Source organism: Sphingobacterium mizutaii (genome assembly GCF_900187125.1).
In the GTDB taxonomy this organism is placed as follows: Bacteria; Bacteroidota; Bacteroidia; order Sphingobacteriales; family Sphingobacteriaceae; genus Sphingobacterium; species Sphingobacterium mizutaii.
Genome location: NZ_LT906468.1, coordinates 2,133,844 through 2,191,514, shown reverse-complemented (window position 1 = coordinate 2,191,514; position 57,671 = coordinate 2,133,844). Strand labels below are relative to the sequence as shown.

At 39.2% G+C, this 57,671-nt stretch carries 55 protein-coding genes (1 of these 55 running past the window's edge); 27 read left to right on the top strand and 28 right to left on the bottom strand.

Features of this window, described 5'->3' with window-relative positions:
• The 3 genes from CKW03_RS09380 to CKW03_RS09370 form a co-directional block, all read right to left on the bottom strand.
• Window positions 1–1,637: the 5' portion of a phosphocholine-specific phospholipase C gene (locus tag CKW03_RS09380; RefSeq protein WP_093096099.1), read on the bottom strand. It extends 826 nt beyond the left edge of the window; only the first 1,637 of its 2,463 coding nucleotides appear in the window; the start codon lies at window positions 1,635–1,637; the stop codon falls past the left edge of the window.
• A gap of 160 nt (window positions 1,638–1,797) precedes the next feature.
• On the bottom strand, window positions 1,798–3,672 hold the full coding sequence (locus CKW03_RS09375) for a RagB/SusD family nutrient uptake outer membrane protein (RefSeq protein WP_093096098.1): 1,875 nt from the start codon (window positions 3,670–3,672) through the stop codon (window positions 1,798–1,800).
• 12 nt (window positions 3,673–3,684) lie between these two features.
• Window positions 3,685–6,918, bottom strand: coding sequence for a SusC/RagA family TonB-linked outer membrane protein (locus CKW03_RS09370; protein ID WP_236736451.1), 3,234 nt, complete (start codon window positions 6,916–6,918; stop codon window positions 3,685–3,687).
• A gap of 406 nt (window positions 6,919–7,324) precedes the next feature.
• Here CKW03_RS09370 and CKW03_RS20365 point away from each other — a divergent pair, with 406 nt between their 5' ends.
• The gene (locus CKW03_RS20365) at window positions 7,325–7,501 is read left to right on the top strand and encodes a hypothetical protein (protein WP_157739463.1); all 177 of its coding nucleotides are present in this window, start codon (window positions 7,325–7,327) and stop codon (window positions 7,499–7,501) included.
• 932 nt (window positions 7,502–8,433) lie between these two features.
• Here the strand turns inward: CKW03_RS20365 and CKW03_RS09365 are convergent.
• The 5 genes from CKW03_RS09365 to CKW03_RS09340 all read right to left on the bottom strand — a co-directional run bounded on the left by CKW03_RS09365 (window position 8,434) and on the right by CKW03_RS09340 (window position 12,683).
• A complete protein-coding gene (locus CKW03_RS09365) occupies window positions 8,434–9,174 on the bottom strand; it encodes a dienelactone hydrolase family protein (RefSeq protein ID WP_093096095.1) in 741 nt (246 codons plus the stop codon).
• 16 nt (window positions 9,175–9,190) lie between these two features.
• Window positions 9,191–10,057: an NAD(P)-dependent oxidoreductase gene (locus CKW03_RS09360; RefSeq protein WP_093096093.1), complete on the bottom strand. Its 867-nt coding sequence runs from the start codon at window positions 10,055–10,057 to the stop codon at window positions 9,191–9,193.
• A gap of 8 nt (window positions 10,058–10,065) precedes the next feature.
• Window positions 10,066–11,181, bottom strand: a complete 1,116-nt coding sequence (locus tag CKW03_RS09355) for an aldo/keto reductase (RefSeq protein ID WP_197701001.1) — start codon at window positions 11,179–11,181, stop codon at window positions 10,066–10,068.
• 101 nt (window positions 11,182–11,282) lie between these two features.
• Window positions 11,283–12,218, bottom strand: a complete 936-nt coding sequence (locus CKW03_RS20640) for a DUF1801 domain-containing protein (RefSeq protein WP_197701000.1) — start codon at window positions 12,216–12,218, stop codon at window positions 11,283–11,285.
• Between the two features lie 12 nt (window positions 12,219–12,230).
• Window positions 12,231–12,683 carry an SRPBCC domain-containing protein gene (locus CKW03_RS09340; protein WP_093096090.1) on the bottom strand — a complete coding sequence of 151 codons (453 nt, stop codon included), beginning with the start codon at window positions 12,681–12,683 and terminating at the stop codon, window positions 12,231–12,233.
• 247 nt (window positions 12,684–12,930) lie between these two features.
• On the opposite strand from CKW03_RS09340, the gene CKW03_RS09335 reads away from it, so the two are divergent.
• The 15 genes from CKW03_RS09335 (at window position 12,931) to CKW03_RS09265 (ending at window position 21,214) form a co-directional block, all read left to right on the top strand.
• On the top strand, window positions 12,931–13,782 hold the full coding sequence (locus CKW03_RS09335; RefSeq protein ID WP_093096087.1) for an alpha/beta fold hydrolase: 852 nt from the start codon (window positions 12,931–12,933) through the stop codon (window positions 13,780–13,782).
• Window positions 13,783–13,856: 74 nt separating this feature from the next.
• Window positions 13,857–14,270, top strand: a complete 414-nt coding sequence (locus tag CKW03_RS09330; RefSeq protein ID WP_093096085.1) for an SRPBCC family protein — start codon at window positions 13,857–13,859, stop codon at window positions 14,268–14,270.
• Between the two features lie 21 nt (window positions 14,271–14,291).
• Entirely contained in the window at window positions 14,292–14,687 is a 396-nt protein-coding gene (locus CKW03_RS09325) for a VOC family protein (RefSeq protein WP_093096082.1), read from the top strand.
• A 1-nt stretch (window position 14,688) separates the two neighbouring features.
• Window positions 14,689–15,141, top strand: coding sequence for an SRPBCC family protein (locus tag CKW03_RS09320; RefSeq protein WP_093096079.1), 453 nt, complete (start codon window positions 14,689–14,691; stop codon window positions 15,139–15,141).
• A 2-nt stretch (window positions 15,142–15,143) separates the two neighbouring features.
• Window positions 15,144–15,578 (top strand): DUF1801 domain-containing protein, encoded by a 435-nt coding sequence (locus tag CKW03_RS09315; RefSeq protein WP_093096077.1) that lies wholly within the window; start codon window positions 15,144–15,146, stop codon window positions 15,576–15,578.
• Between the two features lie 74 nt (window positions 15,579–15,652).
• A complete protein-coding gene (locus CKW03_RS09310; RefSeq protein ID WP_093096075.1) occupies window positions 15,653–16,069 on the top strand; it encodes a DUF6157 family protein in 417 nt (138 codons plus the stop codon).
• Window positions 16,070–16,164: 95 nt separating this feature from the next.
• Window positions 16,165–16,650, top strand: a complete 486-nt coding sequence (locus CKW03_RS09305; protein WP_093096072.1) for an SRPBCC family protein — start codon at window positions 16,165–16,167, stop codon at window positions 16,648–16,650.
• A gap of 55 nt (window positions 16,651–16,705) precedes the next feature.
• Window positions 16,706–17,152, top strand: a complete 447-nt coding sequence (locus CKW03_RS09300; RefSeq protein WP_093096070.1) for a VOC family protein — start codon at window positions 16,706–16,708, stop codon at window positions 17,150–17,152.
• A 91-nt stretch (window positions 17,153–17,243) separates the two neighbouring features.
• Entirely contained in the window at window positions 17,244–17,621 is a 378-nt protein-coding gene (locus CKW03_RS09295; RefSeq protein ID WP_093096067.1) for a VOC family protein, read from the top strand.
• 30 nt (window positions 17,622–17,651) lie between these two features.
• The gene (locus tag CKW03_RS09290) at window positions 17,652–18,227 is read left to right on the top strand and encodes a dihydrofolate reductase family protein (RefSeq protein WP_093096064.1); all 576 of its coding nucleotides are present in this window, start codon (window positions 17,652–17,654) and stop codon (window positions 18,225–18,227) included.
• Window positions 18,228–18,318: 91 nt separating this feature from the next.
• On the top strand, window positions 18,319–19,143 hold the full coding sequence (locus CKW03_RS09285) for a VOC family protein (protein WP_169918992.1): 825 nt from the start codon (window positions 18,319–18,321) through the stop codon (window positions 19,141–19,143).
• Window positions 19,144–19,157: 14 nt separating this feature from the next.
• Window positions 19,158–19,688, top strand: a complete 531-nt coding sequence (locus CKW03_RS09280; protein WP_093096057.1) for a DUF1697 domain-containing protein — start codon at window positions 19,158–19,160, stop codon at window positions 19,686–19,688.
• Between the two features lie 27 nt (window positions 19,689–19,715).
• Complete coding sequence (locus CKW03_RS09275) at window positions 19,716–20,240, top strand: SRPBCC family protein (RefSeq protein ID WP_093096055.1); 525 nt, start codon at window positions 19,716–19,718, stop codon at window positions 20,238–20,240.
• A gap of 2 nt (window positions 20,241–20,242) precedes the next feature.
• Window positions 20,243–20,614 carry a nuclear transport factor 2 family protein gene (locus tag CKW03_RS09270; RefSeq protein WP_157739461.1) on the top strand — a complete coding sequence of 124 codons (372 nt, stop codon included), beginning with the start codon at window positions 20,243–20,245 and terminating at the stop codon, window positions 20,612–20,614.
• Between the two features lie 60 nt (window positions 20,615–20,674).
• The gene (locus tag CKW03_RS09265) at window positions 20,675–21,214 is read left to right on the top strand and encodes a hypothetical protein (RefSeq protein ID WP_093096051.1); all 540 of its coding nucleotides are present in this window, start codon (window positions 20,675–20,677) and stop codon (window positions 21,212–21,214) included.
• On the opposite strand, the gene CKW03_RS09260 is transcribed toward CKW03_RS09265, so the two are convergent.
• The 6 genes from CKW03_RS09260 to CKW03_RS09235 all read right to left on the bottom strand — a co-directional run bounded on the left by CKW03_RS09260 (window position 21,211) and on the right by CKW03_RS09235 (window position 28,730).
• On the bottom strand, window positions 21,211–22,341 hold the full coding sequence (locus CKW03_RS09260; RefSeq protein WP_093096048.1) for a serine hydrolase domain-containing protein: 1,131 nt from the start codon (window positions 22,339–22,341) through the stop codon (window positions 21,211–21,213). The two genes, CKW03_RS09265 and CKW03_RS09260, sit on opposite strands and share 4 nt — an antisense overlap.
• A 133-nt stretch (window positions 22,342–22,474) precedes the next feature.
• The gene (locus tag CKW03_RS20750; protein WP_157739459.1) at window positions 22,475–22,849 is read right to left on the bottom strand and encodes a YkvA family protein; all 375 of its coding nucleotides are present in this window, start codon (window positions 22,847–22,849) and stop codon (window positions 22,475–22,477) included.
• A 524-nt stretch (window positions 22,850–23,373) separates the two neighbouring features.
• Window positions 23,374–25,491: a catalase gene (locus CKW03_RS09250; protein WP_093096044.1), complete on the bottom strand. Its 2,118-nt coding sequence runs from the start codon at window positions 25,489–25,491 to the stop codon at window positions 23,374–23,376.
• A 27-nt stretch (window positions 25,492–25,518) separates the two neighbouring features.
• The gene (locus CKW03_RS09245; RefSeq protein ID WP_093096042.1) at window positions 25,519–26,724 is read right to left on the bottom strand and encodes an NAD(P)/FAD-dependent oxidoreductase; all 1,206 of its coding nucleotides are present in this window, start codon (window positions 26,722–26,724) and stop codon (window positions 25,519–25,521) included.
• A 151-nt stretch (window positions 26,725–26,875) separates the two neighbouring features.
• Complete coding sequence (dctA, locus tag CKW03_RS09240; protein WP_093096040.1) at window positions 26,876–28,150, bottom strand: C4-dicarboxylate transporter DctA; 1,275 nt, start codon at window positions 28,148–28,150, stop codon at window positions 26,876–26,878.
• 148 nt (window positions 28,151–28,298) lie between these two features.
• Window positions 28,299–28,730, bottom strand: a complete 432-nt coding sequence (locus CKW03_RS09235) for an SRPBCC family protein (protein WP_093096038.1) — start codon at window positions 28,728–28,730, stop codon at window positions 28,299–28,301.
• A gap of 286 nt (window positions 28,731–29,016) precedes the next feature.
• Between CKW03_RS09235 and CKW03_RS09230 the strand changes: the two genes are divergently transcribed.
• From CKW03_RS09230 to CKW03_RS20580, 3 genes are all read left to right on the top strand, one after another.
• A complete protein-coding gene (locus CKW03_RS09230; protein ID WP_093096037.1) occupies window positions 29,017–30,141 on the top strand; it encodes a CofH family radical SAM protein in 1,125 nt (374 codons plus the stop codon).
• A gap of 8 nt (window positions 30,142–30,149) precedes the next feature.
• Window positions 30,150–30,710 carry an SMC-Scp complex subunit ScpB gene (scpB, locus tag CKW03_RS09225; protein ID WP_093096034.1) on the top strand — a complete coding sequence of 187 codons (561 nt, stop codon included), beginning with the start codon at window positions 30,150–30,152 and terminating at the stop codon, window positions 30,708–30,710.
• 120 nt (window positions 30,711–30,830) lie between these two features.
• Window positions 30,831–30,995, top strand: a complete 165-nt coding sequence (locus CKW03_RS20580) for a hypothetical protein (RefSeq protein WP_169918963.1) — start codon at window positions 30,831–30,833, stop codon at window positions 30,993–30,995.
• A 202-nt stretch (window positions 30,996–31,197) separates the two neighbouring features.
• On the opposite strand, the gene CKW03_RS09220 is transcribed toward CKW03_RS20580, so the two are convergent.
• The 8 genes from CKW03_RS09220 to fbaA form a co-directional block, all read right to left on the bottom strand.
• Window positions 31,198–33,492, bottom strand: coding sequence for a GH92 family glycosyl hydrolase (locus CKW03_RS09220; RefSeq protein WP_093096033.1), 2,295 nt, complete (start codon window positions 33,490–33,492; stop codon window positions 31,198–31,200).
• A gap of 72 nt (window positions 33,493–33,564) precedes the next feature.
• The gene (locus CKW03_RS09215) at window positions 33,565–34,539 is read right to left on the bottom strand and encodes an NAD(P)H-quinone oxidoreductase (protein WP_093096031.1); all 975 of its coding nucleotides are present in this window, start codon (window positions 34,537–34,539) and stop codon (window positions 33,565–33,567) included.
• The gene (locus CKW03_RS09210; protein ID WP_093096028.1) at window positions 34,540–37,239 is read right to left on the bottom strand and encodes an outer membrane beta-barrel protein; all 2,700 of its coding nucleotides are present in this window, start codon (window positions 37,237–37,239) and stop codon (window positions 34,540–34,542) included.
• Between the two features lie 179 nt (window positions 37,240–37,418).
• Window positions 37,419–37,946 (bottom strand): ferritin, encoded by a 528-nt coding sequence (locus tag CKW03_RS09205; protein WP_093096026.1) that lies wholly within the window; start codon window positions 37,944–37,946, stop codon window positions 37,419–37,421.
• Between the two features lie 168 nt (window positions 37,947–38,114).
• Window positions 38,115–38,477 (bottom strand): DUF6686 family protein, encoded by a 363-nt coding sequence (locus CKW03_RS09200; RefSeq protein WP_093096024.1) that lies wholly within the window; start codon window positions 38,475–38,477, stop codon window positions 38,115–38,117.
• Between the two features lie 1,049 nt (window positions 38,478–39,526).
• The gene (hpf, locus tag CKW03_RS09190) at window positions 39,527–39,868 is read right to left on the bottom strand and encodes a ribosome hibernation-promoting factor, HPF/YfiA family (RefSeq protein WP_093096020.1); all 342 of its coding nucleotides are present in this window, start codon (window positions 39,866–39,868) and stop codon (window positions 39,527–39,529) included.
• A gap of 13 nt (window positions 39,869–39,881) precedes the next feature.
• Entirely contained in the window at window positions 39,882–40,769 is an 888-nt protein-coding gene (locus tag CKW03_RS09185) for a tyrosine-type recombinase/integrase (protein ID WP_307724200.1), read from the bottom strand.
• A 421-nt stretch (window positions 40,770–41,190) separates the two neighbouring features.
• Window positions 41,191–42,270, bottom strand: coding sequence for a class II fructose-bisphosphate aldolase (gene fbaA / locus CKW03_RS09180; RefSeq protein ID WP_093096016.1), 1,080 nt, complete (start codon window positions 42,268–42,270; stop codon window positions 41,191–41,193).
• Window positions 42,271–42,451: 181 nt separating this feature from the next.
• On the opposite strand from fbaA, the gene CKW03_RS09175 reads away from it, so the two are divergent.
• The 4 genes from CKW03_RS09175 (at window position 42,452) to CKW03_RS09160 (ending at window position 46,229) form a co-directional block, all read left to right on the top strand.
• Complete coding sequence (locus CKW03_RS09175; RefSeq protein ID WP_093096015.1) at window positions 42,452–42,796, top strand: ArsC family reductase; 345 nt, start codon at window positions 42,452–42,454, stop codon at window positions 42,794–42,796.
• 6 nt (window positions 42,797–42,802) lie between these two features.
• Window positions 42,803–44,764 (top strand): M1 family metallopeptidase, encoded by a 1,962-nt coding sequence (locus tag CKW03_RS09170; protein WP_093096014.1) that lies wholly within the window; start codon window positions 42,803–42,805, stop codon window positions 44,762–44,764.
• Window positions 44,765–44,767: 3 nt separating this feature from the next.
• Complete coding sequence (locus tag CKW03_RS09165) at window positions 44,768–45,472, top strand: hypothetical protein (RefSeq protein ID WP_139185431.1); 705 nt, start codon at window positions 44,768–44,770, stop codon at window positions 45,470–45,472.
• A gap of 106 nt (window positions 45,473–45,578) precedes the next feature.
• Window positions 45,579–46,229: an NAD(P)-dependent oxidoreductase gene (locus tag CKW03_RS09160; protein ID WP_093096011.1), complete on the top strand. Its 651-nt coding sequence runs from the start codon at window positions 45,579–45,581 to the stop codon at window positions 46,227–46,229.
• Between the two features lie 11 nt (window positions 46,230–46,240).
• Here the strand turns inward: CKW03_RS09160 and CKW03_RS09155 are convergent, their stop codons facing one another.
• The gene (locus CKW03_RS09155; protein ID WP_093096009.1) at window positions 46,241–46,786 is read right to left on the bottom strand and encodes a DUF1543 domain-containing protein; all 546 of its coding nucleotides are present in this window, start codon (window positions 46,784–46,786) and stop codon (window positions 46,241–46,243) included.
• A 51-nt stretch (window positions 46,787–46,837) separates the two neighbouring features.
• Here CKW03_RS09155 and CKW03_RS09150 point away from each other — a divergent pair, with 51 nt between their 5' ends.
• Window positions 46,838–47,734: a serine hydrolase gene (locus tag CKW03_RS09150; RefSeq protein WP_093096008.1), complete on the top strand. Its 897-nt coding sequence runs from the start codon at window positions 46,838–46,840 to the stop codon at window positions 47,732–47,734.
• A 97-nt stretch (window positions 47,735–47,831) separates the two neighbouring features.
• Here CKW03_RS09150 and CKW03_RS09145 read toward each other — a convergent pair whose 3' ends face one another.
• A complete protein-coding gene (locus CKW03_RS09145) occupies window positions 47,832–49,538 on the bottom strand; it encodes a GMC oxidoreductase (RefSeq protein WP_236736450.1) in 1,707 nt (568 codons plus the stop codon).
• A 370-nt stretch (window positions 49,539–49,908) separates the two neighbouring features.
• On the opposite strand from CKW03_RS09145, the gene CKW03_RS09140 reads away from it, so the two are divergent.
• Window positions 49,909–50,343 (top strand): RrF2 family transcriptional regulator, encoded by a 435-nt coding sequence (locus CKW03_RS09140; protein ID WP_093096005.1) that lies wholly within the window; start codon window positions 49,909–49,911, stop codon window positions 50,341–50,343.
• 47 nt (window positions 50,344–50,390) lie between these two features.
• Complete coding sequence (locus CKW03_RS09135) at window positions 50,391–50,789, top strand: group III truncated hemoglobin (protein WP_093096004.1); 399 nt, start codon at window positions 50,391–50,393, stop codon at window positions 50,787–50,789.
• A gap of 140 nt (window positions 50,790–50,929) precedes the next feature.
• On the opposite strand, the gene CKW03_RS09130 is transcribed toward CKW03_RS09135, so the two are convergent.
• Window positions 50,930–51,445 carry a thioredoxin family protein gene (locus CKW03_RS09130; RefSeq protein ID WP_169918991.1) on the bottom strand — a complete coding sequence of 172 codons (516 nt, stop codon included), beginning with the start codon at window positions 51,443–51,445 and terminating at the stop codon, window positions 50,930–50,932.
• A gap of 198 nt (window positions 51,446–51,643) precedes the next feature.
• Here CKW03_RS09130 and CKW03_RS09125 point away from each other — a divergent pair, with 198 nt between their 5' ends.
• Window positions 51,644–51,988 carry a hypothetical protein gene (locus tag CKW03_RS09125; RefSeq protein ID WP_139185430.1) on the top strand — a complete coding sequence of 115 codons (345 nt, stop codon included), beginning with the start codon at window positions 51,644–51,646 and terminating at the stop codon, window positions 51,986–51,988.
• On the opposite strand, the gene CKW03_RS09120 is transcribed toward CKW03_RS09125, so the two are convergent.
• The 3 genes from CKW03_RS09120 to CKW03_RS09110 all read right to left on the bottom strand — a co-directional run bounded on the left by CKW03_RS09120 (window position 51,985) and on the right by CKW03_RS09110 (window position 57,636).
• On the bottom strand, window positions 51,985–52,725 hold the full coding sequence (locus CKW03_RS09120) for a sulfite exporter TauE/SafE family protein (RefSeq protein WP_093096001.1): 741 nt from the start codon (window positions 52,723–52,725) through the stop codon (window positions 51,985–51,987). The two genes, CKW03_RS09125 and CKW03_RS09120, sit on opposite strands and share 4 nt — an antisense overlap.
• A gap of 278 nt (window positions 52,726–53,003) precedes the next feature.
• Window positions 53,004–54,470, bottom strand: a complete 1,467-nt coding sequence (locus CKW03_RS09115) for an efflux transporter outer membrane subunit (protein WP_093096000.1) — start codon at window positions 54,468–54,470, stop codon at window positions 53,004–53,006.
• 7 nt (window positions 54,471–54,477) lie between these two features.
• Window positions 54,478–57,636, bottom strand: a complete 3,159-nt coding sequence (locus CKW03_RS09110; protein WP_093095999.1) for an efflux RND transporter permease subunit — start codon at window positions 57,634–57,636, stop codon at window positions 54,478–54,480.
• Between the last annotated feature and the right edge of the window lie 35 nt (window positions 57,637–57,671).

Genomic DNA, 57,671 nt, shown 5'->3' with positions numbered 1-57,671 from the left:
AACCTTCTCCAATCGGTTAGGTTGGTTTCTTTGACTTCCTTCTTGTATTTTTTCTGTATAAAATGTTCTAAAAACTGTAAAGTCGAGGTATGGTCACAAACTTCTGAATTTACCCAACCGCCTTTTGACCAAGGCGAGGCAATCACCAAGGGAACACGGTAACCCAATCCTATCGGACTATCATGAACCCCAGTATTTTTACCCGTTCTTTTAGTCTCTTGCTCCACCGTTACATATTCATCTGCTGTATTCATTCCTGTAGGAACAGCTCCAGTTTCTTTTTTGCTGCTCAATGGGGAAATAAAAGGTGCTATATGATCGAAATAGCCATCATTCTCATCATAGGTCAGGATAAAGATGGTCTTCTTCCATACTTCCGGATTGGCAGTCAAGATATCCAAGGTCTCCGAAACATACCAAGCACCATACCATGGCGAACCTGGATGATCCGAAAAACGACATGGTGCCACTAACCATGAAACAGCCGGTAGATTTCCTGATTTCACATCCTCACGGAATTGATGGAATACATCACCTTTAGGCACTTCAATCTCTACTCCATCTTGGCCGTTGATCTTCGAAAGCTGATGATAATTAGGATCCTTTGTATTGGTTGCAAAAGCACGAAGATGGATTTCTTGCTCTTGCTTACTTTGTTTTTTAAAATTCTCAGGAGAATATTGCTCTACATCCTTCTTATACCCTTCCAATTCATTGACCACCTTTTGATAGGCTTCTTGATTAGCAAATTTTGCTACCGTCAATAAATGTTCAATTTCTTTGACTCTCTTCTGGGCAAAGCTATAATAGGCAGGATGGAATTTCACATGGTATTGTTTATGGAATTCCAAGTTATTGTCTGTAAAGTTTGCCAACCAATCTTCTTCTTCACCTTCGAAACCTACGGGCAGACTTAACTCATTTTGGTATACCTTCCAAGGAATTCCAGCTTCCTGTAATCGCTCTGGATAGGTTTTCCAACTTACATCTTTATAATTGATCTGGGAATTGTCGACATGTGCTGTAGATTCCGGATTATGAGGTTCTTCACGAACGGTACCGGACCAAAAATAAGAACGGTTGGCACTCGTACCGGTCAGGGACGAACAGAAATGCTGGTCACATACCGTGAAGGCGTCAGCAAAAGCATAATAAAAAGGGATATCCTTTCTTTCAAAATAACCCATGGTCAATGGGATATGCTTATATTCAGGATCGCCGGCTTGTTTGGCTTCCAACCAAGTGTCCATCTTTCCTTCATTTCGGGCCGCAACCATGTCTCGCCAACCATGGGGAAGGCTTCCCATCCAGGTAATTTTGGTGTTCTCTATATCCAAATGAAAGGGCGCATAGATCTCTGCGTTTTTGTTTTGTTGGTACCAGACTGGCAAACCATTGGGTTGCCTCATTGCCCGAGGGTCATTAAATCCACGGACCCCTTTCAAGGTGCCGTAGCAATGATCAAATGATCTGTTCTCTTGCATTAAGAAAACAATGTGTTCCGCATCCAAGTAACTACTTCCTGGCTTGGCATCAATGGCTAAAGCTTTTTGTATTGATTCAGGTATTAGGTTTATGGCAGCAGTGGAACCTGCAAGCATTGAAGCTTTCTTTAGAAATTCTCTTCTATTATCCATTAAAAATCAGTTTAGACGACAAAGCTATCATTTTAATCAGTTTAAACTTTAAGATAGCGAATACATTCATAAGAATTAACCTAAACTTATTATTCACTTAATATTATTACATAAAAAAGCCCAACCTTTCGGTTGGGCCAATCTATAAACTTACCTAATCCTATTCGTATCCAGGATTCTGCAATAATTTAGTATTCCTATTGATTTCATCACGATGGAATGAACTGAAATACATCTTGTCATTCCAACTTCTGTTTTCAATACCTGGGTTCAGCGTGTTTACCGTATAGATATACGTATAATTTGCTGGATCATGTTTATAAAGACTAACTGTCTTACCCGGTTTCAATTGTCCGAAAACATCCATGATCGTTACTTTACGACCTAGGGTAGTTGGCGCAATCATCCAGCGGCGAGCATCAAAGAAACGGTGCTCTTCGTAAGCAAGTTCAATACGTCTCTCATTGCGGTAGCGATCTTTCAATGCGGCTCCTGTTTCGGTAATTGCTGGCATACCCGCACGGAAGCGGATCTTGTTCAACCAAGTTTTCGCTTCAGCATCCTCACCTAATTCAATACAAGCCTCCACATAGTTCAATACGGCTTCTGTGTAGCGCAATAAAGGCCAAGGAATTTGCTGACGTGTATTTTGGTCAACAATACCTGGATTAGGATCCACGAATTTTCTATAATAGTATCCTGTATAAGAACCGTTCCAATCCTCAATCGGACTGTTTCTGGTATCCAATCCGAACACTACCGTTTTCGTTCCTGAACCGTTACCGATTTCATAACGACCTGTTTGGATCTGATTGAATGGATCTCTATTACGAACATCTTCTGTTCTTGGTTTCCAACCCGCACCATCAGCACTGATCGTAATATAGAACCTAGGGTCACGATCGGTATAAGGAGCTGCTTTGTGCGCAGGATTATTCCAATCAAACTTCACACCTGACCTAAACTCATAGTCATCAACCAATAATTGGATTGGGGAGTTTCCTGACCAGTTATGGTAACCGTTAGGACCGTTATCACGGCCTACCCAGCCTCCACGCTCATCCTTCAGATCCACAAAGAAACGTCCTAAGATCAAATCTTTCTTACCATCTGCATTGGCCACTTTACTTCCACCGCCCATAGCGATATCTAAGTAATTAGCCTTTCCTTCTTCAGCTGTCGCTGGTGCAGTCAAGTTCATTTGATAAGCATATTCAGCATGATCTACAACTTTCTTAGCTGCATCTTTTGCTTTTTGCCATCTTGCTCTCCTATCACCAGAAACATAACCCAAGAATTCAGGTTTTGAATAACCGCTGATCACAGCAGATTTACCTTTGGCAGTTGGGATATCATGCAGATCTGAGGCTGCATATGTCAATACCCTCGCTTTTAATGCAAGTGCTGCAACATCGTTGGCACGACCGTTTACTTTCGCTACGCCTGTCAATAAGGTTGTCGCTGAATCACAATCGCTCACGATTAAGTTAACGCATTCATCATAGGTACTTCTTTCCTTCATATAATCGGCTTCACCCAATTGGTAAACCTTGGTTACCAAAGGAACTGCACCATAAAAGCGTAGCAATTGCTGATAAAAATAAGCCCTTAGGAAATAAGCTTCACCCAATAATTGATCTGCTTTTGCTTTTTCAATTTCCGGAGCTCTTAATTTTTGGATGGCAACATTGGTTGCACGAATGCGGCTATACATATTGGCATAGCTATAGGTGCCCATGATATAACCTTGATCGGCAGCATTTGAGCGACTTTCGGTTACCGTATTGATACCACGGCCTGGGTGGGTAAATAATGCTTCATCCGTCATCGAAGCCATCTGCTGCTCTTCGAATCCTCCAACCCCAAATCCATTGTAGATCTCATAGATAAAGGCTTGTGCTAATGCGGCATCCGTCCACACTAGTTCCTCAGGCGCTTCGTTTAATGGCCGTGTGCTGACGAAATCATCATTACAGGAAGCCATTAACCCCACAAAGGCCAAGGATATATATTGTAATTTGAATTTAAATTTCATGTCTATCTATTTTTAAAAAGAAACCATTACGCCTGAATTGATCAATCTTGCTTGTGGGTAATAATGCCCAATAGCATTGGTCGATTCCGGATCATAAACTTTCATTCCACTCCAAGTCAACAAGTTCTGTCCACTTACAAATACCCTTAGGCTGCTCACGCCGAATTTCTTCGTCCAGTCTGTTGGTGCGTTATAACCTAATTCCACGTTTTTCAAACGAAGGTAATCGGTGTTTCGCATCCAATAGGTATTGTTGTAGGAGAAGTATTGATCGCTACGGTCTGTAATACGTGGATGTTCACTGCTTGGGTTATCAATAGACCAACGGTTTTCATAGAAATCGATCAGGTAGTTACCGATAGCTCCTGACTCATCCGTACCGATACGGGTCTCTGCTCCCATGGCTCCTTGTAATAAAACAGATAGATCAAAGTTCTTATAGGTAAATCCTAGGTTCAAACCACCTTGGAATGTTGGAACATTGTTCTTATCACGACGTACACGGTCATCCGGAGTAATTTTGCCATCTCCATCATAATCCTGGTATTTCATATCTCCTGGACGTAGATTTCCTGTGATATCGCTATAATCGATTTTGTTCGCATCAATCTCTGCCTGATCTTTGAATACGCCGTCATAGATATAGTACATACCTGCGTTGATCGCTCTTCCTGTACTTTTTTGCCATTCTGGTGCGCCTGGTGCTTCATCCCAGAAAATGATCTTGTTCTTCGCATATCCTCCGTTTACTGAAGCACTGAATCCTAATTCACCGAAAGTCTCACGGTATCCGATATTCAAGTCAAAACCTGAGTTATCTACCTTACCAATGTTCTCTACCGGTAATGTCATCCCTGTACTTTGTGGAATAGATGCGTTTCTTCTCCAAAGGATACTTTCACGGCTGTTTTTGAATAAGTCAAATTCAGCATTGAATTTTCCACCCAAGAATTGGAGGTCAAAACCTAAGTTGTAGTTGTTGGCTACCTCCCATGTGATGAACATATTCGGAACGCGACTTTCTCTTAGGGATTTTACGATCTCATTATTGATAATGTAAGAGTTGAAACCATAGGTATTGAAGTATTGATATTCTTGTAATGCACCTTCAAAATAGATATTATCGTTACCCATCTGTCCATAGGATGCACGGATTTTAAAATAATTTACAAAAGGCACATTCTCTTTCCAGAAATTCTCTTCGGAAACCATCCAGCCTAACATCGCTCCTGGGAAGAAACCATAACGGGTATCTGTAGGGAACATGTAAGAACCGTCCACACGCCACAATAATTCAGCGATGTATTTGTTCTTATAGTTGTAGTTTAACCTACCGAAATAGTTCAAACGAGCTCTTTCCCAAGCACTACCATTGTTATCCTTTTCAGCATCACCACCAGCGAATAGATAGTCGATATTATTAGAGATAAAGTATCTTCTAAACGCCGAGAAATTGTCGTTACGGATGGTTTCGCGGTTTACCCCAGCCAAGATATTAAAGATATGGTCACCAATGGTTTTATCATAGGATGCCACAGCACCTAATAAAACGTTCATTTGATCTTCATTACTTTGGTTTAATCTAGGCTCTGCAGGACCTCTTTTTCCAGCTACCAATTTTGGTGTTGTTCCATCGGCTTCGTAGTCACCTTGCCAGGTATATAAGAACCATGGAATCTCCCATCTTTTGGTTCCTCTTACATATTTATCCACGGCAGCAGTACCGGTCACTTTCAGACCTTCCACACCAGGGATCTTGATCTCGATCTGTCCATTGGTTTGGAAATAATAGCGCTTATCGCGGTCGTAACCTGTTGCATCCGTAGAAATAACCACTGGGTTTTCCCCGTATTCAATATCAGGCCCCGGCATTCCATTTGGCCAGTAAGCTGGCATGGTCGGGTTACCACGCATCAGCATACGGAAAATGGTTCCTGCACCCTTGGTTGGGAAGTTCCTATTTTCCTGTCTACCCAATACTCCAAATTGTGTTTTGATGTATTTGTTGATATTCGCATCCAAGTTCACACGGATATCATATTGTTTATATCCGGTTGCTGAATTCTTGTAATATCCATCTTGGTTTAGATATCCCAATGACATTAAATAACGAAGGTCTTCAGTACCACCTTCCAATTGCACATTGTGCTTGGCTTGTGGAGACCAGTTCTTTAATGCTTCCCCGTACCAATCGGTATTAGGGTGCCCCCAAGGATCAGATCCATCAGCAAATAGTTTCTTATCCTCTGGATCAAACGGCGCCGTTATCGAATTACCATTCGGTCGCTTATAGGATCCTGCTGAATTAAAGGCATCCAATGCTGCCCCCCACTCTGCCACTGGGAGTTTATAGATCTCCAGTTCATTTCTCATTTCCGCATATTGGCTAGCATCAGCCAATTTTGGAACGACTGTAGGTTGGGAAAAACCTTGGTTAAAGGTATAAGAAAGCAATGGCTTGCCGGTCTTACCACGTTTTGTCGTTACCAAGATTACACCGTTTGCCGCACGAGCACCATAGATAGCTGCCGACGCATCCTTCAGCACCGAGATATTCTCGATATCTGCAGGGTTCAATCGATCAATACCACCAGCACGTGCAGGGATACCATCGATTACGATCAATGGTCCTGAATCTCCCAAGGTGTTTGTACCACGAATACGGATGTTGGAACCATCATAACCAGGTTCACCACTTCCGTTCGTCGCTACCACACCGGGAACACGACCTGCCATCGCATTGGATAGGTTGATTGCAGGAGATTTTTTCAGCTCATCCCCTTTTACAGCGGACACCGCTCCTGTAACGGTTTCTTTCTTTTGTGTACCATAACCTACGACTACGACCTCATCGATATTATCGGATGTAGGCGAAAGATCTACGTTGATGGTGGATTGATTGGAGACCGAGACTTCTTTTTTCTCTAATCCCACTGAAGTAAATACCAAGGTTGCTGACCCAGGCACACCTTCCAAAGAATAATTTCCATTTTCATCGGTTGTTGTGGCTTGGTTAGTTCCTTTAATACTTACAGTTACTCCGGCCAAGGGTTGGCCTGTCGAGATATCTTTCACTGTTCCTCTTACAGTTACTTGATTTTGCCAATGCTCTGCAAAATGAGTTGCATGCACTGCAGAATGGGAAAATGCGGACACGGAGGCAATACTGCAAAGCATTGTGATTCCTCCAACCCGAAGCATTTTTAACCCACCCTTTCCATTGAAAAGATGGCGGCGTTTAACCATAGAATTAAGGCGTTTAAGTTATTATAGATTTATGTTTAGTAATCCTAAGATAGTCAAAAGGAAAATAGCTACAAACCTTTTAACCAATAAACCACTAAGAATTTCAGGGAATTTTTCGTTTGTTAAGAATTAACTGTTTAACAAACATTTAACAAATAGTTGCTTTTCAATAAATTAAAAATTATTAAACCCTCAATAAAAATTTGACAATATTTTGTAACAATGGATAACAACCAACGAATCGTCCTGTTAATTACAAACCAAACCCTGAATTGCAGTTAATTTGTTCCTAAACGAAATAATAAGAAATAAACAAAAAGTTAATATAAAATTATAGGTAAATCATTGATTTTGAACGCTTTTAATATTATCTTGAAAGCAATAATTTAAATAATTAATTATTAACATGAAAACCATCCTCACATTATTAATCTTTTTCAATAGCTTTCTATGGACAGCTATGTATTCCATTAAAACGCAAATCATGAGCAGTGAATGGGCCTTACTATTAGCCTTGCTCATCACCTCGCTATTCCACCTCTATCTCTATAAGGAAAGGTTTAAAAGAGCAGCTCGATATTAGTCTGACCCAAGAAACAAAATCCATTATTTCCGAAGGCAAAATTTCCTTTTTTTTGTCTATAAAAATGTTGGAATTTATTCGGGTCTGATTCGAGACTCATTCGAGACATGTTCGGGAAATCGCTTAAATTTTCTCTGAAATTATGCTGGGATTTTTCTGTGTTTCTTTTGTGTTTTCTTGGCCTTTATTTTTCTGCAAATGCAGAATGCCCCAAGTTCAATTGGGATATAGCTTGAGGCATATTGGGAATTTTGAAAACAAGATCAAAATAAGGTCAATGTTAAAGTCTGTATTTAAATAAAAACCTTTTTGTGTCAACCCGAGGGAACCCTCAAGGAATTAGGCACTAATCACAATCATTTAAAATGGTTTGCTCATCTTGCGATGACGAGGAAATGGGACGATTTTGGTAGGGGCGAATCGCATTCGCCCGCCTCTTACAAACCTGAAATAATTTCACCCATTTGGGTGAATAAAAACTTTCTCCACACCTTTAAATCGACAAAAATAATTTGCTCATCTTACGGTTCGCAATAACAATCGCTCTAAGTATAAAAACAAAGATAGATTCTTCGCTGCGCTCTGAATCCCTCCCAAGCAACTTTCTAATTCTGAACGGATAGTGAAGAATCTGTATGGTCCTCCCCCCTTGATCGTGTCATTCTCCATCGAAGATGGAGGACCTGCACGCCAATACAATTATTGTTTGTATAGTTCCGAGAAACTTCGTGCCTCAGTTTGACACTAAGAAAGGATGGGTATTTACGCTATACATCCCCATCGGGGATGAATTATTTTAGAAATGTTATCGAACGATATAGGGCTAATGCAAAAACGCTGTTCGATTAATCGAACAGCGTTTTTGCGCGACATCTAGGCCAACGTGCCATATCTGCTAAAATAATGGACCCCCCAATGGGGTTCTATATCCCTTATTTCAACACTTCATTTAAAAACATCAGCGTATGGTTCCAGGCGCGTTTTGCCATCGTTGGATTATAGTCCGGTGATTCAGGATTCGTAAAGGTATGTTTAGAATTAGCGTAGGTGATGATCTGCCAATCAGCTTTCCCTTCATTCAATTCCTTGACCAAGCTTTCATAATGCTCAGGCTTGACACCAGCATCATCCGCAGGGTGTTCGACCAATACCTTGGCTTTGATTTCGCCATTGGGACGGTCGGCCGCTTTTGCCAGTCCACCATGAATACAGACCACGGCTTCTACTGGCAAACCTCCCCTAGCAGTTTCTAAGGCTCCGGTACCACCAAAACAATAACCTATGACAGCGACTTTGGTTGCTCCAGCTTTCTTTAGTTCGTCTATGCCAGCTTGTATTCTTTTTTGATAGGCTTGGTAATCATTTTTATACTGGGAGGACAATTTTGAAGATGCAGCATTATCCTTTGGTGTATTGCCGACTCCATAGATATCAGCAATAAAGGCTATATAACCTTCTTTTTCAAGGGCTATAGCGGCATCTTTTGCTTCCTGATCAATGCCCTTCCATGCTGGAAGAATGAGAACTCCTGGTAGATTTTTACCTGCATTACTGCTGACCATACCTTTTAAGGCTTGGTTACCTTCTTTATAGTCCACTTCTTTGAGCTCTTGGCCAAATGCAGCGTTGCTCAACAGCAGACTTAATAAAATTATAAAAGATTGGTTTTTCATAATTTATAGATTTAATTTATGATTCTAAATTTCCATGCTCTTTGATGAACGGGATAATACTCATGACATCCATTGTAGCAAAGCCAGCATCCTTGGCTCCTTGATAGGTTTTAAGGACGTCTTGGGTCAATGGGTAATCCGCACCAGCATCTACCGCCAATTTTACATCTTTCAGCATAAGGTCTACCGAAAAGGCAGCCGGGAATTCATTCTTGATGATAGAAGCGGTTTTCACTTTAGATGCACCACTACCACTTGCGCTTTCATTGATAATGCTCATCATATCTTCCCGGGTGATCCCAAGTTTTTCTGCAAACAGGACAGTCTCTGCCATACCTTGATATAAAATGGATAGGTAATAATTGATACAGAGCTTGGCAGATACTCCCTTTCCATTTTTACCCATATATTTTACTTCCTTACCCATCAATTCCAGATAAGGCATAACGCGCTGTTTGTCCTCTTCCTCAGCACCGACCATAAAAATCAAGGTACCTTCTTTGGCGGGTTGGGTACTACCTGCTACCGGCGCATCGATAAACCTGGCACCTTTAGCTTTCGTAATTTCCGAGATGGTCTTGGAAGCATCTTGGGAAATGGTACTCATATCCACAAACAACTTCCCTTTTATATCCATGCTCAATATCGTCTCGTAGACGGCATGCACGGCATCATCATTGGTCAGCATAGTGAATATGATATCGCAGTTTTTTACGAGGGTTCCGATATCATTGCAAGGGCTGCTTTTTTCAGCAAAATCTTGCATTTTCTCTGGAGTCCTGTTGTATACATAGAGGTCTAATCCAGCTTTTTCTAAATTCTTTGCCATTGGCTTCCCCATATTTCCCAAACCGATGAAGCCGATTTTATCTTTTTTATCCATGCTGCAATTTAAGCATTTGGTACTGGAGCGTGTTCAGAAATAATCTTTTCATGTTTTAGCTCTTCCCAGAACGCACTTGGTATTTTCACCTCGAAGGAAGCAGCGTTTTGCTTGGCTTGTTCGGCGGAACTAGCCCCTGGAATTACGGAAGAAACTACCTCTGGTGCTGCTGAAAACTGTAAGGCAGCAGTCCTTAGATCAACTTGATGGTTATCGGCAACCTGTTGGAGCTGCTTCAATTTTTCAGCCGCAAATTCCGGGATCTTGGAACCATATAGGTATCGAGGCTTCCCTGCTAAGAAACCAGCACAAAGGGGGGCACCCACCACGATGGACAATCCCTTTTCTGCAATTTTTGGAAAAACCTGATTCAAGTCGTCTTCATAATGGATCAGCGAGTATTGACAAGCCGACAGGAAAATATCGGGATCTGCAACTTCCATTGTTTTTAAGATAGGTTCAATGGTATTGACACCCAAGCCCCAAGCCTTGATAATTCCTTCCTCACGCATCTTGGTCAATTCCTTAAAGGCCCCATTCTTTGCCGTTTCAAAATAAGAGATCCAATCCTTGCCCATATCGCCATTATCGGGTGATAGATCATGCACAAACACAATATCCATTGATCCAATACCGAGTCTTTGTAAACTATCTTCAACCGAGCGCCTAGCTCCATCAGCCGAATAATCGTATTTATAAGAGGCATTCATCTGCCCCTTCCACATTAAGCCTTCCTGCTTGTAATTATCGTGCGGCACCAAAATCCTTCCTATCTTGCTGGATATGCTGTATTCCTCTTTATTTTTCTCCTTCAGGTACAGACCCATTCTCCGTTCACTGATCCCCAAACCGTACCATGGGGAAGTATCGAAATACCTGACCCCAGCATTCCATGCTGCATCCATTGCCTCGTGGCATGCTAAATCTGTATTATGGTTAAAGCCATTTCCTAATGCTACACCGCCAAAACCACTAAGGGTCTTTGGACGAAATCTTCCTGATTGATTGTTATTTTCCATTAAATTTACTTTGCTTGTTGGTCTATTTCCTGCATAGGATTTCCAGCCTAGGGAAAGACTGCCTCCTAATACTAAACCTTGGTTGATAAAATCTCTTCTATTCATTCATTGATTATTTAAAGATTTATTGAAACCCTCTATTATCTGAACAGATAAAATTTGTATTTGTTGTATCAAAACAAAAAAAGCCTATCATTAAGATAGACTTATTTCTTGTATTTATCGTGCAACCCTTTTCCTTCAAGGATCATCGGTTTTATTTTTTCAACCCGACTGAGCTTGGTTTTCTCTTGTTTGGCCTCGTCAATGTATTCGATATATTCTTTCTTCTTTCCTGGCGTCAGTTTTTCAAATGCTTCCTGGAATACTTTATCCTTTGCGAGTTCTTCCTTTAAAAAACCTTCCACCTGTTTAGGAGCGGAACGCTCAGGTTTGATTTCCTTTCCATCCTTGATGGTCTGCACGGACTCTTCGATATAGGCTAGGATTTTCTTTTCATCCATATCTTTGATATCCGTAAAACGCCATTGCCTTAATGATTTTGTCTTTCCTTCAGATGCAGTCACTAAAACCTGTTCTTTATCTTCAAGGAAGACTCCATTGTAGAACCATAAGGAAAAGAAATCCTTGAATCCACCCCATCCAATAACATTCTTTCCTTGGTAAGTATAGACATCAGAACCCCATTTGATTTCTCGCTTGAGTGCTGTTTTATTTTTTAAAACTATTTGGTTCATGAGTTCCTGACAATCATTCCACTTTTCATTTTTGGTTTCCCAACTGGGATAGGTTCTTTCCTTTAATTTCTCGGCGTTGAATTGGACGATATCCGAGATCAGTTTCTCGGGTAGGGATTGATTCAAAGGAATTTGAATGGCACCCTTTGAAGTTTTATAAGGTTTAAGGGCTTCCGCAAAGTGCTCAATGGCCTCGGGACCAGGATATAGGCCAAGGTGATTTTTGAACATGGCAAAATGAATCAAATTACCATTATAGCGGTAAGTCGGCATCTTGTAATTAATAGTTTCCTTAGATTCTTTTGGAGCTGCCTTTTTGATGATTGTCCGAACATCTTTCAATGTCTTTTGGGCTTCCCCATCAAAGCCGGCAATATACTCATCGATATTGGTAAAAGTTGACATAGGTACGTTCGCTTAAGGTTTCATAAAATCAAAAGCACCTTTTCTCAGGTTGATTCCGTATTCAAGATAGGCTTTCATGCAAGCTAGGAAATTAGCCCAGCCTTCCGTTTGCCCAATCGCTTGCTTGATACCTTCCTCGGATGGCGGCATATAGCTTTCCTTGATCCTGACCACCGTAAAATTATCATGGTATGGCTCTAAAAAGATCTCGACGACCATTCCTTCTTCACCCCCACTCCAATCAAAGGAGATATAATCGTATGGACGGATAAATTTACCGGTAACAGGAAAGATATCTTCAAATTCTGGGAATTTCCATTCTACTGTTACCCCATCCTCTAACCTTCCACTGGATCGTTCAATAAAATAATTGCTCATTTTTTCAGGATCGACGATAGCTTCAAAAACTTCTTCTATCGGCTTTAAAATTTGTATCGATGCCCTCGCACTTAGGTTTTCATTCATAGCTTTTGTTTGTTCGTGTAAAACTCATTCGGACATTTTAGATCCATTTAGGTACATCAGCTAAAAAACCAATGAACCTAGACGTGTTGACGTCCTCAATTAATAATCTAATTTAATATTTAATTTATCTCAGAAAAGATATTATTTATAATTCCATCTATAAGAAGAGAATAAAACAGAAAAGATGATTACATTGTTTTACCATTAGCAATTACTATTTCAACCATTAAAGCAGTATTAATTTAGTATGACGGATAAGATCATTCAGCATCAAGACATCAGTTTATTTACCCAATCATTTGGAAACAGAAGTCATCCAGCCGTAGTACTGATTGCGGGAGCAACAGTTTCTATGTTGTTTTGGGATAGCGAATTTTGCCAAAAGTTGGCTGATAAGGGTTTGTTTGTAATTCGATATGATTTTAGGGATACCGGTCAGTCCACTTCAGTTCCTGAAGGTGAAGCAAACTATGATATAGTTGATTTTACCGAAGATTTGCTGGCTATTATTGATGCTTATAAAATTCCGGCTGCGCATTTGGTCGGTATATCCTTGGGTGGTATGATAGCTCAGATTGCAGCGATCAAATACCCTGAGCGGGTAAAATCATTGTGCTTATTCAGTACCATGCCATGGGGAGATTCTGATATTCCAGTACCTGAAATGGATCCTCAGATATTGGATTTCCATGCTAAAGCTGCGGATATTGATTGGGAGAATGAAGACAAAGTCATCCATTATCTCCTTGAAGGTTCCCATCTGATGAGTGGTTTAAAATCATTGAATGTATTGCGAGCTGAAAATTACCTGCGTGAGTCCTATCGCAGGGCAAATAATTTCAGGAGCCAATTCAATCATGCCAGCATTGCCGGAGGTATGGATTATTACAATCAATTGGATAAGATAAAGGGGCCAGTACTGGTGATCCACGGCACAGAGGATAAGATTTGCCATTTTCAGAATGCCATTTCGCTCATGCAAAAAATAAGGGCTCAAAATCTGGTTGTACTCGAAGGTACGGGCCATGAATTGCATGAGGATGATTGGCCTTTGATCATCAGCTCGATCTCAAATTTAGTGAAGACTGCATCCCAATAAAATATTTCTTGCCATAGGGCAAGTTGCTATAAATTATTTACCCTTAAATTCGACTATCACAAGAATATACTATTATGGAAAAGAAAAGAATTCATATCGACACCTTAATTGACGCACCGATCAAGACTGTTTGGGATGCCTACAATAATCCCGAAGATATTAAACAATGGAACCATGCATCGGAGGATTGGCATTGCCCTTCCTCAGAGAATGACTTACGGGTTGGTGGAAAGTTCAAGAATAAAATGGCGGCCAAGGATGGCAGTTTTGAATTTGACTTTGAAGGCACCTATACGGAGGTTACCCCGATGAACAGCATATCTTATGTATTGGGCGATAATCGTGAGACGGACATCAAATTTAAGGATGAAAATGGAAAGACCGCAGTCAGCATTGATTTTGACATGGAGGATTCCAACCCTGAGGATATGCAAAGAGATGGTTGGCAGGCAATCTTGGATAATTTTAAAAAACACGTAGAAAACTAAAAATTAACAATATAGAACAAGATGTCAGAACAGAAATATAAAGCAGGCCAGATTGTTTGGGCAGATTTGACAACCAACCAAGCGGATTCCTTGAAGGAATTCTATAAAGATGTCATAGGTTGGCAGGAATACCCTGTAGCCATGAAAGATGGCGAGGAATCCTATAACGATTATGCGATGCTCTATGATGAAAAGAACCCGGCCGGTGGCATCTGCAACCAACGCGGTATCAATGCGAGCATACCGCCGCAATGGATCATGTACGTTTGTGTGGATGATGTAGCTGCTACCTTGGAAAAGGCCATTGCTCGGGGTGGGAAGCTAGTCCATGAAAACAAGAAAGCTGATGGCACTTATAATTATGTAATCATTCAGGATCCAGCTGGTGCAGTTTTTGGATTCGGTAAATTCCAATAAAATGAATACGATATATTTTAGCGAGCAGATTAATGCAGACGCAAAAACTGTGCATTCCAAAATGCTAGAAAGAGATAGCTATAGGGAATGGACCAAACCCTTCAGCCCTACCTCGGATGTAAAAGGGAATTGGGAAGAAAATTCGAAAATAAGGTTTCTATCTTTGGATCAGAACGGAAATGAAGCTGGAATGGTTTCAGTGATCGACAAGAATATCCCGGGAGAAATCGTGATCATTAGACATCTAGGGATGTTTGACCAAAGTGGCGAAAAATATGAGGGTCCAGGAATCGACAATTGGAAAAACGCTTTGGAGATCTATAGGTTCAAAGAAGAAAATGGAAAGACAAATGTACTTTGCTCTTTGGAAATTTCCGATGAGGATGATCTACACATGTTTGATGAAACCTGGCCCGAAGCCTTAAAAAAATTAAAAGAAATCTGTGAGCGATAATTATGGCTAAAGTCAAAACGCAATTTACGGCAGATGATGTCTATGCATACATCGATGATTTAGACAATGATCAAAAGAAAAAAGACTCTTTAGCGCTTATTGAGCTGATGGAAGAAGCTACTGGAGAACCAGCAAAAATGTTTGGCCCAAGTATCATTGGTTTTGGTCAATACCATTATAAATACGCAACGGGGCATCAAGGTGATGCCCCGTTGTTGGGTTTTTCACCTAGGAAAGCTGCCATCTCCCTCTATGTATTTACTGGCTGCGAGGAGCATAAACATCTCTTGGAAGGTTTCGGTAAATTCAAAATGGGAAAAGCCTGTATCTACATCAAAAAGCTGGATGATATAAACTTGGATGTTTTAAAAAACATCATGCAAGAGTCTATTGCTTTTATTTCAGATAAATACGAAAGAATCATTCCCGAAAAATAAATTTGATGAAATCAGTTGACAAACTGTTGTCACTATTGGACTCTAACTTTATGCTGTAATCCAAAGAAAGCTTCATGAAAACACATAGTACGAATTATTACAATACCTTGATCACAGTAGCTGAGGATTGTAAATCTTTAAAAGGAGAAATGCCTCCTGTAAAGATCGACAAATTAACTGTGGCAAATCTGCAATTTGATAGGTTGATGAAGGAACCGGCTCAAGTTAACTCGGATGATTTGATCTTTGACATCCATGCCCAAAGGAAAGAATTATTGGAAGGAGAGTTAGCGGAAGAGCGGGAAAAATTCTATTCGAAAGGACAAGCTTGTTTAAGGACTTCTCCCCTAGCAAAAACTTATGGTTGGGGTATTTATTATGATGCCGAGGGAAAGATACGTTTGATCGACAGTGCAACTGAGGAATACCAAAAGATGTTGAAGGATGATTCCATTAAGAAGCTTCCAGCTATGCGTTCTTCTAAAAAATAACTGAAATATTCATTACTTGTCTTATGGCAAGTGGATTCCATGGATAGCGCTGTAACTTAGATTTACTATTTGAAGAAAAACAAAACATATATGCTATGGAAAAGAAATTTCAACATCAGATCAAGGAGAACGAAGTAATCATCACACGGACATTTGAGGCTAATAAAGAACAAGTATGGAACGCATTTACCGACTCTAACATCCTAGATGAATGGTGGGCTCCAAAACCTTGGAAATGCAATACAAAGTCACAGGATTTTTCAGTTGGTGGAAGATGGCTATATAATATGACTGGCCCAAATGGAGAAATCCACTGGTCATTCATGGATTACAAAGAAATAGACCCACAAAATTATTATTTAGGTGTAGACGGTTTCTGTGATGAAAGTGGAAACCCCAGTAAGGATATTCCAAGTTCAACTTGGAGGAATGACTTTTCATTTAAAGATGGCGAATGTACAGTTACTTCTTCTTGTACGTACGATTCGGCAGAGACTTTAAAATCTTACCTGGACATGGGCTTTTTAGAAGGCTATGAAATGGGCCTGAACAATTTGGAAGCATTGCTGAAAAAGCAATAATCTTATTAAGAATAAGACACATTAATTAAATATAAACCAGAAAAATTAAAACATTATGGCAAAGGTTCATGCTTATCTAAACTTTAACGGTGATTGTAAACAAGCTTTTGATTTTTATCAAAAGGTGTTTAAAACAGAGGCTCAAGGGACATATTTATTTGGTGATATGCCTGCAGATCCAAACTTCCCACCATTACCGGAGGATGCCAAAGGAAAGGTTATGCATACTTCGCTACGCATTAATCCTGACACCATGCTGATGGGTTCGGATGTAGTAGAAGGTTTTGGACATAAACTGACCAATGGGAACTCTATTTATATCATGTTGGATGTAGCTTCTGCCGATGAAGCCAAAGATCTTTTCGATTCGCTTTCTGCAGGGGCAAAACTAATCGAAATGCCTTTGGAAGAAACTTTTTTTGCTGAACTGTATTCTTCTTTCCAAGATCAATTTGGTATCAATTGGATGATCCATTTTGAAGGAAACAAGAAAATGGGTTAAGAGATTTGATCACTAACAATTAACCAATCAGTAACACATTCAAAAAATGTGTTACTGATTTTAAGGAATTCATTTTATTGCATTGGATCGTATGGGAAAAATTACCCTAAAAGCTAGCAACAATATTGCATTAAAGATTCCACAAGAATTATTTGAAGAGACCTTACATTTCTATCGGGACATTCTCTTGATGGATATGGAAGAAATCCAAGTAAATGGTCCTCAGGTTATCCGATCAGCTAAGATTTCATTTGGTTCCATCTGCCTTTGGCTAGATGCTGTACCGGCTAGAAAAGAACCGAGAATACTATTAGAACTGAGTACGGACCAACTCCAGAAAGCTAGAGCATACTTTAAGGCCAATGATATTGCTTTTGTCAATCCTGAAGAAGAAGGCCTTGAAAATGTAGATTGGATTAAGGATCCTGCTGGAAATATCCTTCATCTATCTGCTGATAATGAAGATTAGAAGAGATATTTCTAATAAAAATCACGCACTATGAGAAAATTAATCGTACAAGAATATATTTCTGTGGACGGATTTGCTGCCGACCGGGAAAAGACAACCAGTTTCTTTGATGGTACGCGCATGCATATCGGGAAAGAAGTGGATGAGTATATGGTAGATTTCATCAAAACGATTGACAGCATCCTGTTAGGCAGGAAAACCTATGAAATGTTCCTGGATTTTTGGCCTAATGTGGACCCAATACAAGAACCTGTCGCGCCAGGATTGAACAGCACGGATAAATTTATCTTCTCTAACACATTGGAAACTGTTTCTTGGGGTGATTGGGATTCTGCAACATTGGTGAATGAAAACTATGTTGATTTTATCAATGGCCTGAAAGCAAAACCAGGGAAGAACATTGTTGTCTGGGGAAGCCTAAGTTTAACGAAATCCTTATTTGAAGCTAAGCTAGTAGATGAATTGCATCTGATGGTTTGTCCAGTTGCTATCGGCAAAGGCTACCATTTTTTATCCGAGCAGGAAGAGCTTTTAAAGTTAAAATTAATATCGAACAATACCTTTCCATCCTCTGTTGTAAACTCAATATATCAAGTTTTGCATTAGTTACGGAATCCATTAAAATAGCGAAATCATGTCCTTTATCGAAGAAATCATACTCCTAACTCAATTAAACGATATTATAAACTATAAAATAATGGCAAACAAGATAATACCTTCACTTTGGTTTGATAGTCAAGCCAAAGAAGCATTTGATTTTTATACCGATGTATTTCCAAATAGTTCAATCATAAAGGACAATGGCGTGGTGGTTGAGGTCAATATCATGGGCTTAAACTTTATAGGGATCAATGGCGGTCCAATTTTCAAACCTACTCCTGCCATTTCCTTTATGCCGGTTTTTGAAAGTAAAGAGGAAATTGACCAAGTATGGAACAAATTATTAGATGGTGGCCAAATTTTAATGCCTTTGCAGCAATATCCGTTCTCTGAACATTATGGTTGGATTGCGGATAAATATGGATACAACTGGCAGCTATACTATGGGAAACTGGAAAATGTAAATCAGCAAGCCATAGTACCGACCTTGATGTATTGTGGGGAGCAACAGGGAAAATGTAAGGAGGCATTGAAATTCTACGAGGATCTATTCCCTGACTTTGAATTACAAGGTGTCATGGAATATCCTGAAGGCCCCATAAAAGGTCAGGTTCAGCACACCCAATTCAAAGCCAATGGAGTGACCTTAGCAGCAATGGACTCAGGTGTACCTCAGCCATTTACTTTTAATGAAGCCACCTCGATGACCATTCTTTGCAAAGACCAGGAAGAAATTGACTATTACTGGAATAAAATCACTGAAGTTGGTGAAGAAAGCATGTGTGGCTGGTGTAAGGATCAGTTTGGGGTGAGTTGGCAAGTGATTCCAAAGGACATCAATAAATTGCTTCAAAATCAGAATGCAGGTCCTGCATTAATGAAAATGAAAAAAATTGAGATATCTTCGTTAGTAAATGCTTAACAAGATCACTAATTATGCAATATATCATCTTCCTTAGGGCGGTCAATGTATCAGGTAAGAACCTGATTAAGATGGCCGAATTGAAGGAGAAGCTTTCTAAAGCTGGTTATCAGGATGTGCAGACCTATATTCAAAGTGGTAATATTTTGCTTAAATCTGATGAAAGTTCGGAAAAGCTTGCTACAGCTATCAATAGCTTGATCAAGAATGAATTTGGTTTGGACATCTCCGTTTTTGCATTAGCTGAAAAAGAACTGCGTAAATCGCTTGATGATTGTCCGTTCTCTGCCGAATTAGCTCCTAATCATGTGTTTATTACTTATTTAAACAAAGAACCAGAAAACACTGTTTTAGAGCTTTTTAAAAACATTGATTTGGGTCCAGAAGAATATTTGCACAAAGGGAAATTATTCTATTTCTATTTGCCCTCGGGGATGGCAAAAAGTAAGCTGAACAATAACTTTATCGAGAAAAAGCTGAAAGTAATAGCAACAGGCAGAAACTTGAATACCATTAACAAAATGCTAACCCTAATAACAAAATAAAATCAAAACTATTTATTTAACTACAACATGAAATTTTTAAAGTATTTTTTATTGACTGTACTAGGTATAGTTGCATTAATCCTAATTATTGCTGCCTTTGTCCCTAAGGATTTCCATGCTGGTAGCGAGATTAGCATCAATAAACCAAAATCAGAGGTTTTTGACTATGTGAAACTGATCAGAAACCAAGGAAATTACGACAATTGGTCTAGACAGGACCCGAATATTGAGCGTAATTATGAAGGTACTGATGGTAATCCAGGCTTTGTTTACACTTGGAAAAGCAAGAAGGTTGGAGATGGCAAGCAAGTATTGACCAAGGTGGATTCTACTGCTGGACGGGTTGAAATGGACTTATTCTTTAACGGAACGGGAGATGCCAACAAATCATTCATGCAAGTCGATGCGATCAGTCCAGAGAGCTCCAAAGTCGTTTGGGAAATTGATGGAAAGATGCCCTATCCTTTTAATATCATGGGATTGTTCTTTGATATGAACAAGGACTTTAAAGCTGGATTGAGCAATTTAAAGGAAATTTTAGAAAAACAATAGATTTGAAAATCATTGCACCTCAAGACTGTGATAACGCTCCAAAGCGAAGGATTATCAGAGACCTCAATATTGCGTTTGCCAAAGGTGATGTAAAGGCGCTCGCGGATCAGTTCCACCAGGACATCGAATGGGAAATGGTAGGAGATAAAACGATATCAGGTTTTGAGGCTGTAGTTGATTATCTAGAAAAAATAAAAAGTTCCAAGGCCGATGCTTTGGAGCTTAAACAGATCCTGAGCCATGGAAAATATGCGGCAGCAAGTGGCATTCTTAGCTTTAAAACTGAGAAAATAGCCTTTCATGACTTCTATGAGTTCTCATCAGCAGGTTCCAGTAAGATCAAGAAAATCAGCAGTATGGCAATTTCCATTTAATTGGATTGCAGTTTTTATTCAAGAATATTATCTATTTTTATAATACTAATTATTGACGGAATGAAAAGATATTTATTCTTTGCCCTATTGTTTGGATCAATCGCTTGCAGCAATAATGCCCAACAATCAAAACAAGACCCTTTAGATACCCTTGCCAATCCTGAATTCGATAAGAACCCCATCGGTACGGAGGCTGGCTGTAAATGGCTAAAAGATAGTATCGAAAGCTATTTTGCAAAAGATAGCGGCCTCGATAGGATGAAATTGCTTACCACCGATGAATATTACAACTTTAAGCTTGATGCCATGAACACTGGATTGGATATCGATAGCAGCATCACCAAATTTGAACTCAATCAAAAATGGGGATCTAAATTTGAAATTGATACGGCGAGTCTAGGCACTGGATTTTTGATTTCTGGCCAAGATTGGGGTGAAATAAAGGTCTCTAGCTGCGATCTTTTGGATGAGAACGCAGCAGAACTAAACTTAAAGTTGATCATTTCGGATTGCAAGTTGCAAACTGACTATCACCGTGACATTAAACTCATCCTAGACAATGAACAGATTAAGATTGCGAATGTCAAGGAGTATGATTAGTGCTCATTCGCATAGGTGTCACTCAGCCATTTGAAGACTGGTTTTTTCTCCTGTTGCATCAATTGAATATCCATAATATTTAATAGTTCTTCTATAAACGGGTTGATTTTCTTGTCATCTCTATTCGTAAAAATACTGAGATTGATGTTCTTCTTAGGGATGCTCATCACAAGGTTATTGAAGCCGGTACTTTCTCCTGTATGGAAATATACCAAATTACCAAATTGATCTTTAGCAATAAACTTACCGATACTATAAGAGCAATCCTTATTCATTGGAATTAAATTGCCGGTCAAGAAGTCACTATAAGCAGGATCTTTTTCCAATAATTGAATAAAGGCTTGGTTCCACAATTTGTATTCATTCGCTGAAGTATAAACCCCACCATCACCTTTAGTTGCACTCGTGATACTTTGATCCGCAAAAACAAATTCATCTCCCTTTAAATGATACCCAAAAGCTCTATCCTTGATTTCGTCTTCAGGGTTATATACCAAGGATTTCTGCATATTCAAAGGCTTAAAGAAATGCTCCCACACATATTCGCTGAAGCCTTGTCCCGATACTTCCTCCACGATCAATGCCAAAAGGCAATAAGCGGTATTGCTATAACGGAACTTAGTCCCAGGACTGAAATATACACGATCTAAGGGTTCAATTAATTTCAGCACATCCGAATCACGTAATTGTTTCTTCAGACCTTTGGGAATGATCTCTTCATAGTCCACAATTCCAGAACTATGGTTCAGAAGCTGAGGAATGGTTGCATTCCTGATTTCTCCTTTTAAGCTTGGGAAGAAATCACTCAACATCGCAGTGTTAACATCTATTTTGTTTTCTTGAATCAGTTGATAAATGGCAGCGGCAGTAACTTGTTTGCTGACTGATGCCATTCTAAAGTTTGTATGGAGATCAATCTTCCTTCCTGTTTTTAGATCAGCAATGCCCTGCCCTTTTGCGAAAATAGTATTATTGTTGTTGTCATAAACTTGTAGTACGATTCCGGGATCATTATCCTTGGGATAATACTCCTTTAAAAGGTCATCCAACTTTGATTTCACATCCCCTTGTGAAAAAGCAAGCTGCATACTGAATATTAAAATGGTTGCAATGATGATATGCTTCATAATTTAGGTTTTAATTTCAGCCAATATAATTATTATTAATTGCAAAGACTTGAAACAAAAATTAATTAACTATATAAATAAAATAGGCGTTAATTTTCATTAACACCTATCCCTGACTTATACTTTAGCTGACTTAATTCAATGTAGTTAACTCAGTTTTCTGAAACTTTCTATAGCGATCCACCTCATCGGCAAGCTTTGAAATTGCAAAGCCTACGATAGAAGCATCATCCAACCATCCCAACACCGGGATAATATCTGGAATAGCATCTATGGGAGAAATCACATATACAATCGTTCCCACGATAATTGACATATTCCATTTGTTCATTTTATATCGACCCGAGAAAGTATCCTTTATCATCGAAATCAATAGTTTGAATTCATTGGTTTTCCCTTCTAAATGCTGTGCTTTACCTTCAGCGATCTCTATATCTTCGTTTGTTAATTTTCTATTTTTAAAAGTATTAAACAGTAGCAATGCCCTGTTGAAATAGTTTTTTTTCATTCTGTTTTTCATCAGTTTTTAATATGACCTCACAAATGTAAAACGGTTTAATGAGCAAATCATTATTGTATCCAATATTTTTACAGGTAGATTAGCCTTTAAAAACATTTTAAAGGAATTAGATAACATTTACACAATAATCTGATAACAATGGCGTTATAATTATACAAAAGAGGTTATTTTAAAAACCTTGAGACATTAGTTTCAAGAAGAAAAAGTTAAGATAACTTTTTAAGTGAAAAGGTTGACAATCGAAAAATGTCAACCTTTTCTAGTTTATTACAAGTTTTTAAAAAAATTTTTTTTAAATAAAAAGCCTGTTTAAGACATCATAGAGGGGTTTATTAAAATTATATTAAAAAAAAGTTAATGAACGCACAATATTCCAAATACTAGGGCGTTTATAATTATACAAAAAAGGTTATTTTATTTTCAATTATGACGTGAGTTATAAAAAGAAAAAAAGAAGATAACTTTTTAAAAGAAAGAGGCCGACTGTAAAAAGTTGGCCTCTTTTAATTTGTTTAGGAAGGAACCTTCCTTGAATTTTCTCGTTCCCAGATCCTATGCTTCTTCAATGCTTGGATGAAATCGTTTATCCAATTGGATCCAGAGGATTCACAGTTTACCGCTGAATCCTTTTCAATAAAGGATTTATCCATCAGTTTTTCGGCTGATTTGGCAAAAGCCAAAGCTTTGCAATGTCTATAACCTTCGTTAATAAACTGTAAGTAATCCGGATTCTGAGCTAATTTGTCGACCATATCCCCGTCTGGAGTGTAAAAACCATCAAAACAAACTGAACCATCTGTTAGATACGAATGTTGAACTTCCTCCATGTCGCCTTCCTTATACTTCAGGCTTCCGACATGTGAAGATACCAAGACCACCATCGCCCCTTCTTTCGTTAATGCTTTCCGCATTATATCTACCGACTTCTTACTTACCCCGTCATCAACTAAAAAGGCAATTTTTCTGCTTGCAATCGTGCCTTCATCATCTTTTACTTTCATGCTAAGAAAGGCAGATTTTTCGACTTCTGGTTTATTAGGTTGAATTGGATAATTAGGATGATTTTGCTTAGCAAACTTAACGGTCAACGGATCCAAGGATTTCGAAGGTTTTAAACCAAGGTTCTTGCCGATAGCATTCGCAAGCGCTGGCTCTACTTGATAAAGAATAGCCAATTCTCTTTTACGGATTTCTTCTTTATTGACCTTTGACAATTCAAAACTGAAGGCATTAATCATGTGATTCTGTTCTTCTGCACTCAAGGAATGGAAAAATAACCTTGCTTGGGTAAAATGATCGGCAAAAGAATTCGATCTAGCTCTCACCTTTTGTCCATCGACCTGTTGTTTCCCGGTTTGATAGCCTACCTCTCCCTTCATCATGGCCTGAAATGGACAGCCATTTCCTTGACTATTTGGGAAATAACTCGAATTCCCTTTTAGGATGTCCATCCTAGCAAACCCATCCTTTTGGTTGTTATATTTTCCATTTATCGGCCTATTGATGGGCAATTCATGGAAATTTGGACCACCCAGTCTATAGTTCTGCGTATCCATGTAAGAAAAAATCCTTCCTTGCAAGAGCGGATCATCAGAGAAATCTATTCCCGGAACTACTCTTCCAGGGTCAAAGGCAGCCTGTTCCGTTTCAGCAAAAAAGTTTTCAGGATTTCGGTTCAAGGTCATGGTTCCAATTATCTTGATAGGCACCAATTCCTCAGGAATTATCTTGGTTGGATCCAGGATATCAAAAGAAAACTTCATTTCATCTTCTTCAGCAATTAATTGAACGCCTAGATCCCATTGCGGAAATTGCCCGTTCTCAATGGCTTCCCATAGGTCTCTTCTATGAAAGTCTGAATCAAAACCCGAAATCTTCTGCGCCTCATTCCAAGCGACTGAATGTACTCCCAATTTAGGTTTCCAATGAAATTTAACAAAGGTTGCTTTTCCAGCAGAATTGATAAATTTAAAAGTATGCACTCCAAAACCTTCGATCATCCGAAGACTCCTCGGTATTGCACGATCAGACATGACCCATAAGGACATATGGGCTGATTCGGGCATTAAAGAAATAAAATCCCAAAAGGTATCATGTGCAGAGGCAGCCTGCGGAATCTCATTATTAGGTTCAGGTTTGACAGCATGGATGACATCAGGGAAATTCATCGCATCCTGTATAAAGAAAACAGGAATGCTATTTCCTACTAAATCATAATTTCCTTCTTGCGTATAGAATTTTACGGAAAAACCCCTTACATCTCTCGCCAAATCTGTTGAGCCCTTAAAGCCTGCAACAGTAGAAAACCGCACAAACAAAGGCGTGACGGTTCCTTTTTTAAGGAAGTCGGCCGAGGTATACTCGCTCATATCTGCTGTAGCTTCAAAATATCCATGAGCACCCGAACCGCGAGCATGTACCACCCTTTCAGGAATACGCTCTCGATCAAAATGCATGAGCTTATCAAAAAAGATATGATCTTGCTGTAAAGATGGACCTCGATCTCCTACTTTTAGCGTATTGTTATTGTCATAAACAGGAACTCCATCATTGGTCGTCATTACCTTGTTCATATTGTCAACCACATGGCGATCAATATGCGGTGCATCAGAATTCTTTCTTTTTTTCATGGTGTTATTATTTTAATTAGACATTTGTTATCTTCCAAAAGCGAAGTATGATGACAGTTTATGTTTTTTTCCTTTTAACCAATCCGAGACCATGTCCATTCCTGTTACCGAGAAGGTAATGCCGTTCCCGCCAAAGCCAAGAACAAAATAGGAACGTTTAAAATCCGGATGTGTCCCAATATAGGGCAGGCCATCTTTGGTCTCGCCGAAAGTCCCTGCCCAGGTGAAATCGGTGATAAATGACTTATCCTCAAAAACCTTTTTGAAGTCTTTTTCCAATTTCACTGATTTTTCACCCAATAGCTGATCCCTTTTCTCTGGATTCCGAAACTCTTCATCCTCACCTCCTATTAAAAACCGACCATCATCAGTGGTGCGCATATAGAGGTATGGATCAGAAGTATTCCAAATCAGGTAATCGTTATATTTTTCATATAGTTTTTGATTTACCTCTGAAACAATGGCATAGGTACTCAGAAGGTCTACAAATTTTTCTTTGATCAAATTAGCACTTTCGTAGCCGATACAATAAATGATATGCTTGGCTTTTATCGTAGCTTTCGTATCTAGATGAACCAAATTAAAGCCTTTCTTTTCTTCAACTTTCAGCAGTTCGGTCTTATCAAAAACCTGTAAACCTCTTTTCTGATTATAGTTCAGTAGATCGTGAGCCAATCGAAAGGCATCAACACTGCCACCATGCTTAGAAAGAATTCCTCCATGTGAATCTTTGATCTCAAGCTTTTTCTCAATTTCTTCCCTTTCCAACCAGCTTACATCAAAGCCTGCTTCCTTCCTAGCTTCAAACTCTTTCTTCAACCAGGGAACATCCTTCTTTCTACAAGCATAATAGAGGGACAATTTCTTCTTAAAACCTGATTCAGATTTAATCTTTGAAGCCAACTTGCCTAACTTATCAATGGATTCACAACATGCCTTATAACTCTCAACAGCCCCCTCCTTACCTACCATATCGATCAATTGATATAGAGGAGTGTCAATTTCATACTGCAACATAGAAGTGGTTGCTGAAGAACTTCCATTCACGACCTCTCTCTTATCGATCACGACTGTTTGGTAACCATCTTCAACACACTGATGAGCTATCAAACTCCCTGTAATTCCAGCTCCAACAACCAAAACATCACATGCTAAATCATTTCTCAAGGAAGGATAAGACGAAATTATTCCATTCTTGACCAGCCAAAAAGGTTCATTAGACTTTAAATCCATATAAAATTTCAATTAATGTATCACAAGAACAACTCGGACAGTATGTCTAACCAACTAAGCTAGCTTAATGTTTTACTTTTTTAATATTCCTATGTTGATTCATGAAATTCTTTAAATAAAAAAATCGCCCATTTGAGGCGATTTCTATTCTTTATTTAATCTCTGCATGGGCAGAGCCAAGTTTTTCATGGAGGAGATCCTCATCCAAGCCTTTTTCATATTTGGCGACGACTATGGTTGCAGTAGCATTACCAATGATATTGGTCAATGCCCTAGCCTCACTCATAAACCGATCAATCCCTAAAATCAGGCCGACTGCTTCGACAGGGATATGTCCCACAACGGGCAGAGTGGCGGCAAGCGTCACAAAACCACTGCCTGTTACCCCAGCAGCACCCTTTGATGTTAAGAGGAGCACTAAGAGCAACGTAATCTCCTGTTCCAAGTTGAGGTGCATATTCAGGGCTTGCGAAATAAACACGGCCGCCATGGTTAGATAAATACAGGTCCCATCAAGATTGAAGGAGTAACCTGTTGGAATTACTAAGCCAACGATCGGCTTAGAACATCCTGCATCTTCCAATTTTTGCATTAAACCCGGTAATGCCGATTCTGAAGAAGAGGTACCCAACACAATCAATAGCTCTTCTTTGATGTATTTAAGTAATTTGAAAATATTGACATTCACATAGAAATACAGGACTGATCCGATCACGCCGACAATAAATACGATACAGGTTCCATAGAAGCTGAGCATCAAAAGCCCCAAAGACGATAAAGCCTCAATTCCATATTTACCAATGGTAAAGCCCATGGCGCCCATAGCCCCGATTGGCGCTAGGTACATGATCATTTTGATGACAGCAAACAGACCTTTTAGAAAGGATTGCAAGACATCAATCACTGGAGCAGAAGCCTTTTCTCCAATTTTCGTAAGTCCAATTCCAAACAGCACGGCAAACAATAAAACCTGTAAGAGGTTATCGGAAGCCACTGCAGCGATCACATTATTGGGGATAATGCTCAGAATAAAATCCATCACACTATTATGCTCCTTGGATTCTTGGATATAATGCGAAACAGCTGTGGGGTCCAAGGTATTTGGATCCACGTTCATCCCCGTGCCTGGCTGTATTAAGTTCACAAATACCAATCCGATGACCAGGGCTATCGTTGTCATGATCTCAAAATAGACCAAGGAACTCAAGCCAATCTTACCAACTTTCTTGATATCCTGCATCCCAGCAATACCAATTACAATGGAGCTAAATATCAATGGAGCGATGATCATCTTGATCAGCTTGATAAATCCATCCCCTAAGGGTTTCAACTTAACTGCAAAATCAGGATAGAATACACCGCATAAAATCCCGATTAGGATTCCTAAAATGACCTGAACATATAAACTGGAGAAAAATTTCTTCATATAACTCTGTAGATCCGTGAATGATTAGAAAATAGGTTTCAAAATTAAATGTAAAAAAAATGAATTCCTATTGCTACTCTTAGCAGCAAGAATTCATTAATTAACAAGTAGAAAAATGATATTCAAAGGGTTATGACAAAACCCTATGTCACAATTTTTCAATAAATTTTGTTAGTGAATCACCCAAAATCCTTTCCCAGCCCGATTCAAAACGTTCTTGGGAAAATTGCTCTCCGGCATCTCTGAAATGTTCCAGACTTTCATGGGTCAAATGCAAAGTGGTCGCTCCTCTCCTCGGAATAAACCTCCAAGTAATGATCGAATTCCCTTTTGTTTGCTTTGGATGGCGCCAAGTAAACTTGAAAAGCTCCTCCGGCTTTACCTCCAAAACTTGACATTGGTGATAATCATTCTTACGCTTTTCAACCTTTGAAAATTCAAATTGCGCCCCCACCTCTGTACTAAAATTAGGGATATCAAAGAACCAGTCCTTTAACTTTTGCTTATCGGTCATAGCTTGCCATAATGCAGCTGTAGAAATTGGGTATGTACGTTCAATATGGATAATGTCGTGGCTCATCAATGACCTCCTTTGTAGTGTACTTAAATATATGAATTTTCAACGCTACTTTATTATAAAACAGTAAACTGAAAGTAAAATAAATGTAAGCTTATTATTAAAACAACTAACTGATTTATAAGTTTTTGTATTCCAGAATTTATTCTAAAAATTAATTTGATTGCTTCATCAACTATATCTTTCCTAGCAACAATTTGATTAGGTGATATTTAGGTTAATTTTAATCCGTTTCATTTCTATTTTACATCTTCCGATTTCATAAAAAGCTCCGTATCTTTGTTATTACATGAATGTAAACAAACTGTTAGAGCGTGCCTTGAACTTTGACTTCTTGACAAAAGAAGAAGGCATTTTCTTATATAAAGAAGCGGCTACTGCAGACCTTGCTTTTGTAGCCAACGAACTGCGTAAGATTCAGGTCCCACACGGAAAGGTAACTTGGCAGATTGACAGGAATGTGAATACTACCAACGTATGTATCGCAAACTGTAAATTCTGTAATTTCTTCAGACGCCCAGGCCATGAAGAAAGTTACATCACGGACATTGAAACCTATAAGCAGAAAATCGAAGAAACCTTCCGCTATGGTGGTGATCAATTACTTCTACAAGGTGGACATCACCCTGACCTTGGATTGAGTTTCTACACCAACCTTTTCAAACAACTAAAGGAACTTTATCCAACCCTTAAGCTTCACTCCTTAGGGCCGCCAGAAATTGCGCACGTAGCAAAACTGGAAGGCATGAGCCACCTTGAAGTCTTGACGGCCATGAAAGAAGCTGGATTAGACTCCCTGCCGGGGGCTGGTGCAGAAATATTGAACGACCGTGTCCGTAGATTGATCTCTAAGGGTAAATGTGGTGGTCAAGAATGGTTGGATGTAATGCGTGCAGCCCACAAAATCAATCTTCCAACTTCGGCAACCATGATGTTTGGACATATTGAAACAATCGAAGAACGTTTCGAGCACTTGGTATGGCTTCGCGAAGTACAAAGCGAAAAACCAGCCGATGCTTATGGATTCATCGCCTTTATCCCTTGGCCTTTCCAAGATGATGGTACTTTGTTGAAACGCCTACGCGGCATTACCAATGATGTTACAGCCGATGAATATATCCGAATGATTGCTTTAAGTAGAATCATGCTTCCGAACATCAAAAATATACAAGCTTCGTGGCTAACTGTCGGTAAACAGACCGCACAGATATGTCTTCATTCTGGTGCGAACGACTTTGGTTCCATTATGATCGAAGAGAATGTGGTTTCTGCAGCAGGTGCACCGCACAGGTTCACTTCCAAATCCATTCAAGATGCCATCACAGAAGCAGGTTTTGAACCACAATTAAGGACACAGACTTACAAGTTCAGGGAATTGCCTGAACAGATGGAAGAACAGGTTATTAATTATTAAGCATCGTTTTGAAAGATATTATATTAAATATAGAAGCTATCATCTTTGCCTCTTCCGAAGGAATCAGCCAGAAGGACCTACGGGAGGTTTTACAAGATGCATTAGCTATCGAGATCAGCAAGGTAGAGTTGGCAGAATTCATTGGGAAATTAAAGGCTAAATACGAATCTGAGGATTATCCTTTGGCCTTGGTTTCGATCAATGATCAATTACAGTTCTTGACAAAACCAGCCTATCACGATGCCATCAACCAACTTCAGGTCCATAAAGAGCGGAAAAAACTGAGCCAATCAGCATTGGAAACCTTAGCAATCATCGCATATAGGCAACCGATTACCAAATTGGAGGTAGAACAGATCCGTGGAGTCAACTGTGATTATTCCATTCAACGCTTGTTGGATAAAGGCTTGATACAGATTGCAGGCAAGGCTAACAGCATTGGTAAGCCCCTGCTCTATTCGACCAGCGGAGAGTTCATGAACCACTTTGGTCTATCCAGCACCAAGGATCTCCCTCAGCTTAAAGATATTGTGGCTGAAGAAAACAGTATCGGTGAAATCGTTGATTAGATCATGATAGAGCAAGATTAAATTCGTTTTAATTATTTTTAAAAAAAATTTATCAATTGAATTATCTTATATAATTTTACATAACAAAAGAATAATATCATAATAAACAACATGGCTACAATGCAAGCAATTGAAACAGATGTAAAGGTTGATGAAAGAGTGCTCAACTTCAACGGTCCTGATGACGATGATGATGACTTTGATGACGATGATGAATTCGGATTAGATGATATCGATTCGATCGGCGGCTACGATGATTTTGATGACGAAGATGAAGATTTTTAATCTTCACTAGCCAAAACAATTAATTTACCAGAACGCATCTAGTAAAGGAACATGTGCGCGCCCTAAGGTATGGGGTAAGATAAAACGAATTTTTACGGGCTTGAATTTATTTCAAGCCTTTTTTTCTCTCCAACCTATTAACCTAAAAAAGCTCCAAGAAAGATATTCTTGGAGCTTTTTTTTTCACTAGGTATTGATCAATCTATTGATCGTCCTTACTGATGGAGTATGGAAGATCAGCTTTATTGATTCCTCTTTTCTTATTGGGCTCTGCACCCATATCAAACTGTAGATTGGCACCTTTCAACAATTCACTATGATTGATATAGTTCTTTGTGTAGTTCTTACCATTCCATTTCATGTTGTGGATATAACGGTTTTGATCTGAATTGTTTTTCGATTCAATATTTACGGTCTTACCATTGCTTAAATGCAAGGTTACCTTATCAAATACCGGTGAACCAAGAACATATTCGTCGGTTGCCGGAGTCACTGGATAGAATCCGATTGCTGAGAATACATACCAAGCAGAAGTCTGACCGTTGTCCTCGTCACCACAGTAGCCATCAGGATTTGGCGAATACATTCTATTCATCGTCTCCCTGATCCAATATTGCGCTTTCCAAGGGGCTCCAACATGGTTATACAAATAGATCATATGTTGGATCGGCTGATTTCCATGTGCATATTGCCCCATATTAGCGATCTGCATTTCGCGGATCTCATGGATTGGGAAACCATAATAGCTATCATCAAAAATTGGAGGCAAGGTAAATACAGAGTCCAATTTGATTTCCATTGCTTTGTGACCGCCTAACAGTTTTGCAAATCCTTCCACATCCTGGAATACCGACCAGCTATAGTGCCAGCTGTTACCTTCTGTAAAAGCATCTCCCCACTTGAATGGATTGAATGGTGTAGACCAAGATCCATCTTTATTCTTTCCGCGCATCAATCCGGTAGATGGGTCAAATAACTTCTGATAGTTATAGGCTCTCTTTTTATAGAAATCTTTATCAGAATCTTTATTCAATGATTTAGCCAACTGATAGATGGCAAAGTCATCATAAGAGTATTCCAGAGAACGGGCTGCATTTTCATTGATCTTTACATCATAAGGCACATAACCCAATTCATTATAATATTCAGCACCGGCTCTTCCTACAGCTGTAATCGGACCAGCATTGTTGGCTCCTTTTATTACAGCCTCGTACAAAGTCTCAATATCTTTTGATCTCACCCCTTTGATATAGGCATCAGCTACTACAGAAGCAGAGTTGTTACCAACCATGATATTTCTGTAACCAGGACTCGCCCATTCTGGCAACCAGCCACCTTCACGATAAGCGTTTGCCAAGCCTTCCTGCATCTTCTCGTTGATCTCTGGGTACATCAGGTTCAAGAAAGGAAACAAGGCTCTAAAGGTATCCCAAAATCCGGTGTCAGTAAACATATATCCCGGTAATACCTTTCCATTATATGGAGAATAGTGCACAACCTCTCCTTGCGCATTGATCTCATAGAACATCCTTGGGAACAATAAAGAACGGTACAAGGAAGAATAGAAAGTCCTCATCTGATCGATATTTCCACCTTCTATTTCAATCTTACCCAATTCCTTATTCCAAATGTCCTCACCTTTTTTCACCTGCTCGTCAAATGTCACGCCATCCAATTCCTTCAAGTTCTGAACGGCCTGTTCTGGACTGATAAAGGAAGAAGCTGCTTTCATTAAGACTTGCTCGCCAGCATTCGCATTTTGGAAGCCTACAATAGCACCAACATGGTTTGCCTTCACCATATACCTGCCATCCGTCAAAACGGAATCAGCAAAGGTTGAAACATTCGCAAATGGCTTATCAAAAGTCATCACGAAATAATTCTTGAAGTTCTCTGGAACACCACCACTGTTTTTGGTACTATAACCTATGATTTTGTTTTCCTTAGGGATTACTTCCACATAAGAACCTTTATCAAATGCATCGATCAACACAAAGGCTGAATCGGTCTTTGGAAAAGTAAATCTAAAGTAAGACGCACGCTCGGTTGGAGTAAGCTCAACTTTAGTATCATAATCAGCAAGATATACTGAATAATAATGTGGTTTAGCGACTTCGGCTTTATGCGAAAAATAACTCGCACGTTTGTCCTGATCAAAGGTCTTATTATTGACCATCGCCATAATGGAAAACTGTCCATAATCATTCATCCATGGAGATGGCTGATGCGTCTGTTTTATTCCACGCAGTTTTTCCGCGGTATAGGTATACATCCATCCATCGCCCATCTTCCCGGTTTGAGGACTCCAAAAGTTCATCCCCCATGGAAGGGCTATTGCTGGATACGTATTACCGCTGGATAAAAAATAAGTAGATTGTGTACCCACCAAGGTGCTCACTAGATCGATCGGTTTCTCAACCTTCCCAACTTTCTGAGCAAATCCTGATAAGACAGTCGTACCTATCAATAAAGCTGTAGTAAGAAATTTTAAGTTCATGTTGTGAAAAATAGGTTTTATCAATTTTTTAAATATAGGAAAATAATTGATAAAACAAACCGCTAAAAGTATTTAGCCATTCATTCTAAGCACTATTTTCCCGTATTGTTCAGGGCTCTCAAAATAGCGATGTGCCTCAATGACCTCCTCAAAGGGAAAGATTTTAGTCAATAATGGTCTCAGCTCCCCTTTTTCCAAAAGAGGTAAAATATTTGTTTCAATTTCATGAGTGAGCTCAGCTTTGAAAGAAAGGTCCCTTCCTCTCAAAGTCGAACCTGTTACTGTGATCCGCTTTTGCATCAACTTCAAAAGGTTCAATTCTACTTTAGCACCTTCCATCGCATTAATCTGTACCAATCGACCATCTTCATGAAGTAAAGCAATATGTTTGTTAAAATACACCCCGCCTATGCTATCCAAAACCACATCCACTCCTACTGGCTTCAGTATATCAACAAAATCTTCGGTTTTATAATTTATAACTTTATCAGCACCAAGGTCCAAGGCTATTTTCCGCTTTTCTTCAGAACCAACGGTACAATAGACGATAGCACCAAAAATCTTACAGATTTGAATAGCAGTGGTCCCAATACCACCTGTTCCACCATGGATCAAGACTTTCTCGCCTTTTTTCAAGCGACCTCTCTGAAATACATTGTGCCATACGGTGTAAACAGTTTCGGGTAGACATGCCGCTTCCTCAAAGCTTAAGTTTTTAGGCTTAGGGAGGCAAGCTCTTTCCGAAACACAGGCTTGGGTCGCATAGCCTACACCGGGCAATAAGGCCATCACTTCGTCCCCAACATTAAATTTCTTGGCATCTGGCCCAACAGCACGCACTACCCCAGAAACCTCCAATCCCGGGATCTCCTGGATCACATTGGGAGGAGCTGGATAATGACCCTTTCGTTGAAAGACATCAGGACGGTTTATTCCCGCTGCCCTCACTTCAATGACAAGTTCATCCCCTTCTGGCGACAAATCCGCTCTTTCCTCAATTCTAAACACTTCTGGCCCTCCAAAAGTCGTCATTACCGCTACTTTCATTTATTTATTCGGATAAGTTTGCAAACGCAGGTTAAAGGTCAACATAAGATATCTTCCCAACCTATTGTTTCTAGATTCAAAGACATCGTTACCAACATATGAAGTCATGACACCCACATTCTTGTTCTGGTCCATGATATCATTACATTGTAACCTAATTAACGCTGCTTTGTTTTTTAAAAAACTATATTCTAGATAAGTATTGATGATTGTCGGATTTACATCACTTAATTCGCTCACATAACCATTATAAAACTTCTGGGACATTTCCGCTCCTAACACAAAATTCTCTGATAAGTAACCTCGACCCGCCAAACTCAACAAAAAGGAATGAGCGGCTATCTTATTCTTGTACGGCAATTCATAAACAGCCCGGTTTAAGAAATAGTTCGTATTGAATACCGATTCAAAGTACTCATTCGGCAAGTACCTAAACTGGATATTCTGGTTAAAGAGAACCTGTTGTGTGGTACTTTTCATGCTGTTGATATATGACAGGTTATTGTAATAATCCACATTGCCAGAAAGCCCAAGATTCAGCTCATCTGAAAAAATCGGAGAATTAAACTCGTAGTACCATTTTATATCGTAATAACCATCGGTATTTTCAAAGGTGGTTTCCTGAATTGTTTCATTCGACAATGATTTCTTAGAAGTCACGATTTTATTCGCAATAAAAGTATAGGCAAAATCGGTCTGGAAATATTGCCCTCGAGTAGGCACAAACTTCCTTAAAGTCGTAGAAAACTGATTGGAAAATTCAGCCTTTAGAGAGGGATTACCAATAATAATGTTCCTTGAATTGGAGTTATCTCTGACTGGTGAGATATGTAAAAAGGTTGGTTGGATATTTCTGCCTAAATAGGCCAATTTGATCTCCAGATCATTGCTGAATTTATAACGGATGGTCGTCGAAGGAACCAGATTTACATTATTATATTTATAGATCATGGTATCCCCTCGCACTCTACCTGAAAGATTGACTGGCTGCACTGAAAAACCCATATTCACCCTAAATTTCTTGTTCGGCTCATATTGGTAGTTTAATCCTGTCTTAAAACTTCTAAATTGATAGGCATAGTCCATGGCCAATGAATCCACAAATTCTCCACCCAGATAATAAGGATCCCTTACCGTACGGACTGCTTCAATATTGTTGATATCCATCTCATGGAAGATCTCCAACAAACTATGTTCATAGAATGGCTCCACATAAGATAAAGAACTCTTCACCCCTGCAACATCATTTCTTGCATCCACTAATTGTCGTTGCCTATAACTCGTCATCGTTGGGATGGTACCAGTAGAGTCGAAACTTTCATAGTATTCCGAAACCACATCATCTTTCGTCAAGGATTGATAGTTTAGTTTCAGATCTCCTACTAGCTTTCTTCCAGGCTTATGGAAGTATTTGGAATAGAGGACCGATATATCGGCCGAAGGTTTACTGTTAACGGTTGTATCTTGTCTTTCACCCAATTCATGCAATCTCCGGTTGGTCAAATCCGTACTTCTTTGGTTATAGAAATATTCCCGATTATATGCAACTTTAGGATTGATCTTTAATACATCATTATTTTTGAACTTGGCATTCATTTCTAAATTTAGGGTATGCAAGTTATCGTAGGTGCGATTTCGGTATTTCTCATAGCGATGGATCTTATAGCCGGCATAAGAAGATGTCAATAAAGAATTACCCTCTGTCAAATTAAATTTACTTTGATAGGAATAGCCACCATTCAAGGTGATATTATCTCCTAGATTATCAGTAAATGAAATCCCTAGGGACCCCAATTTATTTAACCCATCATTAGGGTCAGAGAAATCCCCTACTTCGGAAAGATCCGTATTTCTACCTCCTGCTCCGTCTGGTGACCCAAAAAGAAACAGACTGGTATTGGTATTATTCAGGGAACCGATGATGGACATCTCCTGGCCATCATTGAATTTATTGATCCCTATACTTCCAATAAATCGATCTCTCGTTCCGGCCCCTATGGTCCCCTGACCAAAAGTGATCCTTTTCTTGTCTTCCTCTAGGATAATGTTAATGATCTTTTCCGGATCTGAAGTTTTGATACCCTTCGCCGTAGAAAGGTCTCCATAATCATTGATCACTTCCACCTGTTTCACAAAGCCTGAAGGAAGATTACGGGTCGCGGTCAATAGATCCCCACTAAAGAACTTTTTACCATCTACACGGACCCCTCTAATCAGTTGCCCATTATAATAGGTGGTTCCGTCTCTCAGGACCTGAAAACCCGGCAATTGCTTAATTGCCTCTTCAAGGAGGGAATGTTCTGGAAAGGAGAATGCAGACATATTAAACTGAATGGTATCCCCACGGTCCACCACAGGAATGACCTTCACAATCCTAACCTCTGGAATTAATGTGGACTGCGGATACAGCACCACGCGAGGAACAAAGATCTTATTGATAAAAACGGTTGTTGGAATACTTTTGTTGACGATCTGAAACCCCAACATGCTATAGGAAATATTGAGATTTTTCCCCTTGATATTTCTGAATCGGTAGAAACCATTCTCATCGGTGGTGGTGCTCATGGTGTCGGCATTACTTACCAACCTTACCGATGCGTCTTTCATGCCTAGACCTGTACTGTCAACTACCACACCCTCTACACTTTTCAAGCCTTCTTGAGCATGTAACTCATGAAATCCTAAAAAAGTAAGAAGCAAAATAAGTATACCTGAACAGTAATTTCTCACAGAGCAATAGACTAAATTGGCAATCTAAAAATTCACTAAATAACTATAAACTGAAATTTACTTATAAAACGTATAAACTTAAAATAATTGTATAAAAAAAAGGGGCTAAAATGTGATTTTAACCCCTTTTTTTATTTTTTTAAAGAATTTTATTCTCCATCGAAGGTCACTTTCACCAAATGACGGTCAATTTCCCAACGTCCAGTTCCTTCTTCACCGATTACATCGAATAGTTCAAGGATACGTCTAGCAATATATTCTTCTTCTACTTGCTCTTCTAGGAACCACTGAATAAAGTTGAATGTTACGAAATCTTTTGCTTTGAAACATTTGTCAGCGATTTTGTTGAATTGCTCAGTTACGAACATTTCTTGCTCCAATGTTTGTTCGAATACGCCTCTGAAAGATTCAAAATCAACTGGTACATTTGTGATTTCTGGCGAAATAGAACGGCCACCACGGTCGCTGATATATTTGAAGATCTTCAACATGTGAGTACGCTCTTCATCTGATTGTTTAGCAAAGAAATCTGCTGCATTGTCCAAGCCTTGATCATCACACCAAGCCGACATTGCTAGATACAATGCTGATGAGTGTGCTTCAACTTTTACTTGGGCATTCAATATGTTTTCAATCTCTTCAGAGATAGATGTTTTTAATTTCAATAAATCTTTCATAATATATTTTCCTTTTTATGTAATAACAAGAAACCTTATGTCGATTTCCTTAACACAAAGATAAAGCTAAACGAAAGAAATTGTAGGAAAAATATGTAATACAAATTCAGTCTAAATTAGCTATAATATTAGCTAAGCTATTTAGAATCAGTATAATTATAAAGAATATTAAATTGCAAGCAAAGCCTTGGATTGAAGGCAGGCTTTGATTTCGCTGTTCAGCTCGATCATGAACTTCGCCCCCGAAAGAACTTCCTTCAACTTAAGGATATCTTGAGCAGACAAGATAAAGATGCTATCTGTCCTGAAAGGCATAATAATCTCAAAATCAAAGGATCTAGCTGAATTGCTCAGCATCATTTCTAGATCAACTGCATCTACCCTCTTTTTAAAAGCAAAAAAATCCCTAACCTTAAAAGCAGTTGTGGACCCTTGAAAATCTAACCAATAACAGTTTTTACGGCTACATTGGTATACAGCCCCATCCTCAGTTTGGAAAATCTCTTCAAAATTTGCTAATGGACAAATCATGTGCTCTTTTTTAATTTGGAACAAATCTAAATATTGTTAAGAATTATTCCAAATAAAAAGAGACATATTGTTTAGACAACAGGCAACAGACATTATACAACAGAATTTTATTGTTTAATAAACAATCATTTTCTTAAATCCGGCAACTGAGGTTTAATTGTTTTTTGTCGATTTGTATGTGAATATTCCCTACCAAACTTCAGCAACCAAATCCCTATCCAATAATCCTGTGCCGGGTCTCGACGGATATTGAGCGAAGCCGAGATGCCGCTCCATCGGAATAGATCGATCTTGGTCCATCCTCTAATTCTCGCTGGATGCGAGCCCCGAGCGAAGCAGAGATGCCGCTCCATTCGGAATAGATCGATCTTGATCCATACTCTAATTCTCGCTGGATGCGAGCCCCGAGCGGAGTCGAGGGGGAATCGAACTCCAACCTTGGTACATGTCCAGATCTTGGTCCATCCTCTTATCCCGTACCCTGAGCGAAACCGAAGGGCATCCTGGTTCAAATGCATGTGGCGGGCGTATGCGATATGCCCCTACGAAAATTGGAGAATTTATTGTTAAATGAATAGCCAACAATAATCCTGTGCCGGGTCTCGACGGTTATCGAGAGAAGCCGAGATGCCGCTTGACCATCGGAATAGATCTTGGTCCATCCTCTAATTCTCGCTGCATGCGAGCCCCGAGCGGAGTCGAGGGGGAATCGAACCCCAACCCTGGTCCAACACAACGTACAGGTCCTCTATCTTCGATAGAGGATGACAAAAAGTAGTGGGCATTTACGTACAGATTCTTCACTAATCGTTCAGAATTGGAAATGCGCTTAAGAGGGATTCAGAGTGAAGCGAAGAATCTATTTTTTAACTTTTAGTGGATGGCGGTCATTGTGAATCGCAAGATGAACAAACTATTTTCTTGTTTCAGAAGGGTTCAATCCTAGCCCCTACCAATCCGGTCTTTTGTCTGATGTCTATTATCTAATGTCTAAAAAACACGAAAGGCTCCCTCTTCGGGAGCCTTTTCATGTTTTTTAAATATTTTCGTTAAAATTCTTCTTCTTGATTTAATACTTCTTTGTGATTACTTAGATTAGTTCTTGTTTTGGTCTTGTGTTTGTTAATCTGTCGTCTAATAGATTCAATTGCAATATCCGTTGCTTCCTCGAAACTCTTAGCTTGTGCTTTGGCAAACAGTTGATTGCCGGGAATATTAAATTTAAGTTCCACTATCTTGTTGGCTTCATCTTCTACGTTTTCCAGTCGTAAATAACACACACCTTCGATGATGTTATCCAAGAACTGATTTAGTTTTTCCGCTTTCTTCTTAATGAACTCGATTAGCTTACTGTCAGCATTAAATTTAATAGATTGCACTGTAATGTTCATTTTTCCTCCTTTTTTAAGCTTTTGGATGAGCTTGTTTATAAATTGATTTTAAACGTTCTGCCGAATTATGGGTATACACTTGTGTTGCCGATAACCCAGCATGACCTAATAATTCCTTGATTGCATTTAAATCTGCGCCGTTGTCCAACAGGGCGGTTGCAAAGCTGTGCCGCAAAACATGCGGACTCCTTTTCTTCTGGGAAGTGATTGTACTTAAGTATTTCTTGACAATGCGATATATCAGTTTAGGATAAGCTTCCTTCCCTTCTTTGCTAACGATTAATTCCGGTGATTTGTTTTGAAAATCCTTTGCTTTTTTCAAATCCAAATACTTCTTTAATTCGTTGGCCAATGTTTGGTGTATGGGAACAAAACGCTCCTTGCTCCTTTTTCCGAATATAAGTATTTTTTTATTATTAAAATCAATATCCTGCTCCTTTATTTTTAACAATTCCGCCAAACGAATACCAGTTCCAAACAAGAGTTCCAAAACTATGAAATCCCGAGTCTGCTCGAAATCTTCGGACTCCAAACTCATGTTGTCCAGTAGCTTGACCATCTTGTCTTTCTCAACAATTATTGGCAACCTCTTGGCAGTTTTCAGGGACTTGATCAAGGCACTCGGATTCTGTTTGACCAGACCCTCGCGCATTAAAAACTTATAGAATGATTTCAATGAGGATATCGCCCGATTCACCGAGGTAGCTTCCTTACCTTGCTCCTTTAGATTGGAAAAGTAATACCTTAAAAAACGGTAATCGATTTCTTCAAAAGGCATGCTCTCCACTTCCAAGAATTGGAACAAAGCATCTATTTCCCTTTCATAAGCAACGATCGTATGTTCAGAATACCGCTTTTCAAATTTTAAGTAATTAATAAATCGATCCTTATACATTCTCATTTGCTTCTTATTGTAATATTAAGGATAATATACCGTAAAAAATGTGATAACGGACAATTTTACATTTGATTTACTTCAGCATTTCCCGGAGCCTTAATTTTCAATAGACACCCTTATAATTATATACGTGCTTAAGCTTTGCTTATTATCCAAAAGTTTGAATTGTTTTCAACAGTAGCAGATTTACTTTATTTAAGAGAAGATAATAGCCAAATCAAGCATAAGCTTCTCTAAAATCTAGGATAATTCACCTTGCTTTGCTTCGGGATTTATTCGAGGCATATTCGAGGAATCACTTGACCAGTCCGAGCGTTCTCGAATATGCCTCGAATGAGGTCAGAATTAAATCCCTTAAAAGGAACAAAAAAAATAGCTATCCGAAATGGATAGCTATTTTAGTATGTTAAATTCTGTTTGAGAATTATATTTTATCAGTTGCATTCACCGCGTTCAATTCAGCAAAAGCTTGCTCTAAACGCTCAACGAAAGCTTCTTCACCTTTACGCAACCATACACGTGGATCGTAATATTTTTTGTTAGGTGAATCAGCACCTTCTGGATTACCGATCTGCGCTTGTAAGTATTCACGGTTTTTAGCTTCGTATTTTCTTACACCGTCCCAGAATGCCCATTGCATATCTGTATCGATGTTCATTTTGATAGCACCGTAAGAAATTGCTTCTTCGATTTCCTCAGGAGAAGAACCCGAACCACCGTGGAAAACAAAGTTAACTGGTTTTTCAGCAGTTAAGTTGAATTTCTCGCGGATGTACTCTTGAGAGTTATGCAAGATAACTGGTTGCAATTTCACGTTTCCTGGTTTGTACACACCATGTACATTACCAAAAGCAGCAGCAACAGTGAATTTATCAGAAACTTTAGAAAGCTCTTCAAAAGCATAAGCAACCTCTTCAGGTTGAGTATATAATTTTGAGCTATCTACGTCAGAGTTATCTACTCCATCTTCTTCACCACCAGTAACACCCAATTCAATTTCGATGGTCATACCAAGTGGTTTCATGCGCTCTAAATATTTTTTAGAAATCTCGATGTTCTCTTCCAACGGTTCTTCTGAAAGATCCAACATGTGAGATGAAAACAATGGCTTACCATGTTGAGCAAAGAATTTCTCGCCAGCGTCCAACAATCCATCAATCCAAGGCAATAATTTTTTCGCAGCATGGTCAGTGTGCAAGATAACTGCAACACCATAGTGCTCTGCTAATAAATGTACGTGTTGAGCAGCTGAAACAGCCCCTAGAATACATGCTTGTAAATTATCATTGTTCAGTGATTTACCAGCGTAAAATTGTGCTCCACCGTTTGACAATTGAATGATCACAGGTGAGTTAACTTTCTTAGCCGTCTCCATAACAGCGTTGATAGAATCTGTACCGATAATGTTTACTGCAGGTAATGCAAATTTATGCTCTTTTGCTTTCTCAAAAAGCTCTTGAACTTGATCTCCAGTTAAAACTCCTTTGAAATCTTTTAGGCTCATAGTATATTTTCTAAATTTTATTAATACCAATAAAGATAAAGTTTTTTTGTGAGTTCAAAGAATATAGTGTAAAAATTACACTAAGAACTTTTAGTTATTCTAGTCAATCCCCCCTTCCTTAGCTATTAAAGATTTTATTAATATCTTTAGCAGAACAAAAAAATCTATTAACAATATAACTATGCTTCAGGTCTACGGAATTAAGAATTGTAATACAGTAAAAAAGGCAATTGATTGGTTAAATGACAACCATAAAGAGTATGTTTTTCACGATTATAAGAAAGAACCGGCTACCCTAGAAAAACTTGAAGATTGGGAAAAAGAAGTTTCTTGGGAACAACTACTGAACAAAAAAGGGACAACCTGGAGAAAGCTTAGCCCTGAAGAACAAGCTGCCGTAAAGGATGCAAAGAGTGCAAATCAAGTCCTTCTTGGTAACAATAGTATGATAAAAAGACCTTTGATTGAAAGTCCGAAGGGCATTTTATTGGGTTTTGATGAAGACGAATACAAATCTAAATTATAAACACGCATGAATAAATCTATTATTAAAATATCCCTGGGGCTCTTATTGGCCCAAGCTGGTATTTTACAAAGCAGTTTTGCGCAGAAAGTCGAAAGTAAATATGATTACAAAGAGGCTTTCAAACCAGGTTTCTATACCCAAAACGGCAATGTTTACCGTTCTGCCTCTGGAAAACCTGGACAATTGTATTGGCAAAACGCTGCAAGTTATGATATCAAGGTTAGCTTGGACGACAAGACCCATGAGGTAAAAGGAACGGTAAAAATCCATTATACCAATAACAGTCCGGATCAATTGGATTTCATCTGGTTGCAATTGGAGCAAAACATGTTCAATCAAAAATCTATAGGACAAGCTGTTGTTCCTTTGACCAATAGTCGTTATGGAGATGCAGGATCCGATTTCAATGGGGGTTATACCATTTCGAACGTTTCAGGTGGAGGTAAATCTGACGTGAAATACAGCATCAATGATACGCGTATGCGAATCGACCTTCCTACTCCATTGGCTGCAAACGGTGGTAAGACAGAAATCAGCATGGACTTCTCCTATATCGTCCCTCAATATGGAGCAGACCGTACCGGTATCCTTCCTACTGAAAACGGAGATATTTATGCCATTGCACAATGGTACCCTAAGGTATCGGTTTATGATGACGTAACAGGCTGGAACACATTACCATATTCTGGACCAGGTGAATTTTACCTAGAGTATGGTGATTTCAATGTAGAAGTTACTGCTCCTGCAAACCATATCGTCGTTCTAGGTGGTGAATTATTGAACCCACAAGAGGTATGGACCAAAGAGCAACTAGAAAGATACAACAAGGCTAAATCAAGCGATAAAACAGTGATCATACGTTCTCAGGATGAGGTAACGAATAAAAACTCTAGACCGAGCAAAAGTACCTTGACTTGGAAATATAGACTGGAAAACGCGAGAGACGTGGCTTGGGCTTCTTCTAAGGCATTTATCATCGATGGAGCACAGATCAACCTACAGGATGGCAAAAAAGCCTTGGCACTATCTGCATATCCAAAAGAAAGCAATGGTGGAAATGCTTGGGAGCGTTCAACGGAATATACCAAAGCCTCTATAGAATATTACTCAAAAAAATGGCATAATTACCCGTATCCGGTAGCTGTAAACGTAGCATCCAATGTGGGTGGTATGGAATACCCTGCTATTGTATTCTGTGGTAGCAAAGCAAAAGCCGGAAGCCTTTGGGGTGTAACGGACCATGAATTTGGCCATATTTGGTTCCCAATGATCGTGGGTTCCAATGAGCGTCTTTATGCATGGATGGATGAAGGATTCAACACCTTTATCAATGACCTTTCTACAGAAGCATTCAACAATGGTGAATATTACCGCAGAATGGGAGATAAAAATGCTATGGCTAAAGCCTTGATGCATCCGAACCTTGAGCCGATTTTCACTAGTCCTCAAGGCATGAAAGAAAGAAATATCGGTCTTTTGGCTTATTACAAACCGGGCTTTGCCCTTAGAATCCTTAGGGATGAGGTTTTAGGTCCAGAAAGATTTGACGCCGCATTCAGGAAATACATTGATTATTGGGCGTACAAGCACCCTACTCCGAATGATTTCTTCCGTACGATTGAAAATGAGACCGGAGAGAACTTAAATTGGTTCTGGAGAGGTTGGTTCTTGAACAATTGGTCTTTAGATCAAGCGATTTCTGATGTTAGTTACGTGGACTTAGATCCAACAAAAGGTTCGGTGATCACCATTGAAAACCTTCAAAAAATGGCTATGCCAGTGGTCGTTGAAGCAACGACTGCAAGCGGCAAGAAAGTAAGAAAGAAATTACCTGTGGAGGTTTGGGAAAGAAATACTTCATGGAAATTCCAATTAGATACTACAGAGAAGCTTACTAGCGTTAAAATAGACCCAGACAATGTTTATCCGGACATCAATCCTGAAAACAATACCTGGTCATCAAAATAATATATGAAGATTCACAAAAATTTATTGCTAATGGTTATGTTGCTTCTAGGCAGCATAACCTTTTCATTTGCTCAAGAAATCAAAGGGATAGTTTATGATTTGGAAACCAGCCGGAAATTACCGGATGTACAAATCAAAAACTTGCGCACAAACGACATGGTTAAATCCGACCTGCAGGGAAACTTCACGATCCCCGGGAAAATGAATGACTATTTAAGCCTGATGGTCCAAGGATATGACCGAGACACCGCATTTATCTATCAGGAAGGGATCACTCGCATCTATCTTGTAAACGACAAAAGCACCATTACGATTGATGAAGTTGTGGTATCGAAGATTACCGATAGCCGATTGACCAGGGAAATCGAAAGGGCGAAGAACAACAGTAAAGCCGTTGAAACAAGCACAACCCGTGGAGGTTTGAGGATATCTCCTTCCAGATTATTTGGTAAGGAAGCGAAACAGGCACGGGCATCGATTGAAATCTTGGAAATTGAACGAGAACAGCGAAATGTGGACCGTGTTTTTACAAACGATGCCATTCTTTCCCTGATTCCTATGGAGCGACAAGATCTACTCTTGTTCAAAGATGGATATAGGCCTTCTTATGAGTTTATTAAGCAAGCCTCTCCTGAGGACCTTAAAGCTTATATCTTGGATTCCTATGCGAAATTCAAGAAAAATAAGGTGGAGCCTATCAAGCAATAATTGATTGGAATAAACATTTTATACAATAAATTGTATTAATAGCAGGTTAGTCAGACTTTGAAAGAAGTATGCTAACCTGTTTTTTATTGATTAAAATTGAATATTCATGAAAGTAGCTTTAATTGGAGCAACAGGCTATGTTGGCTCTCATATATTGGAAGAATTGGTAAACAGAAACATTAAAGTGACTGCGATTGCACGTGAGGTTAACCAAATCAAGGATAAACCCAATGTCTTAGCGGTTCAAATGGACGTGATAAAGGACACAAGCCTTGGAAGTGCCTTGAAAGGCAATGATGTAGTTATTTCAGCCTTCAATGCGGGCTGGTCAAATCCCGAGATCTATGATGATTACCTAGCTGGATATAGGCACATTCTGGATGAGATAAAAGAAGCGGGCATAAAACGTGTCATTGTCATAGGAGGCGCAGGAAGCCTACTGAATGAAAAAGAGGAAAGGCTCGTAGATGACCCCAATTTCCCAAAGGAGATAAAACCGGGAGCATTAGCTGCCGCAGATTTTTATGAGGTCATTCAAAGGGAAGATGAATTGGATTGGACATTTATCAGTCCTGCGATTGAAATGAATCAGAGTAAATCTGGAAAAAGAACAGGAAAGTATAGAACTGGAACAGACCACCCTGTTTTTGATCATGATGGGCATTCCAATATATCAGTGGAGGACTTGGCAGTAGCTGTTGCTGATGAAGTGGAGAACAATAATTTTATCCAAAAAAGATTTACCGTTGGCTATTAATTATTAATCTTCTACCCTACTAATTTACTGATCTTTAAATATCCTACTTCAAGTGTATCTTCAGGCATATTGAATGCTTCTTGGATTAGGATATGGTATTTTTCTTTGAATGTAGGGTTGAGTAAATCCACCACTTCATAAATATCATCCACATCAATTCCATATTTATCATCAATATGTGAGGATTCATGATGTTTCCAAAAAACAGTGTCCTTTGCAATCTTTGTCGCTTCAGCTAGATTAGCAGCCACGACCAACTGCTTGTAATGGTATTCTTCCATGTCATTGGGCTTATAGCCACCTAGATTGACAAAATATAATTTTTTGGAATTAATAGGGTTCAGTTCAGTTTTCTCAATGATTTGAATCTTGTATCCATCAACCTTTCCAACCTTGCGCCAAGAGTCAATATGCATCCTTCCCTCTAGTGCCGGCCAAAACTCATACATACTGGGCACTAATTCTTTCAATTCATCAGCAATGCCAAAGAATACATCGTGCTGTTCTGTAAATCTTCCTTCGGGTTTTCCACCGACAACAACCATAAATAATTCCATAGTATTTTATTAATCCTTAAATTCGAAGCTCAACTAATTTAATTCTAATCCATGAAAAAACTATTCAGTCTTTGCATTATTTTTTTAACCATTATTTGCCAAGCTCAAGCCCAGAAAATAGACAAAAAACTTACTGAAAAAATAAACCAAGCCATAGCAGGTTTTCAAGGTGATATTGGAATCTATGTCAAGCACCTAAAGCACAATAAAATTGTTAACATCAATGCAGACAGCACCTTCCCTACCGCAAGTGTAGTAAAGGTTCCGATACTGGTTGGGGTTTTCCAAAAAATTAATGATGGGGAATTAAGATTGGACCAGGAATTTTTATACCGTGATTCTCGGGCTTATGGAGGTTCTGGACTCATGCAATTTTTCAAGGACAGTACCGAAACGGATTTAGCGACCTTGATCGGATTAATGCTCAGCTATAGTGATAATGTGACCTCTATCTGGTGTCAAGAACTCGCTGGCGGTGGTCAAAGCATAAATCCCATATTAGATCAGTTGGGCCTTCCAAATACAAAGGTAAACTCTAGGACGCCGGGACGTGAAGAAATCTGGAAGAAATATGGCTGGGGACAGACTACGCCCCGGGAAATGGCAACCTTATATGAAATGATCCGAAATGGTAAAGTAGTTTCTCCTGCACATTCGGATAAGATGTACAGATTCCTGAAAAACCAATTCTACAATGAGCGAGCATTATCCCAATTTCCTGCTCAAGTCAGTTGGATTGGCAAGACAGGCTCTTTGGATGAAGTGCGTTCAGAGGTGGTCTTAGTGAATGCCCCACATGGAGATTTTGTATTCTCCTTCTTCAGCAATAATAACAAAGATAGAAGCTGGACCAAGAGCAATGAGGCGGAGGTCCTAACTAGAAAGATAGCCAATATCATCTGGAACCATTACGAGGAAGATTATACTCCTTTTCCTGCAATGGATTAATGATATAAATAATCAATACAAATAGAGCAGCTTAATTGCTGCTCTTCCTGCTTTTTATCAATCAGTTTCAAAAATCACTTTCGCATTAGTCTACTCTTTAAAGGTTTCCTTTTTTCATTTCTTCAATAGCATATTTACATGCACGTGCCGTCAATGCCATATACAGGATAGATGGACTTTGATTTCCTGTACTGGTCATACAGGCTCCATCCGTAACAAATACATTTGGACATGAATGGATTTGATTCCATTTATTTAACATGGAATTCTGGGGATCTGTTCCCATTCTAACCCCTCCCATTTCGTGGATATCCAATCCAGGTGCAATCTTATTATCCACAGCTTTGATATTTTCACAACCGGCTATTTTTAGCATTTCAGAACTCTGGGTCAAAAAGTCTTCGAGCATCTTCTCATCATTTTCATCGTAATCCACTGAAGTAATCAGTTGCGGCATCCCATATTTGTCCTTTGCAGTTGGGGATAAACTCACTTGGTTTGATTCTTTCATAATAGTCTCTCCCTGCATATACATATAGACGAACCAGGGACCTGCCAAACTCAAATTATCTTTAAATGCAGCACCAATTTCCGGAATATTCTTGTCCACTATGCCCCTATGCCTTCTAGCAGCTATAAAGGTGGTATATCCGCCAACAAAAGGTCGATCTTGCTTATCTAGATTCACATAGTTTGCCAAGATATTCTCTGATGGATTTCTACCGAAATAATAATCTTCCGTAAATCCCGGCATATCACCGGAAACAGAACCCCTATAATTATGGAAACCTATGTACTTACCCAAAAGCTCATGATCATTCCCTAAACCATTAGGAAATCGTTCTGATTTGGAATTCAAAAGGATCAGGTTGGAATTTAAGGTTGAAGCATTCAAGAATATGATCCTTGCGTAATATATGGTTTCCTCATTCGATTGGGTATCCAGGACGCGGACGCCAGCAGCTTTTTTCGTTTGTTCATCATATATAATTTCCTTCACCAAGCTATTCGGTTTAAGGGTCAGATTTCCTGTTCTTTGTGCCCATGGAATCGTGGAGGAAACTGAACTAAAATAGCCTCCAAATGGACAACCACTCATACAGGCATTCCGAGCTTTACAACTGACCCTGCCCTGTTGTTTGTGGATTTCCTTTGCTTCTGTCAAATGGGCCCAACGGGCATGGACCATGTATCGATTTTTATAATGTTTGAGGATGGCTTCACGGACATGACTTTCCACCTTATTAAATTCAAATGGCGGCAGGAATTCTCCATCAGGCATAGCGGCTAAATGATCATTTGAGCCACATACCCCAATATATCGTTCTACATAACTGTACCAATCGGCTACATCATCATAACCAATCGGCCAATTCATCCCATACTTCATCCTTTCAGGTCCAGTAAATTCATAGTGACTCCACCGCTGGCAAGCCCGACCCCATATCAAAGATTTACCCCCGACTTGATAACCTCGGATCCAATCAAATGGTTTCTCTTGAATATAAACTTGTTCGGCATCCTTGGTAAAGAAATGCTGATTGCTTTCTCCAATTCCTGCTGCCCTACTCGCAATTGGGTTCTCTTTTCGAAAAGCATGACTGAGTTCGCCGGCATGGGGAAATTCCCAAGGGTCTTTATTTGCAGTTGGATAATCCACAATATGCTTTACATCTCTACCTCTTTCTAGAAGCAAGGTCTTCAAATTTCCCTCACAGAGTTCCTTTGCCGCCCAGCCCCCAGAAATGCCTGAACCGATGACAATCGCATCGAAGTTATGCTCAGCAGGGATATTTTTTTTCATTGCGTTCATTTTTCATATTCTCTATAAGCACCAAAAGTAGCGAGCTGGTCTTCACCCAGTGATTCTGGAATTGGAAGAAAAGGGATTTTTAGATGGTCCGTAATTTGCTTCCATAAAGTAGTTCGATTTATAATTTGGACCCATTTTTTAGCGTCCTAATACAATAAGTGAAACTAATTAAATAAATAATTGCGGTATATACAAATAATATAAAAAGAGCAAAACATGCCCTATTTCAATTATTATTCAAGAGATTAGGAAGAATTTATGGATAGTTACAATATCAAACTATTGTAATATCAGTCCTTATTTAAGACAAAATACTCTTTAATTAAAAATACTGCTTATCTTTGAACTTTAGGTATTGATTATGTTTTCAAAAGCTTGTGAACACGGAATAAAGGCGATCATTTATATTGCCACGCAATCATTAGATGGAAACCGCGTAAAGATTACGGCGGTAGCTGAACATACGGGTACCCCAGAAGCCTTCACTGCTAAGGTTTTAGGGTTATTGACGAAGCATCAGATCCTACATTCGATTAAGGGACCATTTGGAGGTTTTGAAATGGACCAAAATCAAATCCATAATACCAGTCTATCACAAATTGTGAAGGCGGTGGACGGGGATCAAATCTTCATGGGCTGTGGATTAGGATTAAAAGAATGCAATGCTTTGAAACCTTGTCCGATGCACAATAGTTTCGTGAAGATCAGGACCGATCTAAAGAACATGCTGGAAAAAACTACTGTATATGAATTGGCAGTAGGCATTATTTCTGGCGAAAGTATCTTAATGAGGTAACTCAGGAAACATGGGCCAGATGGCCAATGATTAAAAGGAATTTAAGCATGGAAAGTACAAAACATGATATTCAGAATATTGAGGATATCAAAGTCTTGGTCAATAAATTTTATGACCAAATAAGAGAGAATGAATTGTTGGGACCTATTTTTAACGGGATCATTCAAGATCGTTGGCCGGAGCATCTGGAAAAAATGTACAGATTCTGGCAAACTGTTCTTTTGGAAGAACATACCTATTATGGAAGTCCATTCCCACCCCATGCAAAGATGCCAGTAGAAAAGAGACATTTCGACCAATGGGTCGGTATGTTCTCACGGACCGTTGACAGCCTTTACGAAGGAGAAAAAGCGGAAAGAGCAAAATGGCAAGGCGCAAGGATGGCTGAAATGTTTCAATATAAAATTGAATACTATCAGCAAAATAATTTAAAGCCACTAATGTAAATCAAAACCATATAACAACTATTTAGATAGGACTTTTATTTCTTGTATTCAGCAAGATTAGAAGTTGTTACGCCCAGGTTTGGGTAAAAAAAAGAGCTATAATTCCAAAATTATAGCTCTTTTTCTATTGTTTAAAATTCTTATTTCTTTGGAAGCCATTCATTAAAGAATGTCATGACTTTGGTTTCATCATAGCCTTTTCCGGATTCCAGGCTACCGCTTTCTCGTGTGAACAATACTTGACCATTACTATCCATGACAATAAAAAATGGAAAGCCATATTCCTCTCCTTTACCAGCTGCGTATTTATTGAATACTACCTCATTTTTATTTTCAGGAGAAAAATTCAGGTGGTAATACACGAAGTTATCTTTTAGCAAATTGGCTATTTTGCTGTTTTGATGGATAAAATTGTTGAACCGTAGACACCAAATACACCAGTTACCACCAGCTTGAATGATAATATTCTTGTTTTCCTTTTTAGCCAATACGACTAAACTATCTATATCTTTTTGAGCATCCGCCTCAGGATGATAAGGTTTTGCTAAGGAATCCAATTCTGGATTGGCTTTTTTTGTTTGGGCAAAACTCTGTGTTTGGAATGCTGAAAGCAGCATCACTAGGCTGAATCCTAATATTAAAGTCAATTTCTTCATTTAAATAGATTTTTCCAATGTAAAAACGACACGAATTTAATTAATCGTATGTAATTTTAGCATCATTTTACATATTCATTATCTGTGTACCATTATCTTCTAATCCTTCACTCCTATTTCCGTTGGCTTGTTTTATTTGCGCTTCTATTTCAAATCGCCTGGATTTTTATCAACCATAGAAATAACAAGACTTTTAGTTTGAAAGATTATCAGATCTTACTTAGATTGACCTCGATTTATAATATACAATTCCTAATTGGTTGGATTTTATACCTGAACAGCCCCATCGTTACTGCCTTTTGGAATGATATTTCAATTGGGGTCAAAACCAGGCAACTCAGATTCTTCGGATTGGAGCATATGACCATGATGACTTTGGCTGTATTCATGATCAATATCGTGAACAACCTTGTAAAGAAAAAGATTGGAAGCAATGGTTTTACTTATTTATGGAAAAGATATATTTGGATCAGTCTAATCATTTTAAGCTCCATTCCTTGGTCCTTCTCTCCCTTCACCAATCGCCCAAACTTTAGGTTTTAAGAAGAAGCAGCGGTGGTGAAATAGTTGATAAACTGGAAGACAGAGGTTAAAATGACTACAGCTAAAACAATGTATTTGAAGACCCTTTCTGAGGTATATTTCAGGATTACTTTACCCAAATAACTTCCCAAAACACTTACAAGGATCAGGAAAGGAATGAGCTTGATATATTCTGATGGAAAATAACCTTGGGATACGTATATGATTGCTCTACTGAAATCAACGCCTAGATCAATCAAGGCTGAAGTAGCAATAAAGATATCCTTTGGCAGATTGAAGGCAGCAAGTGTAATTCCCCTGATAGCTCCACCAGTGCCTACAAGACCTGCAAAAAAGCCAGAAATAACCCCGCCTAAGTATAGGTTCTGATTGGTTTGTTTCAATGGCTTATCGAATCGGAAAAGCAGGAATACGGCAAGACTGGCAATGAGGAGGTTCATTCCTAATTCCATTTCCTTAACAGGAACGTAATTAGTTAACATAGCTCCAAGGATCACAAACAACACGGCGGGAATGCCAAGTTTTATAGCGATATCCTTATTGATCCCTTTGCGGAACAAAGTGATCTTGGAGAGGTTGCTAAAGACATGGAACACTGCAGTAATCCCCAATACAGCCTTAAAATCAAAAAACAAGGAGGCAGTCGGGACGAAAAGAATAGATGAGCCAAAGCCAGATACAGTTCCTATAATCTCTGTAATCAGCGCTAAAACCAAGAAAACAAAATACTTCTCCATTTGAAGAATATCCGGTTAATAATTAATAATGTTTTTCATGCGAAAAAATTGCCGGTCGGTATTCAAATATACTATTTAGGTGGTAGAATCAAGGTTATTCAATCAAATTGGGGTATTGAAAATCGGTAATGAATTTAATTATTCCTTTAAAAAGCAAATGGGTCGGAATTTCAGAGAAACCCAACCCATTCTTTTGGTGTTCTTGGCTTTTAATCGGAAAGCTAAGAACGATGGAAATGTATCATAATGATACTGTGAAGCTTGTTTAATATGTGGTTTTATCTCCAACCACCGCCTAATGACCTGTATAGATCAACATAGGACTCTAGGTGTTCTTGACGTAATTCGACCAATGCCAAATCTGAATCAAGTGCATTGCCTTGTGCAGTGATAACCTCCAAATAAGTAGCATAACCACTCTTGAATAATAATCCTGCATTTTTTACTGCCTTTTCAGAGTTTTCCACCCTTAGTCTTGCAAATTCTAATTGTTCTCTTAATTTTTCTACCGTTACGACTACATCTGAAACTTCCGAAACTGCTTCTAATACGGTCTTCTGGAATTCAATTTCAGCCTTATCACGCTCAATCTTAGCAACCTCCCATTCGGTTTTTAATTTTCTGTTCTTGAAGATTGGAGCAGTTAAACTTCCCCCAATACCCCCTAATAATGATCCAGGGATAGAAAACCAGTTCTTAGGCAAACTAGAGTTAACACCAAACACTCCTTCAAGGGATAAGGTTGGATAACGCATAGCTTGTTGGATATTGGCATTGGCATTTGCTGCAATTAAGCCTAACTCTGCTCCTCTGACATCAGGTCTATTCCTGATGATATCAACAGGTGAACCAAGGGAAATATCTTTATTTTCAGCAAAAAGGTGTTCAAAACTGGTTCCTCTTGAAACTGAATCTGGCATCTCACCAACAAGAATCCGAAGGGCATTTTCTTGTAGGACGATCTCTTTTTCCAATTCAGGCACCAAGGAAGCAGCGATCAAACGCTGGGACTCGGTCTGTTGAATCGCTAAGGCAGTATTTTCACCTGCATCATATTGCAGTTTGATCATCTGTAGCGTGCTATCATTCAATAATACGTTCCGTTTGGCAACTTCGATTTTAGCATCCAACATCAATAAGTTAAAATAGCCTTTTGCCACACTGGCAATCAAATTAGTCTGGATAGCATTCTTTGCCTCTTGGGTATTGAGGTATTCTGCCACCAATTGATCTTTTGCATTGCTAATCTTTCCCCAAATGTCAATTTCCCAACTAAAGCCTATTTCTGTACCGAATTGAGAGGTATAAGTAAACATGTTCTCAGGGGCCTTTTTGTCATTGAACTCATACCATCTAGTGGAAGGTCCAGAACCAAAATGCTTGGATCGGTATTGTTTATTGACGCCGGCAATGGTTGCATCCACTTCAGGTAGATAGTTAAATCTGTTCTGACGCATCCACTTGTTTGCTATTTCTATGTTTTTCAATGCCGTTTGCATATCATAGTTATTGCTCAATGCAGAGTCAATCAGATCCTTTAAGGTAGGGTCATGGAAAAACTCTTTCCATGAGATCTGGCTGATACTTGACGTATCCCCGAAATATGCCAGGGTATCGCCCCTGAATTTTTCAGGCAAGTTTAAGTCTGGTTGTTGGTATTTCTGCCCTACCTTACAGCCCTGCACCATAAAGAATGCAGCACAAAGACAACCGATTAAAACTCTAAATATTATTTTCTTATTCATTGATGATCTATTCTTCTTCTTCCGTTTTAATTTTATTACGAACCTTCTCGTCCAGCGATTTGAAAACCACAAATAGCATTGGGATAATGAAAATACCAAAGGTCACTCCGAACAACATACCGCCCGCAGCACTGAAACTGATAGAATGGTTACCGATAGCTGATGGTCCAACAGTCCACATCAACGGGATCAAACCTGCTACGAATGCCAAACTGGTCATTAGAATAGGCCTTAACCTCAATCTAGCACCATTTATAGCGGCATCTACAATACTCATTCCCTTCTCTCTTTCCTGAACGGCAAACTCCACGATAAGGATGGCATTTTTCGCCAACAGTCCGATCAACATGATCAATCCGACCTGTACATAGATATTGTTCTGAAGGCCTGCTAATCCAATCGTTGCATATACTCCTATCAACCCAACTGGAATGGATAGTAATACCGCCCAAGGGAGGATATAACTTTCATACTGTGCTGCTAATAAGAAATATACAAACAGGATACTCAATGCAAAGATGAGGATGGTCTGAGAACCAGATTGGCTTTCTTCCAAACTCATACCAGTCCATTCATAGCCAATATTTCCTGGTAATTTATCTTTGGAGAAATTTTCAATGGCTGCCATGGCATCACCAGTACTGTAGCCTTTAGCGGGTTCAGCATTGACAACAATGGCGTTGTATAAATTATAACGGGTTATGGTTTCTGGTCCAACGATCTTTTTCAAGGTGACGATGGTATTGATAGGAACCATTTTACCTTCTGTATTCCTTACGAAAATAGAACTAAAGGATTCAGGATCGGTACGGAAATCAAAGTCTGATTGTACATAAACACGATACTGTCTACCAAATCGGCTAAAGTCGGAAGCCTGTACCCTAGCAAAATATAAACGGATGGTTGACATCAAGCTGTTGATACTAACTCCTAATGATTTAGCTTTTACTACATCAATATTCACTTCATATTGTGGGAATGTAGATTTAAAACTGGTATATGCATTACCGATCTCTGGTAATTCGTTCAGCTGGTTGATAAAGGTATCTGCCAAGACGTTAAAGTCACGGATATCACCTCCTAACCTATCTTGTAGTACCAATTCGATACCGGCAAAATCACCAAAACCTTGAACGGTTGGTCTTGGGAATACCGTGAATTTAGCTTCATGAAGTTGAGAAAGGTCATTTCTGACAGTATCCATAAAGTCTTGGATATTCTTGATATGCTTACGTTCAGCATGCGGAACCAAAGTGATATAGCCAGCAGCAAATGCAGGACTAGAACTAGCATCCAGCGCATTATAACCTGAAACCGATGTCATGCCTTCAATATCCTTATGTCTTCTCAAGATAGAATCTGCTTTCTTTAGGACTTCTGTTGTTCTTGAAAGGGAAGCACCTGCAGGCATGGCAATATTAAAGGTCACGAATCCATCATCCTCGGTCGGAATAAATGACTTAGGCGATTTCATCATTAGGAAGGCTCCTATGGCAGTGATTACTGCTAAGCCAGCCCAGGCTACCTTTTTGTTTTTGATCAACTTCTTAACGCCGATAATATATTTATCGGTAAACCTATCGAATGAAGTATTGAAGGCTGTAAAGAACTTGTCTTTATAGGTATTGAATTTATTTTTCTTCTTACCGATTTCCTTTTCATCTTGAGGGGCCTTAAGAAGTAATGCACATAATGCCGGACTTAAGGTCAAAGCGTTCAAGGCGGAAATCAAAATGGCTGTCGCCAAGGTATAGGCAAACTGTCGATAGAATATACCGGCAGGTCCCTCCATAAACCCTACTGGTAAGAATACTGCTGCCATAACCATCGTAATGGATAGGATAGCTCCTGTAATCTCTGACATGGTCGATAAAGTAGCCTGTCTAGGTTTTTGACCCGTAGCATGCATTTTATGGTGTATGGCCTCGACGACGACAATGGCGTCATCGACCACAATACCAATGGCGAGCACGAGGGCAAACATGGTCAGTACATTCAGCGAGAAGCCAAAGAGCTGCAAGAAAAAGAATGTACCGATCAAGGACACCGGGATCGCGATGGCAGGGATCAAAGTAGACCTGAAATCTTGTAAGAAGATAAATACAATGATAAATACCAAGATAAAGGCCTCGAAAAGGGTATGTTTTACCTGATCAATGGATTGATCAATCTGATCACGCACTGAATAGGTAATATCATAATCAATTCCTTTAGGAAAGTATTTTCTTTGTTCTTCTAGTACTTTACGGACTTCAACATCAATATCATGGGCATTGGAACCACTAGTCTGTGTTAAGTTCAGGGTCAATCCTGGTTTTCCATCAACCTTGTTATCCGAGTTTAAGTTGGTAGCACCAAATTCAACCCGAGCAACATCTTTCAGGTAAAGAACAGAACCATCATTATTTGTTTTAATGACTATATTCTGAAACTCTTCAGGTTGGCTAAATCGACCTTTGTGTTTAATAACGGTCTCAAAAGCTTCATCGGATGTTTCACCAAACTTACCCGGTGCAATCTCAAAGTTTTGATCCTTGATAGCATCTGATATATCTTTAGGAACTAGATTATACAATGCCAATTTCTCTGGATTCAACCAAACACGCATGGCATAATCCCTAGCCCCAAGTCTGGAAACCTGTGCTACCCCATCCACACGGAGCAATGGGCGCATTAAGTTAATTTGGGCGAAGGCTTGTAAGAATGTTTCATCGTAGACTGAATCTTTTTGATTGGAAAAGATATTGATGGTCATGATGACACCACTCTGCCGAGGCATCGTGGTAATACCAGCCTCATTTACTTCCGCTGGAATGGAAGATATAGCTTTTGAGATCCTCGTTTGAACGTTTACTGAAGCCACATCAGGGTTGGTTCCTGTCTTGAAATATACGGTAACCGAACCAGATCCTGAGTTGGATGCAGTCGACCTGATATAAGTCATGTTCTCTACACCGTTGATTGCTTCTTCAATGGGCAATAATACGGAGCTGGCTACAGTTTCTGCTGTTGCACCTGGGTAACTCAAGGACACAACCACACTTGGCGGAGCAATTTCTGGGAAACGTGTTACCGGAAGCAACTTCATTCCAACCAAGCCCAAAATAACCAAGATAATAGATACAACGGTAGCTAAAACGGGACGACTTACGAATGTTTTAAGCATATAGCAATATTATGGGGTTTAGCTATCCTAAGCCC

Coding starts and splice junctions, on each gene's coding strand:
- CKW03_RS09290 (WP_093096064.1), top strand. CDS start 17,652: ATGAGAAAATTAATCGTACAAGAATATATTTCTGTGGACGGATTTGCT.
- CKW03_RS09330 (WP_093096085.1), top strand. CDS start 13,857: ATGGAAAAGAAAAGAATTCATATCGACACCTTAATTGACGCACCGATC.
- fbaA (WP_093096016.1), bottom strand. CDS start 42,270: ATGAGCCTAAAAGATTTCAAAGGAGTTTTAACTGGAGATCAAGTTCAA.
- CKW03_RS09165 (WP_139185431.1), top strand. CDS start 44,768: ATGAAGATTCACAAAAATTTATTGCTAATGGTTATGTTGCTTCTAGGC.
- CKW03_RS09175 (WP_093096015.1), top strand. CDS start 42,452: ATGCTTCAGGTCTACGGAATTAAGAATTGTAATACAGTAAAAAAGGCA.
- CKW03_RS09355 (WP_197701001.1), bottom strand. CDS start 11,181: ATGAATAGAAGAGATTTTATCAACCAAGGTTTAGTATTAGGAGGCAGT.
- CKW03_RS09115 (WP_093096000.1), bottom strand. CDS start 54,470: ATGAATAAGAAAATAATATTTAGAGTTTTAATCGGTTGTCTTTGTGCT.
- CKW03_RS09340 (WP_093096090.1), bottom strand. CDS start 12,683: ATGAATGAAAACCTAAGTGCGAGGGCATCGATACAAATTTTAAAGCCG.
- CKW03_RS09110 (WP_093095999.1), bottom strand. CDS start 57,636: ATGCTTAAAACATTCGTAAGTCGTCCCGTTTTAGCTACCGTTGTATCT.
- CKW03_RS09280 (WP_093096057.1), top strand. CDS start 19,158: ATGCAATATATCATCTTCCTTAGGGCGGTCAATGTATCAGGTAAGAAC.
- CKW03_RS09235 (WP_093096038.1), bottom strand. CDS start 28,730: ATGAGCCACGACATTATCCATATTGAACGTACATACCCAATTTCTACA.
- CKW03_RS09305 (WP_093096072.1), top strand. CDS start 16,165: ATGGAAAAGAAATTTCAACATCAGATCAAGGAGAACGAAGTAATCATC.
- CKW03_RS09230 (WP_093096037.1), top strand. CDS start 29,017: ATGAATGTAAACAAACTGTTAGAGCGTGCCTTGAACTTTGACTTCTTG.
- CKW03_RS09310 (WP_093096075.1), top strand. CDS start 15,653: ATGAAAACACATAGTACGAATTATTACAATACCTTGATCACAGTAGCT.
- CKW03_RS09130 (WP_169918991.1), bottom strand. CDS start 51,445: ATGAAGAAATTGACTTTAATATTAGGATTCAGCCTAGTGATGCTGCTT.
- CKW03_RS09335 (WP_093096087.1), top strand. CDS start 12,931: ATGACGGATAAGATCATTCAGCATCAAGACATCAGTTTATTTACCCAA.
- CKW03_RS09170 (WP_093096014.1), top strand. CDS start 42,803: ATGAATAAATCTATTATTAAAATATCCCTGGGGCTCTTATTGGCCCAA.
- CKW03_RS09215 (WP_093096031.1), bottom strand. CDS start 34,539: ATGAAAGTAGCGGTAATGACGACTTTTGGAGGGCCAGAAGTGTTTAGA.
- CKW03_RS09205 (WP_093096026.1), bottom strand. CDS start 37,946: ATGAAAGATTTATTGAAATTAAAAACATCTATCTCTGAAGAGATTGAA.
- CKW03_RS09325 (WP_093096082.1), top strand. CDS start 14,292: ATGTCAGAACAGAAATATAAAGCAGGCCAGATTGTTTGGGCAGATTTG.
- CKW03_RS09245 (WP_093096042.1), bottom strand. CDS start 26,724: ATGGATTTAAAGTCTAATGAACCTTTTTGGCTGGTCAAGAATGGAATA.
- CKW03_RS09155 (WP_093096009.1), bottom strand. CDS start 46,786: ATGGAATTATTTATGGTTGTTGTCGGTGGAAAACCCGAAGGAAGATTT.
- CKW03_RS09375 (WP_093096098.1), bottom strand. CDS start 3,672: ATGAAATTTAAATTCAAATTACAATATATATCCTTGGCCTTTGTGGGG.
- CKW03_RS09365 (WP_093096095.1), bottom strand. CDS start 9,174: ATGAAAAACCAATCTTTTATAATTTTATTAAGTCTGCTGTTGAGCAAC.
- CKW03_RS20750 (WP_157739459.1), bottom strand. CDS start 22,849: ATGAAAAAAAACTATTTCAACAGGGCATTGCTACTGTTTAATACTTTT.
- CKW03_RS09275 (WP_093096055.1), top strand. CDS start 19,716: ATGAAATTTTTAAAGTATTTTTTATTGACTGTACTAGGTATAGTTGCA.
- CKW03_RS09160 (WP_093096011.1), top strand. CDS start 45,579: ATGAAAGTAGCTTTAATTGGAGCAACAGGCTATGTTGGCTCTCATATA.
- dctA (WP_093096040.1), bottom strand. CDS start 28,150: ATGAAGAAATTTTTCTCCAGTTTATATGTTCAGGTCATTTTAGGAATC.
- CKW03_RS09295 (WP_093096067.1), top strand. CDS start 17,244: ATGGGAAAAATTACCCTAAAAGCTAGCAACAATATTGCATTAAAGATT.
- CKW03_RS09300 (WP_093096070.1), top strand. CDS start 16,706: ATGGCAAAGGTTCATGCTTATCTAAACTTTAACGGTGATTGTAAACAA.
- CKW03_RS09320 (WP_093096079.1), top strand. CDS start 14,689: ATGAATACGATATATTTTAGCGAGCAGATTAATGCAGACGCAAAAACT.
- CKW03_RS09145 (WP_236736450.1), bottom strand. CDS start 49,538: ATGAAAAAAAATATCCCTGCTGAGCATAACTTCGATGCGATTGTCATC.
- CKW03_RS20580 (WP_169918963.1), top strand. CDS start 30,831: ATGCAAGCAATTGAAACAGATGTAAAGGTTGATGAAAGAGTGCTCAAC.
- CKW03_RS20640 (WP_197701000.1), bottom strand. CDS start 12,218: ATGTCAACTTTTACCAATATCGATGAGTATATTGCCGGCTTTGATGGG.
- CKW03_RS09250 (WP_093096044.1), bottom strand. CDS start 25,491: ATGAAAAAAAGAAAGAATTCTGATGCACCGCATATTGATCGCCATGTG.
- CKW03_RS09150 (WP_093096008.1), top strand. CDS start 46,838: ATGAAAAAACTATTCAGTCTTTGCATTATTTTTTTAACCATTATTTGC.
- CKW03_RS09120 (WP_093096001.1), bottom strand. CDS start 52,725: ATGGAGAAGTATTTTGTTTTCTTGGTTTTAGCGCTGATTACAGAGATT.
- CKW03_RS09265 (WP_093096051.1), top strand. CDS start 20,675: ATGAAAAGATATTTATTCTTTGCCCTATTGTTTGGATCAATCGCTTGC.
- CKW03_RS09140 (WP_093096005.1), top strand. CDS start 49,909: ATGTTTTCAAAAGCTTGTGAACACGGAATAAAGGCGATCATTTATATT.
- CKW03_RS20365 (WP_157739463.1), top strand. CDS start 7,325: ATGAAAACCATCCTCACATTATTAATCTTTTTCAATAGCTTTCTATGG.
- hpf (WP_093096020.1), bottom strand. CDS start 39,868: ATGAACATTACAGTGCAATCTATTAAATTTAATGCTGACAGTAAGCTA.
- CKW03_RS09135 (WP_093096004.1), top strand. CDS start 50,391: ATGGAAAGTACAAAACATGATATTCAGAATATTGAGGATATCAAAGTC.
- CKW03_RS09185 (WP_307724200.1), bottom strand. CDS start 40,769: ATGAGAATGTATAAGGATCGATTTATTAATTACTTAAAATTTGAAAAG.
- CKW03_RS09285 (WP_169918992.1), top strand. CDS start 18,319: ATGGCAAACAAGATAATACCTTCACTTTGGTTTGATAGTCAAGCCAAA.
- CKW03_RS09360 (WP_093096093.1), bottom strand. CDS start 10,057: ATGGATAAAAAAGATAAAATCGGCTTCATCGGTTTGGGAAATATGGGG.
- CKW03_RS09200 (WP_093096024.1), bottom strand. CDS start 38,477: ATGATTTGTCCATTAGCAAATTTTGAAGAGATTTTCCAAACTGAGGAT.
- CKW03_RS09315 (WP_093096077.1), top strand. CDS start 15,144: ATGGCTAAAGTCAAAACGCAATTTACGGCAGATGATGTCTATGCATAC.
- CKW03_RS09370 (WP_236736451.1), bottom strand. CDS start 6,918: ATGGTTAAACGCCGCCATCTTTTCAATGGAAAGGGTGGGTTAAAAATG.
- CKW03_RS09260 (WP_093096048.1), bottom strand. CDS start 22,341: ATGAAGCATATCATCATTGCAACCATTTTAATATTCAGTATGCAGCTT.
- CKW03_RS09220 (WP_093096033.1), bottom strand. CDS start 33,492: ATGAACTTAAAATTTCTTACTACAGCTTTATTGATAGGTACGACTGTC.